The following is a 47,300-nucleotide window of genomic DNA, read 5'->3' as shown; positions in this document are numbered from 1 at the left end:
GGGGTGGCGCTGCGCCAGCCAGTGGCCAATCTGCCAGCCCATCTGGTACCAGGAGACTCCCACCTTCGCCTGCACCAGACCGCTGGGCAGATCGTTGACCAGACCAAAGAGCGGCAGCGGCGTGACCTTGATGGCCTCGCGCAAGCCCTGATAGCTCACCGCGCCGAGCAAGATGGCATCGCTCCCTTCCTGCACGCAGCGCTGCAACTGCTGGCGCTGCTCGGCGAGGGAGCCATAGCCCCCCGCTTCGTGGATCTGCAACTTGACTCCCAGCCGCTTCGCTTCGTCCACCATGCCCTGATTGACCGAAAGCCAGTAGGCGTCGCGCAGATGGGGGTAGAGGGCACAGAGGGTCAGCGGTTTGGTTGCGGCAGCGGGTTCCGGCCACTGTTGGCGCACCGGCTGGCCGCTGAATTCGCCGCCGGGCCAGATATCGACTGCAAATGCGAGGGCGGCGCGAGGCAGCGTGAGCAACCACATAAGCAACAACGGGGAGAGATAGACGCTTCGCATGGCCAGGGGTTTTGTTAAAGTGTTGGGCCATATTATCCGGTCAAAGCCGACCACAACCAAGGGACTTCCCGTGAGAATCTTTTCCGGCCTGGGTGGCAAGTTGCTGCTGGCCTTCTCCCTGATGGCGTTGCTGACCCTGAGTGCCTCCCTGCTGGGCTGGGTGGGGCTTAGCCATCTGCGCCAGCTGGAGCAAGGGGTGCAGCAGACTCTGGCCGATCAGGAGCTGGCCCGCACGCTCTCTCGCCTCAGCGGCGAGATCCAGAGCGCGTCCCGGCTGCTGGCTACCGCAACCAGCGAGCAGGAGCGGGAGCATCAGGGGCGCTTGCTCACTCTGCAGGGGCAACAGTTGCAGCAGGTACTGGCACAACTTGGCCGTGGGCAGGGTTCAACAAGCCTCGATCAGCTCAGCCAGAGCATTATCGGTAATCTGGGTCAGCAGGGCTGGCTGGTGGGAGAGCGGTTGACCCTGATGGCGCAGGGCGAGGCGCAGCGGGCCCATCTGGTGGCGGCGGCTGGGCAGATCGCCGAGCTGGCGCGCAGCCAGATGGAGAACGCCGAAACCGTGATGGTGGCGGGGTTGGGTTCCCTCTACCAACAGCAAGGTGCGCAGGCGACCCGGACGCTGGACCGCCTGCTGGAGCAGGATCTCGACTGGCTGGAGCAGATGACCGAGCTGCGTCATCGTACCCTGATGCAGCAGCAGCGCATCGAGGAGATGTGGCGCAGCGAACGGCAGGAACAGTTGCAAACGCTATTGCAAGAGGGGCAGCGGGAGCTGGCTATCTTGCAACTGCGGGCTGGGGCAGTGACCGATCCTGCCCGCCGGCAGGCGGTGGAGCAGGCGCTGACCGTGCTGGCGCAAAGCGACAAGCTGGTGCAACTGCGCAGTGACTGGCTCGGCAAGGGGGAGGCGCTGCGGGTGCTGGCCAATGCCAATGAAGCTCTGATGAGCAGTCTCAACCAGCAGGTCGGAGAGCTGGTCAGCCGTGCCCGCGATTCGCTGGGGCAGAGCCAGCAGGCGCTAAGCCAGCGTCTCAGGCTGCTGGAGCAGGCGTTGATGGGCATTGGCCTGCTCACGCTGGTACTGCTGATGCTGTTGATGTGGCGCATGGTCTACGGCCGGATCGTCTGGCCGCTGCAACGGGCGGTGGCGGGGATGAGCCGGTTGGCGCGCGGGGATCTGGCCCATCTTGAGCCGATCGCCAGTACCGGGCGCGATGAGCTGGCGGAGCTGGGGCGGGCCCTGCAGGTGTTTCGTGACAATGCGGTTGAGCTGGGCCGTTATCAGCGCGAGCTGGAGTCGCGGGTCGAGGAGCGCACCGGCCAGCTCAGCCACGCCAACGAGCGGCTCAATGAGGAGGTGGCGAAGCATCGGCAGGCCCGCGCCGAGGCCGAACAGGCCAACCGCGCCAAGTCGGTGTTTCTCGCCACCATGAGCCACGAGATCCGCACCCCCATGAACGGCATTCTCGGGGGCCTGACGCTGCTGGAAGATACCCACCTGAGCGATACCCAGCAGCGCTATCTGGCCGCCATCGAGCATAGCGGCGAATCCCTGCTGGAGATCCTCAACGACATTCTCGACTACTCCAAGATAGAAGCGGGCCATGTGGAGGCGCGCCGCGAGCCCTTCCCCCTGTTCCAGCTGGTGGATGAGCTCTGCGCGTTGTTCCGGCCAAAGGCGGCGGCCAAGGGGGTCTCCCTGGCGCTGGAATATGCGCCCGGGCTGGCGCCTGTGGTCGAGGGGGATCTGGGCAAGCTGCGCCAGGTGCTCGGCAACTTGCTCGGCAATGCGGTCAAGTTTACCGCCCGTGGCCAGATTACCCTGACAGTGGCGCCCCTTGTCTGTCACGGCCCTTGCGCCGAGCCCTGCATCCGGTTTGTGGTGCGCGATACCGGCCCCGGCATTCCGGCCGATGAGCAGGAGGCGGTGTTTGAGGCGTTTCGCCAGCGCAAGCGTGATATAGGCCATCAGGGCGGCACCGGGCTGGGACTGGCGATCAGCCGCAAGCTGGTGGCCGCCATGGGGGGCGAGCTGAACCTTGTCAGCGAACCGGGCAAGGGGTGTGAATTCAGCTTCAGCCTGCCCTTGCAACGCTCGAGTACCCAGCTGCCTGCCGAGGCGCAACCGCTGCACCTTGGCCAGTCCCGTGACATCCTGCTGGTGGAGGATAACGAGATCAACCGGTTGGTGGCGCACGGCATGCTGACCCGCCTCGGCCATCGCGTCACCCTGGCGGAGGATGGCCGCAGCGCGCTGGCGCTGGTGACCGAGCGCCCCTTCGAGTTGGCGCTGCTTGATATCAATCTGCCCGATATGGACGGCATGACCCTGCGCGAGGATCTGGCCGCCATCAGTGAAGAGATGCATGAGCGGCCGCTGCCCGCCATCGCCATCTCGGCCCAGATGTATCCGGAGGATATCCGCCATTGCCTTGCCGCCGGGTTTGTCGATTTTGTCGGCAAGCCGGTGCGGCTGGCGGTACTGGCGAACGCCATCGATCAACTATTTCGGCAAGAAGGGGCCGCTATCGAGCCGCCTGTGCAGCTAGCTGCCGCGCCCCCAACTAACCAGCCTGAGTGGGCCAATCCGGTGCTGGATGCCGATCTGCCCCTGCTCGGCATGGCGCGGATCCGCCAGCTGGTCGCGCTGTTTGAGTCGCAAGGGCGGGTGTTGGTGGATAAGTTGGCTCAGGGGGAGGGGAGTGAGCAACGTCAGCTGGCGCACAAGCTCAAGGGGAGTGCGCTGGCGCTGGGGTTGACCGAATTTGCCAGCCACTGTGCGGCTCTTGAGGCGGGGGGCGGTGATGCTGCGGCAATCGGGGCGCAATTTGACGCGGCGGTGAGCGGGTTGCAGCAGTGGTTGGCGGCCGACAGGGATGCGCCGTTCTGATCCCTGCTGGCGATGTACGGCGTTTAGGGAGGCTGGCCAGCCCCTGCGCCGTTATTCGATCTCGCGAAACAGCACCTGCTTGCACTTGGCACAGACCCATTCCCGGCGAAAATCGGTCAGGTGCACCATGCCCACCTCCAGCAACTCGTGGTGGCCGCAGTGATAACAGAAGATGATGTCGCCATCGACTGATTCAGGGTGGGCCGCCAGATATTCGGCTTTGGTGGGGAGCTGCTCCCACGAGGTGGTGGGGACATGTTTGCGTTGGCTGGTGTAGTAGACCCAGTAGAACAGAAAAAAGACCGCCAGGATCACGAATGTCAGCAGATGGTCCATCTTGAACTCCTCCGGTTAGGTGCAGCCCCTCGGATGCATGGCTGCAATCAGCTCCATCATCATTAAATTTGTTTCGAATGAATATGTTACAGGATGGATAAAGAGGGCGTTGTGATCCCCTTCGGGTTTTGCCCGCCCGCAGCGGGATGAAAAATGTGTCGTTTGGCGGAGCGGCCAGGGTATTGAACGGGGAGGGAATCTTGCTTTTTACAACATAAATTCAACATTTTTTTAGGTGGTTGGACTGTCTCTTTGATCCAGCTCACGTTACAATGCCCGCGCCCACTTCACCTAACGCGCAAACGATTTTCAGGAGAGAAACGGATGTTGAAACGTGACATGACCATCGCCAATTATGATCCGCAATTGTGGCAGGCCATCACAGACGAAACCCGTCGTCAGGAAGAGCATATCGAGCTGATTGCGTCTGAGAACTACACCAGCCCCCGTGTCATGGAAGCCCAGGGCTCCCAGCTGACCAACAAGTACGCCGAAGGTTACCCCTCCAAGCGTTACTACGGTGGTTGCGAGTATGTGGATGTGGTCGAAACCCTGGCTATCGAGCGCGCCAAAGAGCTGTTCGGTGCCACTTACGCCAACGTGCAGCCGCACTCCGGCTCCCAGGCCAACAGCGCCGTTTACATGGCTTTGCTGCAGCCGGGCGACACCGTACTGGGCATGAACCTGGCCCACGGCGGTCACCTGACCCACGGCTCTCCGGTCAACTTCTCCGGCAAGCTCTATAACATCGTGCCTTACGGTATCGATGAGTCCGGCAAGATCGACTACGACGACATGGAACGTCAGGCTGTCGAGCACAAGCCGAAGATGATGATCGGTGGCTTCTCTGCCTACTCCGGCATCGTTGACTGGGCCCGCATGCGCGAAATCGCCGACAAGGTCGGTGCCTACCTGTTCGTCGACATGGCCCACGTGGCGGGTCTGATTGCCGCTGGCGTCTACCCGAACCCGGTTCCCCACGCTCACGTGGTCACCTCCACCACTCACAAGACCCTGGCCGGTCCGCGCGGTGGTCTGATCCTCTCTGCCGCTGACGACGAGGAGCTCTACAAGAAGCTCAACTCTGCCGTCTTCCCGGGTGGTCAGGGCGGCCCGCTGATGCACGTTATCGCCGGTAAAGCCGTTGCCTTCAAAGAGGCGCTGGAGCCGGAGTTCAAGACCTATCAGGCTCAGGTCGTGAAAAACGCCAAGGCGATGGCTGCGACCTTTATCGAGCGCGGTTACAAGATCGTCTCCGGCGGTACCGACAACCACCTGATGCTGGTTGACCTGATCGGCCGCGAGCTGACCGGTAAGGATGCTGACGCCGCACTGGGCAAAGCCAACATCACCGTTAACAAGAACTCCGTGCCCAACGACCCGCGCTCCCCGTTCGTCACCTCCGGTGTGCGGATCGGTACCCCGGCCATCACCCGCCGCGGTTTCAAGGAGGCCGAGTCCATCGAGCTGACCCACTGGATCTGCGACGTACTGGACAACCACGACAACGATGCCGTGCTGGCCACCGTGCGCGAGAAGGTGCTGGATATCTGCCGCCGCTTCCCGGTTTATGGCTGATAAGTCAGACCATCCGGTTTGAGACCAATGCCACCTGCGGGTGGCATTGTTTTTTCTGGCGTTGGGCAACACGAGAGGGATGAGATTGAACCACGAAGAGAAGATACCGAGCGAAGAGGCACACTCCTGCGCAGAGCGGGGCAAGGTGTTGGAGGCGGAGCTTCGGCTGGCAATCCGCGCCCAGTATCACTTTCGTGCCAGTGAGCAGGGGCTGCTGGCATGGGATGTACGGCGGTTGGTGCGACTGAGCTGTGATCTGCCGCTGCAGGCGGTGGCATTGAGCGACATTGCCGAGCTTGACCGTGATCACTGGTATGGCCATGGCAGCGCCACTCCTACGGTGCGCAGCGTAGTCGAGCACTGCCAGCTCATCATGGCGGCGGATCTCGCCTACCCGATCATTCTCGACAGCGCCGGTCGGGTGATGGATGGCATGCACCGGATAGGCAAGGCATTGATGCTGGGTCATGACTATATCGATGCGGTGCAGTTTACGGTCGACCCAGCCCCCGATTATCTGGGTTGTGATCCTGATACTCTGCCTTACGACGAGTGAGTTGCCCATTAGTGATAACGAACAGAAAAATCACGCTTTTCCGCTTTTTACCACGGTTGGATGGCCGTGTTACACTGGCCGACCTAGATCCTGGCCCGCCGGGCCGGTCCCTGTTCCATTAACGCCGGAGGTCCGATGCATTGCCCATTCTGTAGTGCGGTTGATACCAAGGTGATCGATTCCCGTCTGGTGGCAGAAGGCCATCAGGTGCGCCGCCGTCGTGAGTGTCTGCTCTGTCACGAGCGTTTTACCACCTTCGAGATGGCCGAGCTGGTGATGCCCCGCGTCATCAAGTCCAACGGCTCCCGCGAGCCGTTCAATGAAGACAAGCTGCGCGCCGGTATTCTGCGGGCGCTGGAGAAGCGGCCGGTGAGCATGGAGGCCATCGAAAAAGCGGTCAACCATATCAAATCCCGCCTGCGTGCCACCGGCGAGCGCGAAGTCGCCTCCGAGCTGGTGGGCAATCTGGTGATGGATGAGCTCAAGAGTCTGGACAAGGTGGCCTATATCCGCTTTGCCTCCGTCTATCGCAGCTTCGAAGATATTCGCGAGTTCGGCGAAGAGATTGCCAAGCTGGAGAAGTAAACCGCCATTCTCACCCATGTTGCCGCGTCCGATTACGCTGCGCTAATCGAACCTACGATACAGCGTAAAGCCGAGATGTGTTGTCAAAGGAGCCCGAATGTTTAGTCAAGATGATTACCAATGGATGAGTCGGGCCCTCGAACTGGCCCGCCGCGGCCGCTACACCACGGCCCCCAACCCCTGCGTCGGCGCCGTGCTGGTCAAAGATGGCGTGGTGGTTGGCGAAGGGTGGCATCAGAAGGCGGGCGAGCCCCATGCCGAGGTTTACGCCCTGCGCGCTGCCGGTGACAACGCCCGTGGCGCTACCGCCTATGTGACCCTTGAACCCTGCTCCCACCACGGTCGTACTCCCCCCTGTGCCGAGGCGCTGATCAACGCCGGCGTGGCCCGGGTGGTAGCAGCCATGGTCGATCCCAATCCCCAGGTGGGCGGACGTGGCCTGCGTATGCTCTCCGAAGCGGGCATCAAGACCGATTTCGGCCTGCTGGCGAGCGAAGCCGAAGCGCTCAACCCGGGCTTTTTCAAGCGGATGCGTACCGCCTTCCCGCGGGTGACCGTCAAGTTGGGAGCCAGCCTCGATGGCCGCACCGCCATGGCGAGCGGCGAGAGCCAGTGGATCACCTCCCCCGATGCGCGCCGCGATGTGCAACGACTGCGGGCCCGCCACGATGCGGTACTCTCCAGCGCTGAAACCGTGCTGGCCGATGGTGCCTCCCTGACCGTGCGCTGGGACGAGCTTCCCCCCTCGGTCAAGGCGAGCTATCCCAAAGAGACCCTGCGCCAGCCGCTGCGGGTCATTGTCGATTCGCAAAACCGCCTTACCCCGGATCTGCCGCTGTTCCAGAGCGAGAGTCCGGTGCTGCTGGCCCGTCACAAGGCGTCCGGCGAGTGGCCCGAGTGGGTGCAGCAGCTGGAGCTGCCGCTGCTGGATGGCAAGCTGGATCTGGTCAGCCTGTTCATGTTGCTGGCCAAACAGAACGTCAACTCGGTGCTGGTCGAGGCGGGCCCGCGGCTCTGCGGCGCTCTGCTGGAAAAAGGGCTGGTGGATGAGCTGGTGCTCTATCAGGCTCCCAAACTGATGGGTGACGAAGGGCGCGGCCTGTTCCATCTGCCGGGTCTGACCCGGCTGTTCCAGGCGCCCAAGCTTGCCATCAAGGATGTGCGCATGGTGGGGCCGGATATTCGCATTACCGCCAAAATAGCCTGATTTATCAATGTTCAAGGGGGCATAATCAGTCCCCGTCATCAGCAAGGTGATCTGCATGTTTACCGGAATTATCGAAGCGGTGGGAACCCTGGCCGAGCTGCGCCGTCAGGGCGATGACGTGGCCCTCACCGTCCACGCACCAGGTCTGGATTTTAGCGACGTCAAACTGGGCGACTCCATCGCCACCAACGGCGTCTGCCTCACCGTGGTGGCGCTGGGCGACAAGAGTTATACCGCCGACGTGTCGCTGGAAACCCTCTCCCGTACCGGTTTTGCCGCCGCCAGAGTGGGCGATCGGGTCAACCTCGAGAAGGCGCTGATGCCCACCTCCCGCCTCGGCGGCCATCTGGTCTCCGGCCATGTGGATGGGGTAGGGGAGGTGAAAAGCGTCTCCAGCAGCGGCCGCGCCATCGAGTACTGGATCAAGGCGCCGGGGGAACTCTCCCGCTACATCGCCGAGAAAGGCTCCATTGCGGTGGATGGCATCAGCCTCACCGTCAACGCGGTGCAGGGGGACCTTTTCCGCCTGACTATCGTGCCCCACACCGCGCAGGAGACCACCATCGCCAGCTGGAAGCCGGGTCACAAGGTCAACCTCGAGGTCGATCAGATCGCCCGTTATCTGGAGCGGCTGATGATGGGCAAGAGTCAGGAGAGCAGCGCCTCCACCCTGACTCTGGACAAGCTGGCCAAGGCCGGTTTTCTCTGACGGTGTGCGCTGAGTCTTGCCACCAAAACGATTTTCTGTGATCCCGCTCTGATTGAAATGGAGCCGCTAGCCCCAATCTAGAGCAACATACACTCGCATTTGCGTTGAGCCTGCTGGCTCAACCCCCAAGCACACTGATGGAGTAGCCCATGGCGCTGAGCACAACCCAGGAAATCATTGCCGATATCAAGGCTGGCAAGATGGTGATCCTGATGGATGACGAAGACAGGGAGAACGAAGGGGACCTCATCATGGCCGCCTCCTGCGTCCGTCCGGAGGATATCAACTTCATGGCCCGCTACGGCCGTGGCCTCATCTGCCTGACCCTGACCCGGGATCGCTGCAAGCAATTGGCGCTGCCACTGATGGTGGATCGCAACAATGCCCAGTTCTCCACCGCCTTTACCGTCTCCATCGAAGCGGCAGAAGGGGTGACCACAGGTATCTCAGCCGCGGATCGCGCGGTGACCGTGCAGGCCGCTGTGGCGCCCAATGCCAAGGCGGCCGATCTGGTGCAGCCGGGCCACATCTTCCCGCTGATGGCGCAGGATGGCGGCGTGCTGACCCGTGCCGGCCACACCGAAGCCGGTTGCGATCTGGCCCGTCTGGCCGGTTTCGAGCCTGCCGCCGTCATCGTCGAGATCCTCAACGAGGATGGCACCATGGCGCGCCGTCCGGATCTGGAGGTGTTTGCCGAGGAGCACGGCATCAAGCTTGGTACCATCGCCGACCTGATCGAGTACCGCAACCAGCACGAGACCACGGTCGAGAAGGTGGCCGAGTGCAAGTTGCCGACCGAGTTTGGCGAGTTCGACCTCATCACCTTCCGCGACACCATCGACAATCAGGTTCACTTTGCCCTGAAAAAGGGTGAGGTGCAGGCCGATCAGCCGACCCTGGTGCGCGTCCATCTGCACGATGTGCTGAGCGATCTGCTGTTGACCGACCGCCACGCCGCCCGCAGCTGGCCGCTGCCCAAATCCATGGCCCGCATCGCTGACGAGGGCGGCGTGCTGGTGATTTTGGGGGCGGAATCCCATGGCGCCGAGCTGCTGGCTAGGGTCAAGGGTTTTGAAGCCGCCGACAAGGGGCTAGCACCGGAAGGAGCCAAGTGGCAGGGCACCTCGCGCCGGGTTGGTGTGGGTTCCCAGATCCTCAAGGCCCTTGGTGTAAGCAAGATGCGTCTGCTGAGCTCGCCGAAGAAGTACCATGCCCTCGGTGGTTTCGGTCTGGAAGTGGTTGAGTACGTCGGCGAGTAAAGCTCCACCAGAGAAGTACCATCCCCTTCCGGGTGGTGTCGGTCTGGAAGTGGTTGAGTACGTAGGCGAGTAAAGTTCCACCAGAGAAGTACCATCCCCTTCCGGGCGGTTTCGGTCTGGAAGTCGTGGAATTTACCGGCGAGCAAGTGCGCCGGACTGGTTACATCGCGATCATGGCCGTCTATTGCGGCCATGGTTTTTGTCGTGGGTCTGTTGTGCTAGAATGTGCGCACTTTTGACTCCGGCCCTTTTGATTGCACAGATACAGGATTTCCAATGAAGGTTATCGAAGGAAATATCGCCGCTCCTGAGGCGCGCATTGCTATTGTTGTTGCCCGTTTCAACAGCTTCATCAACGACAGTCTGGTGAACGGCGCGGTGGACGTACTGAAGCGTCAAGGTCAAGTGCAGGACAGCAACCTGACACTGGTAAAAGTGCCGGGCGCGGTTGAAATGCCATTGGTCATCAAGAAGCTGGCCAAGAGTGGTCAATACGACGCCATCGTGGCGGTCGGTACTGTCATCCGTGGCGGCACCTACCACTTCGACCTGGTGGCAAACGAGAACAGCAAGGGCATGGCCCAGGTAATGATGGAATATGAAATTCCCGTTGCCTTCGGTGTGCTGACCACTGAAAACATTGAACAAGCCATCGAGCGTGCAGGTACCAAGGCGGGTAACAAGGGTGCAGAGGCTGCACTGGCAGCGCTCGAAATGATCAACGTCCTGAAAGAACTGGACGTGTAACGAGGAGAAGTACATTGAAACCGTCTGAGCGCCGTAAAGCCCGCCATTGCGCCACCCAGGCCATCTACCAGTGGCAGATGACCAAGGCTAACGTGGGTGACATCGAAGAGCAGTTCAAGATCGATCAGGACACCAAGGGTGTAGACCTGAACTATTTCCGCGATCTGCTGTTCGGGGTAGCCCTCCACTGCAGCGAGCTGGACAAGGTGTTTGCACCTTTCCTCTCCCGTCCGCTGGAAGAAGTGGACATGGTGGACAAGGCGATCCTGCGTCTGGCGACCTACGAGCTGACCCGTCGTGATGATGTACCGCCGCGCGTGGTCATCAACGAAGCGATCGAGCTGGCCAAAGCTTTTGCTGCCGATGACAGCCACAAGTTTGTCAACGGTGTACTGGACAAGGTGATCAAGTCGCTGAACAAGCGTTGATCCTGCTGTCCGTCAGCATCTAAGAGAGGAGCCAGCTTATTGCTGGCTTTTTACTGTATGGGTGAATTTGAGCTGATTGATAAGTACTTCAAGGTCCCCCACGCCCGCAAGGACGTGGTGATGGGCCCTGGAGATGACTGTGCCCTGCTGACCCTGCCCCCCGATACCCAGCTGGCGGTGAGCACCGACACTCTGGTGAGCGGCGTACACTTCTTTCCCGACATGGATCCGGTGGATCTCGGCTACAAGGCTCTGGCGGTCAATCTCTCCGATCTCGCCGCCATGGGGGCTGAGCCGCGCTGGGTGTCGCTGGCGCTGACCCTGCCTGCCATTAACGAAGGTTGGGTCGCCGGTTTTGCCGAAGGGTTTCTGGAGCTGGCCGAGTACTACAATGTGGCGCTGGTGGGCGGAGACATGACCCGCGGGCCGCTCTCCATCACCATCTCGGTGAAGGGATCGGTGCCTGCCGGTCGCGCCCTGATGCGCAGCGGTGCCAAAGCCGGTGATGGCATCTATGTGACCGGTACCCTGGGGGATGCCGCGTTGGCACTCTCCCATCTGCTGGGCAAACGCACCCTCAATGAGAACCAGCTGGCTGCGGTGCTGCCACGGCTCGACCATCCCCATCCCCGCATTCTGGCCGGTCAGGCACTGCGCGGGCTGGCGGGCAGTGCGCTGGATCTCTCCGACGGGCTGGCATCGGATCTCGGCCATATCCTCAAGGCCTCCGGTGTACGTGCTCAGATCGATCTCGATCTGCTACCGCTCTCGCCGGTGCTGCAGGATGCGGTGAGCGAGCAGGAGGCGTGGCAACTGGCGCTGGCCGGTGGCGATGACTACGAGCTCTGCTTTACCGTACCGGAGGAGCACCGCGGCGCGCTCGATACGGCGCTGGCCCACAGCGGGGTCAAGTTCAGCCGCATCGGCCGCATCGTGGCGGGCGAGCCGGGCATCGACTACCTACGTGGCGACCAGGCGGTCGAGCTGCAACTGAAAGGGTGGGATCACTTCGCATGAGTTTGTTCAGGATAAAGCCCGAGCTGACACAACTGGATCTGAAAAATCCGCTTCATTTTTTGGCGGTGGGGTTTGGTTCCGGTCTCAGCCCCAAGGCGCCAGGCACCATGGGCACCCTGGCGGCCATTCCGCTCTACCTGCTGGTGAGCGGGCTGCCGACCTATTGGTTTATCGCCATGCTGGCGGTGGGTTTTGTTGTGGGGATCCGTATCTGCCAGAGCGCCACCGATGCCATCGGCATGCCGGATCACGGCGCCATCGTCTGGGACGAGGTGATCGGCTTTGGCGTCACCATGATCGCAGCGCCAGCCGGCTGGGAGTGGGTGGTGGCGGGCTTCGCGCTGTTCCGGTTGTTTGATGTGCTCAAGCCTTGGCCCATCTCCTGGTTTGATCGCCGGATCCACGGTGGCCTGGGTATCATGCTGGACGATCTGATCGCCGGCCTGTTCGCCCTGTTTTGTATGCAATTACTGGCATTCTGGCTCGGTTGAGAGCCACCTTCCGGGGGATGACCGTTCTGGCATCCCCCGATTTATATCTGCTTAATTTTCATTCATCGGCATATGCTGCCGTTTATCATCCATTTCACATAAATATTCACTACTCATTCGGGGCTGGTGATTGTTTTGGAAATAGTGATAAATGCTGCTTGTTGCGTTGTTGTTGAAATTAAAGTAATGATACCAATAGATGTACGGACGCACCGGCCATTTGTGTGATGAAAATCATCATTTATCTCTGCCGAATTGGTGGTTATCTGCACAAAACATTGCGGAATTGTATAACTCAATCATTTACACCCGTGGTCAAACCGTCTAAGTTACTCGCGGGTTATTCCAAAAAAATGCAAAAAACCCGCCCGGATCGCTGGTTTCGCTGCCTCATGGATTGAGCAAATATTGCCCAAGGTAACAACCGGCATCTGCGGCTGATTTACGGACGAATTATTTGGGACGGATGTCCCCCGCAGAGGTAAACATGTCCTTGCTCGAAGTAAAGAACTTGCGGATCGAGTACCCCTCCCGCTACGGGGTGCTGGCCGCGGTTAAGGATCTCTCTTTCTCTATCGAAAAGGGTGAGATTGTCGGGGTGGTCGGTGAATCCGGCGCTGGCAAGTCCACCATCGGCAACGCCGTTATCGATCTCCTGAGCCCGCCGGGTCGCATCGCCCGTGGCGATATCTATCTCAATGGCGAGCTCATCTCCGGCAAGAGCCAGAACGAGATGCGGGCCATCCGTGGCTCCCGTATCGGGTTCATCTTCCAGGACCCCATGACCTCCCTCAATCCGCTGTTCACCGTTGAGCATCAGCTGGTGGAGACCATTCTGGCCAATACCGACCTCTCTCGCGAAGCTGCTTTTGCCAAGGCATTGGAGCTGATGGGGGCAGTGGGGATCCCGAGTCCGGAGCTGCGCATCAAGCAGTATCCACACCAGTTTTCCGGTGGCATGCGTCAGCGGGTGGTTATCGCCATTGCGCTCTCCTGCGATCCGGAGCTGATCATCGCCGATGAGCCGACCACGGCGCTCGACGTCTCCATTCAGGATCAGATCCTCCAGCTTATCCGCGCCCTCTGCAAAGAGCGCCAGGTGGGCTGCATGCTGGTGACCCACGATATGGGCGTGGTCTCCAACGTCACCGACAAGGTGGCGGTGATGTATCGCGGCGATCTGGTGGAGTTCGGCCTGACCGAACAGGTGCTGGGCAGCCCCAATCACCCCTATACCCGCAGCCTCATCTCGGCGGTCCCCCGCTCCGATGTGAAGCTGGTGCGCTTCCCGCTGGTCTCCTATATCGAGGATGCCAGTGCGCCGGATACCAATATCGACCTCAAGACCCACTGGCTCGGCCAGAGTCAGGACGAGCGTGCCTATGAAGGGGCGCTGCTGCGGGTGGAGAACGTCGATCTGAAGTTCGTCACCAAGGACTCCATCTTCCCGAGCCGCCGCCAGTATGTACGCGCCTGCAACAACATCAGCTTCGAGATCTTCGAGGGTGAAACCTTCGGTCTGGTGGGGGAGTCGGGCTCCGGTAAATCGACCATTGCCCGCGCCATCACAGGTCTCTATCCGCCTGATACCGGCAAAATCTTCTTTGAGGGGATCGATCTGACCGCCCTCAAGAGCGAGCGCGAGCGTCGCCCGCTGCGTCGCCAGATGCAGATGGTGTTTCAGAACCCCTATTCCTCGATGAACCCGCGGATGAAGGTGCGCGACATCATTGCCGAGCCGATCCGCTTCCATCAGCTGGCGAGCAGCGAGAGCCAGATCGAGGGGATCGTCGGCGATCTGCTGGATCACGTGGGTCTCGGTCGTGGTGCCGGGGTCAAGTATCCCCACGAGTTCTCAGGCGGTCAGCGCCAGCGTATCTCCATTGCCCGCGCCCTCGCCACTCGCCCGCGCTTCCTCATCTGCGACGAGCCGACCTCGGCGCTGGATGTGTCGGTGCAGGCCCAGATCCTCAACCTGCTCAAGGATCTGCAGCAGGAGCTCAAGCTCACCATGCTGTTTATCAGCCACGATCTGCCGGTGATCCGCCAGATGTGCGACCGCATCGGGGTGATGCAGCACGGTCATCTGGTGGAGGTGGCCGAGACCGAGAAACTCTTTACCAATGCCGAGCATGAGTACAGCCGCAAGCTGATCTCCCTCATGCCGGAGTTCAAGGGAATGTCCCGCGAGGGGCTGGAAATCGCAAGCTAGGAGAGCGCCGGTGCGCCGGTCTGCTTGTCAAAAAAAGTGTCATAAGAAAGCCAAAAGCATGGAGAACAAGATGAAGAAAGGATTGTCCAAGATTGCCCTGGCGCTGTTTGCCGCCGGTTTCGCCTTCAGTGTCTCAGCCGCTGATATCAAGGTGGGTGTCGCTTCTGACGCCACTTCGCTGGATCCGCAGGAGCAGCTCTCCGGTCAGACCCTGGAGATGTCGCACCTGGTATTCGATCCCCTGATGCGTTACACCCAGGACCTGCAGTTCGAGCCCCGTCTGGCCGAGAAGTTCGAGCGTGTCGATGATAAGACCGTCCGCTTCCACCTGCGCAAAGGGGTCAAGTTCCACTCCGGTAACGACTTCACCGCCGACGACGTGGTGTGGACCGTCAACCGCCTGAAATCCTCCGTCGACTTCAAGGCGATCTTCGATCCCATCAGCGAAGTGAAGAAGGTCGATGACTACACCGTGGATCTCGTCACCGCCAAGCCGTTCCCGCTGGTGCTGCAGACCGTCACCTACATCTTCCCGATGGACTCCAAGTTCTACACCGGCAAAACCGATGCGGGCAAAGACAAGGCCGAGATCGTCAAAAACGGCGACTCCTATGCCTCTACCCACGTCTCCGGTACTGGCCCGTTCACCGTCAAGTTCCGCGAGCAGGGTGTGAAGCTGGATTATGCCCGCAACGCCAACTACTGGGACAAAGCCTCCAAGGGTAACGTTGAGAACCTGACCGTGGTGCCGATCAAGGAAGATGCGACCCGTGTTGCAGCCCTGCTGGGTGGCGACGTGGACATGATCTATCCGGTTGCGCCGAACGATCTGGAGCGCGTGAAGAATGGCAAGGACTCCCAGCTGGTCACCCTGTCCGGTACCCGCGCCATCATCATCGAGCTGAACCAGAACACCAACCCGGCACTGAAAGACAAGCGCGTGCGTCAGGCGATCAACTACGCCATCAACCAGGTGGGCATTGTCGAGAAGATCAACAAGGGCTTCGGTACCCCTGCTGGCCAGCTGAGTCCGAAAGGCTATGCCGGTCACAACGAGGCGCTGGTGCCCCAGTATGATCTGGCCAAGGCCAAGGAGCTGATGAAAGAGGCCGGTTACGAGAAAGGCTTCAAGATGACCTTCATCTCCCCGGCTGCCCGCTACGTCAACGACGTCAAGATTGCCCAGGCTGTCTCCGCCATGCTGGCCAAGATCAACATCAAGGTGGATCTGAAGACCATGCCGGTGGCCCAGTACTGGCCCGAGTTTGACAAGTGCGCCGCGGACATGCAGCTGATCGGCTGGCACTCCGACACTGAAGATACCGCGAACTTCTTCGAGTTCCTGACCTTCACCAAGGATGCCAAGACCGGTATGGGTCAGTACAACTGCGCTGGTTACGCCAACGCCGAAGCTGACAAGCTGGTGATGGATGCCAACGCCGAGACCGATCCGGCCAAGCGTGCCGAGATGCTCAAGAAGGTCGAAGCCATGCTGATCGAAGATGCTGCCTACGTGCCGTTGCACTGGGAAGATCTGGCCTATGGCGCCAAGAAGAACGTCGACATCAAGCCGGTGGTCAACGTGATGAACTTCCCTTACCTGGGTGACCTGGTGGTCAGCAAGTAAGAGAAGCGCTAAGGAAGGACGGGGCGGGGTGGTCAGCTGGCCACTCCGCCCACTAACAGAAGCCTGTGCCACGACACAGGCCACGTAGAAGGACAAGCATGTTTACATTCCTGCTGAAACGGTTCTATCAGGCCGTGATAGTGATGTTCGTCATCAGCCTGGTCGCCTTCTCCATCCAGGATAACCTGGGTGACCCGTTGCGCGAGCTGGTGGGACAATCCGTCTCCGAAGCCCAGCGTCACGAGTTGCGCGAGAAGATGGGCCTTAACGATCCCTTCCTCATCAAATACAGCCGCTTTTTGAAAAATGCGGTGCATGGGGATTTGGGCACCTCCTATTTCTTCAAGCGACCCGCTCTCGAGGTGATCCTCGATAAGCTGGTGGCTACCCTTGAGCTGGTGTTTGCTGCCGCGCTCATCATCGTGGTGGTCTCCATTCCACTCGGTGTTTATTCGGCGATCCGCCCGCGCAGCATTGCCACCAAGATCATCATGGCGGGGAGCAGTATCGGTATTTCGATCCCGGTATTTTTGACTGCCATCATGCTGATGTACCTCTTCTCCATCCAGCTGGGCTGGCTGCCGGCCTATGGCCGCGGCGAGACCCGCAACCTGCTGGGCTGGGAGTCGGGCTTCTTCACCTGGGATGGCATCCTGCACCTGATCCTGCCCGCGGTGTCGCTCTCCTCCATCATGCTGCCGCTGTTTATCCGGTTGGTACGCTCCGAGATGCTGGAGCAGCTCTCCTCCGAGTATGTCAAGTTCGCCCGAGCCAAGGGGCTGGACAACAACAAGGTCTACTATCAGCACGCTCTGAAGAACACCATGCTGCCTGTCATTACCGTCGGCGGGGTGCAGATCGGCACCATGGTGGCCTACACCATTCTGACCGAGAGCGTGTTCCAGTGGCCGGGCACCGGCTTCCTGTTCCTTGAGGCGATCCACCGGGTCGATACGCCGCTGATCACCGCCTACGTCATCTTTGTGGGACTGATCTTCGTGGTGACCAATACCCTGGTCGACCTGCTCTACGGGTTGATCAACCCGACCGTTAACCTGACTGCCAAGGGGTAAGCGCATGACTAATGCTGTAACTGCAAGCCCAAGCCGTTGGGCACGATTCAAGAACTCTGACATCGTCTACTACTTCCTGCGGGACAAGGTAGCCATGTTCAGCTTTGCGGTGTTTGTGGTGTTCGTGCTGGCGGCGCTGCTGGCGCCCTGGCTCGCCCCGCACAACGTCTATGACCAGACCAGCTTTGATCTGATGGATGCCGAGTTGCCCCCCTCCTGGCTCGAAGGCGGCGAGGAGCGTTTCTGGCTTGGTACCGACAACCAAGGGCGGGATATCTGGAGCACCATCCTCTATGGCGCCCGTATCTCCCTCACCATCGGCCTGTTTGCGGTGGCGCTGCAGCTGGTGCTTGGTATCGTCATCGGTCTGATTGCCGGTTACTTCGGTGGTCGTATCGACAACCTGCTGATGCGCTTTGCCGATGTGCAGCTGTCGTTCTCCACCATGATGGTGGCGATCATCATCTCCGCTATCTTTCAGGCAACATTTGGCTCCGAGTTTTACTCGAAGTTTGCCATCATGATGCTGGTGGTGATCATCGGTATTGCAGAGTGGCCGCAGTATGCCCGTACCGTGCGCGCCTCTGTGCTGGCGGAGAAGAAGAAGGAGTATGTGGAAGCGGCCAAGGTGATGGGGTTCCGCGCACCGCGCATCATGTTCCGCCACATTCTGCCCAACTGTTTGTCGCCCATTCTGGTGATATCCACCGTGCAGGTGGCCAACGCCATCATGAGCGAAGCGGCGCTCTCCTTCCTCGGTCTGGGGATGCCGGTTGATCAGCCCTCGCTCGGTTCGCTTATCAGCGTCGGCTTCAACTACATCTTCTCCGGCTCCTGGTGGATAACCGCCTTCCCGGGCATCTGTCTGGTGGTGCTGGTGCTGGTCATCAACCTGCTGGGTGACTGGCTGCGGGATGTGTTTAACCCGAAGATTTACAAGGGTTAACTCCGGTCAGAAGTGAACATACAAGAAGGGCGCCATCAGGCGCCCTTCTTGTATGTTCTTTAACTAGCAGCAGGTCAGGCTTTCAGCCAGCTTTCGATGCTGCGCTGGATGCCTGCATCGTCCAGACCGAGCAGGGCATAGATCTCCTGCTGGGTACCCTGTTCGACGAAGCGATCTGGCAGACCGAGGTTGAGCACCGGCTTGCACTGTTTGCTGCGCATCAGCAACTCGTTCACCGCCGAACCGGCGCCACCCATGATGGCGTTGTCTTCCAGAGTGACGAACTGATCGTGGTTGGCTGCCAGCGACAGCACCAGTGCCTCATCCATCGGTTTGACAAAGCGCATATCCACCAAGGTGGCATCCAGCACTTCGGCGGCCGCTTTGGCGTGGTGCAGCAAGGTGCCAAACGCCAGAATGGCAGTGCCCTTGCCCTCTCGCAGGATTCGTCCCTTGCCGAGCTCCAGCGCCTGCATTTCTGACGAGATGGGGGCGTCGCTCAGGCTGCTGCCGCGCGGATAGCGCACTGCGACAGGGCCCTGATGGAGATAGCCGGTATAGAGCATCTGGCGGCACTCATTCTCGTCAGATGGCGTCATCACTACCATGTTGGGCACGGTGCGCAGGAAGCTGATGTCGAACGCCCCCTGATGGGTCGGGCCATCGGCGCCCACCAGACCGGCCCGGTCGATGGCGAACAGCACCGGCAGATCTTGCAGCGCTACGTCGTGGATCACCTGATCGTAGGCGCGCTGCAGGAAGCTCGAATAGATGGCCACCACCGGCTTCTTGTCGGCGATGGCAAGACCTGCGGCGAACGTGACCGCATGCTGCTCGGCAATGGCCACATCGAAGTAGCGATCCGGATATTGCTGGCTGAATTTCACCAGCCCGGAACCTTCGCGCATGGCGGGGGTGATGCCAACCAGCTTCTCGTCTTTGGCCGCCATGTCGCACAGCCACTGGCCAAAGATGGCGGAGAAGGTGGGTTTGGCACTGCTCGCCTTGGGCAGGGAACAATCGTCAGGATTGAACTTGGGCACGGCGTGATAACCGATGGGGTCTTTCTCCGCCGGCTCGTAACCCTTGCCCTTCTTGGTTTTGACGTGCAGCAGTTGCGGGCCCTTGAGGTTGCGCATGTTGCGCAGGGTCTCGACCAGTGCCTCGATATCGTGACCGTCGATGGGGCCGATATAGTTGAAGCCAAACTCCTCGAACAGGGTGCCGGGCACCACCATTCCCTTGAGGTGCTCTTCGGCCCGCTTGGCCAGCTCCTTGACCGGCGGCAGACCCGCCAGCACCTTCTTGCCGCCTTCGCGGATGGTGGTGTAGAGCTTGCCGGACATGACCCGGGCCAGATGGTTGTTGAGCGCCCCGACATTCTCGGAGATGGACATCTCGTTGTCGTTGAGGATCACCAGCATGTCCTTGTGCACATCGCCTGCGTGGTTGAGCGCTTCGAAGGCCATCCCTGCGGTAATGGCACCGTCACCGATCACTGCAACTACCTTGCGACCCAGCCCTTCATTCTCGGCGGCGACCGCCATGCCAAGCGCCGCACCGATGGAGGTGCTGGAGTGGCCGACGGAGAGCACGTCGTACTCGCTCTCGCCACGCCAGGGGAAGGGGTGCAGACCATCCTTCTGACGGATGGTGTGGATCTGATCACGGCGCCCGGTCAGGATCTTGTGGGGATAGGCCTGATGGCCCACGTCCCAGATCAACCGATCGAACGGGGTGTTGTAGACGTAGTGCAGGGCGACGGTCAGTTCGACCGTGCCGAGACCGGAGGCAAAGTGTCCGCTGGAGCGGCTGACAGAGCGCAGCAGATATTCGCGCAGCTCGTTGCACAGCACCGGCAGCCGATCTTTGGGCAAGGAACGCAGCTCGACCGGAGTGTCCGCGAGGGCCAGGTTGGGGAAATTGCTAATATCAACGCTCATATTGTTACTGTTATCCAGCGTTTAGTGGGTTCGCTCGATGATGTAATCGGCAAACGCTTCCAGAATGTCGGTATTGTAGGGCAAGGATTGCAGGGCTGTTAAGGCTTTCCCATGCAGTTCGCGAGCCAGCTCACGGGCATTTTCGAGTCCGAGCAGGGCCGGATAGGTACTTTTCTCCAGCGCCAGGTCAGAACCTTGCGGCTTGCCCAGGGTGGCGGTATCACCTGTGATGTCGAGGATGTCATCCTGCACCTGAAAGGCGAGGCCAATCGCGGCGGCATAGGTTTGCAGGGCGGCCAGCGTGGCGTCATCGACATCGGCTTTGCACAGGGCGCCGAGCGCCACGGCGCATTCAATCAGCGCACCGGTCTTGTGGCGGTGTATCTGCTCCAGTTCGGCAAGCGTGATCTGGCGCCCTTCGGCCTGCAGATCCAGCGCCTGACCGCCACACATACCCAGATAGCCGGAGGCGCGGGCGAGGGTACTCAGCATCCGCACCCGGTTGGCCATCAAGGAGTCGGGCATGGGGTGATCGGCCAGAATGGAGAACGCCAGGGTCTGCAGCGCATCACCGGCCAGAATGGCGGTTCCTTCGTCAAACGCCTTGTGAACGGTTGGCTGACCACGACGCAAGTCGTCGTTATCCATGGCGGGCAGGTCATCGTGCAGCAGGGAGTAGGCGTGGATGCACTCCACGGCAGCCGCGGGGCCATCCAGCAGTTCGCTCTTGACGCCCAGCATCTCGCCGACCGCGTAGACCAGAAACGGGCGAACCCGCTTGCCGCCCAGCAGCAGGCCATAACTCATGGCATCGCGCAGGCGTGGCGCCATGGCGGGCAAGGATTCAAGTTGTGCTGACAGACAGTCGTCAATACGCTGACGATGCAGACGGGAAAAATGGTCCAGCGCCACTCACTCCTCTCCTTGTTCTGGCTGGAAGGGGGCGAGCTGGTCACTGCCATCGGCTTGACTGAGCAGGATCTGGATCTTCTGTTCGGCCAGTTCCAGCTTCTGCTGACCGGCCCGTACCAGATGAACGCCCTGCTCGAACTGCTTGAGTGCCTCTTCCAGGGGTAGGGAACCTTGTTCCAGCTGATGAACGATGGTTTCCAGCTCTTCCAGAGTGGCATCAAAACTCAGACGGTCGATTTTTTTACTGGCCATGTCCATCCTCGGGGATTGAAAAAAACGGCTTATATTAACATCGACCGTCCACAGGGGGGAGGCAGAAAAGCATTGCCCTCTCAAACTCTCGCTAAACTGGCCGATAATGAGCCATCATTCTCAGTGGATGCATGCTTGCCGCATGGGTCGCAATAGCAGAAAATTCAACAGACTATAAATAGACATAAGAACCGGTGACAGGAGTAGGGACGTGGATCTAGGCAGTCTGATAGGGATAGTGCTGGGTTTCGGGGTGGTGGTGTACGGCATGCTGCTGGGTGGCCCCATGAGCATGTATGTTGATATGCCATCGGTCTACATCACTGTATTGGGCTCAATCTTCATCGCCATGATGAAGTTCAACCTTGGCCAGTTCCTGATGGCATTCAAGGTGGCGGGCAAAGCCTTTATGTACAAGGGCGACAAGCTTGAAGACCTGATTACCAAAGCCGTTGAACTGGCTGACGCGGCTCGCAAAGGTGGCTTTCTTGCGCTGGAGGCCGCAGAGATCCCCAATGCATTTATGAAAAAAGGGATCGACATGCTGGTGGATGGTCACGATGCCGAAGTGGTGCGTGCCGTGATGGAAAAGGATATCGACCTGACAGCCGAGCGCCATGTCATTGCCATCAAGGTCTTCCGTACCCTTGGGGATCTGGGCCCAGCCATGGGGATGATAGGTACGTTGGTGGGTCTGGTGGCCATGTTGGCCAACATGAGTGACCCCAAGTCGATCGGGCCGGCGATGGCGGTGGCCTTGCTGACCACCCTATACGGTGCGATAGAGGCCAATATGTTGGCGATCCCGATTGCCGACAAGCTGGAGCTGCGCAGCGGGGAGGAGAAGCTCAGTCGTACCTTGATCCTTGATGCCATTATGGGGATTCAGGATGGCCAGAACCCGCGGGTGATCCAGTCCATGCTGCAAAACTATCTGAACCAGTCCAAACGTAATACTGGCACCGAATAGGGGGCGCTATGTCTGATTGCAAGTGCCCACCACCAGGTCTTCCTGGTTACATGGGAACCTTTGCCGACCTGATGTCACTGCTGATGTGCTTCTTCGTGCTATTGCTCTCCTTTGCCGAGATGGATGTGCAGAAGTTCAAGCAGATAGCCGGTTCCATGGACAAGGCATTCGGGGTACAGAACATCCTTGAGGTGAAAGATATTCCCAAGGGAACCTCGGTGATTGCCCAGGAGTTCAGGCCCGGTCGCCCGGAACCCACGCCGATTGATACCGTGATGCAGCAGACCATCGATCTGACCCAGACCGAACTGGAGTTTCTGCCCGGCGAGTCGGATCAGGCCGGTGGTCAGGACAAGAGTGATGGCAAACAGACGGGGGGCGATACCGCGCAGGATGCGAAGAAGGCGCAAGAACAGTCCAATACCCTGGCCAAAGCACTCGCCGAACAGATGAAAGATCAGATCCAGGATGGCGCTATCGAAATTGAGGCGCTGGGCCAGCAGATCATCATCCGGATCAGGGAAAAAGCATCTTTCCCGGCCGGTTCGGCATTTCTGCAGCCACAGTTCTGGCCGGTCATTCGCAAGGTAGCGACCCTGCTCAAGGATGTGCCGGGTGAAATCACCATCTCCGGTCACACCGACAACGTGGCGACCGAAGATGAGCTGTTCCAGTCCAACTGGGAGCTGTCGTCGCAACGGGCGGTTGCGGTGGCGCACCAGATGCTGAAGGTCCCCGGTTTTGATCAGGGGCGACTGGTGGTGCAGGGGATGGCGGACTCCCAACCATTGGTGCCCAATACGACCCCGGAAAATCGTCGGATGAACCGGCGGGTGGAGATCGCCATCATGCAGGGCAAACCGACTGTTTCGGCCCCCATTTCCGTACCGGAAGGGAAGTAAGTGAAGGGAATGTCGATGACGCAAGTGGGATCTGCATCAGGGGGCTGACGTGGATTTTGTGTTGGCTTCATATTAAGATGCCTCATCCGAACCGATTGCTGCGGCCTCCTTGCAGATGGCCGCAGTTTCTATTTTCAAGCAACCCAGGTTTCGACTATGAATCATACTCCGATGACTGTTCGCGGCGCTGAGAAGCTGCGCGAAGAGCTCGATTATCTCAAGACCGAGCTTCGTCCCCAGATTATCGAAGCGATTGCCGATGCCCGTGAGCACGGTGATCTGAAGGAAAACGCCGAATACCATGCCGCTCGCGAGCAGCAGGGGTTCTGTGAAGGCCGCATTCAGGAGATTGAAGCCAAGCTCTCCAATGCGCAGGTGATCGATGTCACCAAGATGACCAACAACGGCCGCGTTATTTTTGGCGCGACTGTGACTCTGCTCAAGAGCGAGACAGAGGAAGAGGTGGTTTACCGCATCGTGGGTGACGATGAGGCTGATATCAAACAGAACCTCATCTCTGTCAACTCCCCCATTGCCCGCGCCCTGATTGGCAAGGAAGTGGACGATGTCGCTATCGTCAAGACGCCGGGCGGTGATGTGGAATACGAAGTACTGGAAGTCGCTTATATCTAAGCGAATGCTACAGACGATGAAACAGGGGGGCTGGCGCTCCCCTGTTTGTCTTTATCTATATGATTATTGATAAAAATCAGGACAGATACGCCTCGGTAAAGGCGTCCTGATGACGCTGAAACAACCAGTGGCGCAGCCGTTCGATGTTGCTCTCGCTCATTTGAAAGCTCAGTGCCCAGGTGGCATGGTCGGCATTGGCTTTAATGCGCCTAACCAGTCGTCCCTGTAGTGGAAGAGGGGGCTCTTGCTCGATGCAGAGCTCGCCGTTGATGGGGGTATCGGCCACCATGTCGATTGGCAAATTTTCCACGATGAGGCCGTTGAGGGAGAGGCTGAGTACCTGAAACAGGCCCAGCTCGCTGCATAGCTTGGCTTTTTGGGTAAGACGCCAGGCGCGCGGTTGCGCAAACCCCAGTTCCCTGATGACCGGTGCAGATAAGCGGGGCTCGACGAAGCCATCTTCCCCTTGGGTAAAGCTCAGAGGAAAACGCAGCTGATGGCCTGCGAAGCGGGCTTCGAGTACGAGGTGTTCGGCTTTTTGCAGCAAGCCAAGCATGGGGGCATCGAGGTGACCACTCAGAACATGGGTGTCCTGATTGCTCCCCAAGTCCCGCAGCATGGCCAGCTCATCGTCGGTCAGAATAGGAGGGTGAGCCATAATGCGTGTCCGGAAGTATTCATCGCAGGTTAAGGGCTTTGCGACTACTTTGGCAAGCGACTCGGGAAGAAGTGGAATAAGGAAAGAGCGATGCTCTTTCCTTTTACTTGCGGGGCAGCTGGATTTTGGGTTCGTTGGCTTGACGATAAATGGTCAGCACATGACCCATGCTTTGCACCTTGATTGAACCGGTTTCACGGACGATAGCATCCATAACCAGTTGTTTCATTTCGCGATCTTCAGAGGCAACCTTAACCTTGATCAGCTCGTGATGGTTCAGCGCCAGATCGATCTCGGCCAGTACACCTTCGGTCAGACCATGCTGACCCAGCAGGACGACAGGCTTGAGGCTATGGGCAAGGCCCTTGAGGTACTGTTTCTGTTTATTGTTGAGAATCATCGCAATTTCTTCATAAGTCAGGGTTGAAAGGGGCGTATTCTACCCCCACTTAGCCCTTAATACTAATAACCCTTGTGGTTTTTTAAAGTCGATTATCATGACCCAGAAAAAACGTTCCCCCAGTTCAACTCGCTGGTTAAAAGAACATTTCGACGATCAATACGTCAAAAAAGCCCAGAAAATGGGCCTGCGTTCTCGTGCTGTTTTCAAGATTGACGAGATCCAGGGCAAGGATCGCTTGCTGAAACATGGCATGACAGTAGTGGATTTGGGAGCTGCCCCCGGTGGTTGGTCCCAGTTTGCGGTTGAACAGGTTGGTGATTCGGGTCGTGTCATCGCATGTGACATTTTGCCGATGGATCCCATTGCTGGTGTCGATTTCCTGCAAGGGGACTTTCGGGAGGAAACTGTACTCGGCGCTTTGCTGGAGCGAGTGGGTCCCGAAAAGGTCGATGTCGTGATGTCTGATATGGCGCCCAACATGAGCGGTACCCAGCAGGTGGATCAGGCTCGCGCCATGTATCTGGTCGAGCTGGCGCTGGACATGTGCAATCAGGTATTGCGTAGTGACGGCAGTTTCGTAGTAAAGGTGTTTCAGGGTGAGGGCTTTGATGCCTATCTCAATGAAATTCGTAAACTTTTCTCCGCTGTCAAAATTCGTAAACCAGACTCATCCCGCGCCAGATCACGGGAAGTCTACATTGTGGCTACCGGTTTTAAACTGTAGTACCCTAACCTTCATCGTTAACTGTCAGTCTGCGAGGTTACTGATTTGAGTGACATGGCGAAAAACTTAATCCTGTGGCTGGTCATCGCCGTCGTTTTGATGTCGGTGTTCAATAGCTTCAGCCCCAGCGATACCACCAGTCGCCAGCTGGACTATTCCAGCTTCGTTAAAGAGGTGACCCAAGAGCAGATCCGTGAAGTGCGGATGGACGGTAAGGTCATTAATGGCGTCAAGCGTACTGGTGAACGATTCACCACCATCATACCTGCGCCGGATCCCCAGCTGCTCAACGACATGCTCAATCACAATGTCAAAGTGATGGGCGAGAAGCCGGAAGAGCCGTCTCTGTTGACCTCTATCTTCATCTCCTGGTTCCCGATGCTGCTGCTGATCGGTGTCTGGGTCTTCTTCATGCGTCAGATGCAGGGCGGCGGTGGCAAAGGTGCCATGTCGTTCGGCAAGAGCAAGGCTCGCCTGATGAGCGAAGATCAGATCAAGACTACCTTTGCTGATGTTGCAGGTTGCGATGAGGCCAAGGAAGAGGTGAAGGAGCTGGTCGACTATCTGCGCGACCCGAGCAAATTCCAGAAACTGGGTGGCAAGATCCCGACCGGTGTGCTGCTGGTTGGTCCTCCCGGTACCGGTAAGACCTTGCTGGCCAAGGCTATTGCGGGCGAGGCCAAAGTGCCGTTCTTCACCATCTCCGGTTCCGATTTCGTGGAGATGTTCGTCGGTGTCGGTGCCTCCCGGGTGCGTGACATGTTCGAACAGGCCAAGAAATCCTCCCCCTGCATCATCTTCATTGATGAAATTGATGCGGTCGGTCGCCAGCGTGGCGCCGGTCTGGGTGGTGGTCACGATGAACGTGAGCAGACTCTTAACCAGATGCTGGTCGAGATGGATGGTTTTGAAGGCAATGAAGGCATCATCGTCATCGCAGCCACCAACCGTCCTGACGTACTGGATCCGGCACTGCTGCGTCCGGGCCGTTTCGACCGTCAGGTTGTGGTCGGTCTGCCGGATGTCCGTGGTCGCGAGCAGATCCTGAAAGTGCACATGCGCAAAGTTCCGTTGGCGGATGATGTCAATCCGGCGCTGATTGCCCGTGGTACCCCCGGTTTCTCCGGTGCGGATTTGGCCAACCTGGTCAACGAAGCAGCCCTCTTCTCTGCCCGCGAGAGCCGCCGAGTGGTCTCCATGGCCGAGTTCGAGAAGGCCAAGGACAAGATCATGATGGGTGCGGAACGCCGCTCCATGGTGATGAAAGAGTCCGAAAAAGAGATGACTGCGTATCATGAAGCTGGTCACGCCATCATTGGTCGTCTCGTTCCTGACCATGACCCGGTTTACAAGGTCTCTATCATTCCGCGCGGTCGTGCGCTGGGTGTGACCATGTATCTGCCGGAGCAGGATCGCTGGAGCCACTCCAAGCAGCATCTGGAGTCAATGATTTCCAGCCTGTATGGCGGTCGCCTGGCAGAAGAGCTGATCTATGGTGCCGAGAAGGTTTCTACTGGCGCTTCCAACGACATCGAGCGAGCGACCGACATCGCCCGCAAGATGGTGACCCAGTGGGGTATGTCCGAGCGTCTCGGCCCAATGCTCTACGCGGAAGAAGATGGCGAGGTGTTCCTCGGTCGCAGCATGGCCAAGGCCAAGCATATGTCCGACGATACCGCTCGCGTGATCGATGCCGAGGTCAAGCAGGTCATCGACCGCAACTACGCCCGTTCCAAGCAGATCCTGCTGGATAACATGGACGTGTTGCACAGCATGAAAGATGCGCTGATGAAGTACGAGACCATTGACGCCAAACAGATCGATGATCTGATGGCGCGTCGCGAGGTACGTGCTCCGAGCAACTGGCATGACGAGCACGGTGATACCCCGCAAGGCGGTTCCACTGTGGCTGCCGAGGCCAAGCCTGCCGATGAGGCTGCACCGGTGGCGGATGTCACTATCGACAAAGCCAACGACGTGCCGGCCAAATAATCGTGACTCTCCAAACCCCGGGCTTGCCCGGGGTTTTTCTTTATCAGATGGACATGAAAATGCAGTTAACCAGCAAGGGGCTCAGCCTCTCCCTCGATCGTCCCCATGTGATGGGGATCCTCAATGTGACGCCCGACTCATTCTCCGATGGCGGTAATTTCAACCAGTTTGAACGGGCAATGGCCCATGCGCGCCAGATGGTCTCTGACGGTGCGACCCTCATCGACATCGGTGGCGAGTCAACCCGCCCTGGTGCGCCCGATGTGAGCGAGCAAGAGGAGCTGGACAGGGTCATTCCTGTCGTAGAGCAGATGGCCCGTGAGCTGGATGTGATGATCTCACTCGATACCTCCAAAGCGGCTGTGATGCGGGAGGGTTGCAAGGCGGGTGCCCATCTGATCAACGATGTGCGGGCACTGCAAGAACCTGGAGCACTGCAAGCCGCGGCCGAAGCTCGGGTTCCGGTCTGTCTGATGCATATGCAGGGGCAGCCGAGAACCATGCAGGTCGAGCCGCACTATGAGGACCTGATCGGGGAGGTTCGCGCCTTCTTTGATGAGCGTATTGCGGCTTGTCTGGCGGTCGGGATCCGTCGTGAAGAGCTGTTGCTGGATCCGGGATATGGCTTTGGCAAAACCCTTGCACACAACTATCAGCTGTTGGCGGCTCAAAAGGAACTGCTTGATTATGGCTTGCCGCTATTGGTGGGGATGTCGCGAAAGTCTATGATAGGCAACCTGCTGGGCCGTCCGGTGGATGAGCGTCTGGCGGGCAGTCTGGCATGCGCCCTTATCGGCATGCAGCATGGGGCCCGCATCATCAGGGTACACGATGTACGGGAGACCATGGACGCATTGCGCGTCGGTTGGCTGGCAATGACGGGACAAGATTTTATTTCCAGATAATAAAGAGAACAGACAATGGCAAGAAAGTATTTCGGTACCGATGGGGTACGCGGCAAGGTTGGCGAATACCCGATCACCCCTGATTTTGTAATGAAATTGGGTTGGGCTGCCGGCAAGGTGCTCTCCAAGAAGGGCACCAAAAAGGTGCTGATTGGCAAAGATACCCGCATCTCCGGTTACATGCTGGAATCCGCGCTGGAAGCGGGGCTCTCCGCAGCAGGCCTTAAAGCCATTCTGATGGGGCCCATGCCCACGCCGGCGGTTGCCTACCTGACTCGCACTTTCCGTGCCGAAGCTGGCATCGTCATCAGCGCTTCCCACAACCCCTTCTACGACAACGGCATCAAGTTCTTCTCCGCCGATGGCACCAAGCTGCCCGATGATGTCGAGCTGGCTATCGAAGCCGAGCTGGATCACGAGCTCAAGTGTGTCGAGTCGGCCGAACTTGGCAAAGCGGTGCGCATTGATGATGCAGCCGGTCGCTATATCGAATTTTGCAAGAGCACCTTCCCCTCCCACATGAATCTGGATGGGGTGAAAATGGTGGTCGACTGTGGCCACGGCGCCACTTACCACATTGCGCCTTCGGTTTTCCGCGAGCTGGGCGCTGAAGTGATCACCATGGGCTGTGCCCCGGATGGTCTCAATATCAACGATGGTGTCGGTTCGACTGCGCCTGACGCTCTGGTTGCCAAGGTACTGGAGTGCAAGGCCGATCTGGGGGTTGCCTTTGATGGTGACGGCGACCGTCTGATCATGGTTGACCATACCGGCTATCTCATCGACGGTGATGAAGTGCTCTATATCATCGCGCGCGATGCCCTGCGCAATGGTCGCCTCAAAGGCGGTGTCGTCGGCACCCTGATGGCCAACATGGGTCTGGAGCTGGCGCTGCAAACCCTGGGCATTCCGTTTGCCCGTGCCAAGGTGGGTGACCGCTATGTGCTGGAGATGATGGAAGAGAAGGGCTGGCGTATCGGTGGCGAGAACTCCGGCCACATTATCTGTCTGGATCAAACCACTACGGGTGATGGCATCGTGGCCGCTTTGCAGGTACTTACCGCCATGCGCAGTGCCGAGATGCCGCTGGCCAAGCTGCGCTCCGGCATGAGCAAGTTCCCGCAGGTGCTGGTGAATGTTCGTTTTGCCGAAGGCAAGGATCCGCTGGCCGCTGATGCTGTCATGGCTGAGGTTGCCAAGGTGGAACAGGAGCTGGCTGGCCGTGGTCGCGTACTGTTGCGTAAATCAGGTACCGAACCGCTGATCCGGGTCATGGTCGAAGGGGAGCATGAACAGCAGGTGCGTGACATGGCTCAGCGCATCGCCAAGCAGGTTGAATCGGCGTTTTAATGAACAACCAGGGCGACTTTTTAGCCGCCCTGGTTGTATCTTGTTCAAACGATTCAAAAATTTAAAAATAGCACTTGTCAGCTGAACATCCTCTGGATATTATCAGCCCCGCTTTCGCAAGGGAGTTGCCGATGGGACATCGCAAGCCGTTTGTAGCAGCCAACTGGAAGTTGCACGGTAGTAGGTCGCAGTTAGAGCAGTTTACGAGTCAGTGCCTAAACGGTGTTGACGGAAAAGTAGATGTGGTTCTCTGTCCTTCCCATGTACATCTCGACTTTAGTGCTTCACTGCTCAATGAGCAGAAGGTAATAAAGTTGGGGGCTCAGAATGTGAGTCAGCACGCTACTGGCGCTTACACTGGAGAAGTCTCGTGTCAGATGCTGGTTGAGGCAGGGTGTCGTTACGTATTGGTAGGGCACTCCGAGCGCAGGCGTCTCTTTGGTGAGACCAGTTTTATCGTCGCAGAGAAGTTTGCGGCAGCCAGAGCGGCAGGCTTGATTCCCATCCTCTGTTTAGGTGAATCAGGTGCGGCGAGGCAGGCGAGAAGAGCCTTTGAGGTGATCGCTGAAGAGCTGGATATCGTCATAGAGAAAAATGGCGCGATGGCTTTCGATAATGCTATCATCGCCTACGAGCCGATTTGGGCTGTAGGTACAGGTAAATGCGCCACACCCGAGCAGGCACAAGAGGTTCATTCCTTTATACGTGGTCGCTTGGCGGAGGATACTCCGGTAATAGGTGAGAAAGTTAGAATCATCTATGGTGGGAGCGTAACGCCAAGCAACGCGAGAGATTTGTTTGCACAGCCCGACATTGATGGCGGACTGATTGGCGGAGCAAGCCTCGATAGCGATGCGTTTTTAGGAATTGTTGAAGCGGCAAAGGGTGCAAGTTAAATGTACGAGATTCTTTTAGTCGTTTATCTGCTGGTTTCACTGGCCCTGATTGGTCTTGTGATGATTCAGCAAGGTAAAGGGGCTGATATGGGCGCCTCCTTCGGCGCAGGGGCATCGAACACAGTATTCGGCTCCGGTGGTTCAGGCAGTTTCCTGACCCGAACAACAGCAATTTTGGCTACTCTTTTTTTCGTTATCAGCTTGGTGCTCGGATCTATGTCCAGCAACAAGGTCAAGCAGGGTAGTGAGTGGGAAAATCTGCAACAAACCCAACAGGTTGAGCAGACCAAAGCGCCAGTGAAGAAAGATACTGACGTTCCCGAGTAAGAGTTTTGCCGTGGTGGTGGAATTGGTAGACACGCTATCTTGAGGGGGTAGTGCTCTAGGGTGTGCGGGTTCGAGTCCCGCCCACGGCACCAATTAAGCAGTGAGCTCGGGAAACCGAGTGTATTATAGCCAGTCAGTCTTGTATCGAGAGAGTGAAGTGGCTATAATCTCGCACGATTTCGGACGCGGGGTGGAGCAGCATGGTAGCTCGTCGGGCTCATAACCCGAAGGTCGTCGGTTCAAATCCGGCCCCCGCAACCAAATTTCACGCATTTCCTACGCTCAGGAAGGCGGTCGCTGCGAGGCGACAATCAGGGTAAAGCGCCAAGCCCCGATTTGACATCGGGGCTTTTTGTTATGTGCAATTTACTCTGAATCGATATCTATCTGGGCTTTATGCCCTTTTTTTGTTTTTCGGAGGGTGACTTTGGCTACGTTGGAACAACGTTTGACCGATCTGCTCGAGGCTCCGGTCGTTGCCTTGGGTTTTGAACTTTGGGGTATTGAGTTTATCCGTGCGGGTAAACACTCCACCTTGCGTGTCTATATCGACGGCGAGCAGGGTGTGACTGTCGAGAACTGTGCTGAGGTCAGCCATCAGGTTGGCGCCATCATGGACGTCGAAGATCCCATCACCGAGGAGTACTACCTCGAGGTGTCCTCCCCAGGCCTGGATCGTCCCCTGTTCAAGGTTGCCCATTTCGAAAAATACGTTGGCCAAGAGGCGGCGGTAACGCTTCGGATGGCAACAAACAACCGCCGCAAGTTCAAAGGCGTAATCAAAGCTGTGCAAGGCGACATGATCACCCTGACAGTAGATGGTAAGGACGACGTGTTGGCTTTCACCAATATCCAAAAAGCGAACATAGTGCCGAACTTTGGTTAACGAGGCTATCGGATATGAATAAAGAGATTTTGCTGGTCGTTGACGCAGTATCCAACGAGAAAGCGGTACCCCGCGAGAAGATCTTCCAGGCTCTGGAAACCGCGCTGGCGACTGCGACCAAGAAGAAATATGAAGGCGAGATTGAAGTTCGGGTCGAAATCGATCGCAAGACCGGTGACTACGACACTTATCGCCGCTGGGTAGTCATTGCGGATCAAGCCGCGATGGAGAACCCCTATGCTGAAATCACCCTGGAAGCGGCACAAATTGATCAGCCGGAAATCCAGATCGGTGAGTATGTTGAAGACCAGATCGACTCTGTGACCTTCGACCGTATCACTACCCAGACCGCCAAGCAGGTTATCGTGCAGAAAGTGCGCGAAGCCGAGCGTTCACAAGTAGTTGAGCAGTTTAAAGATAAAGAAGGCACCATCATCAGTGGTGTGGTCAAGAAGAGCAACCGCGACAACGTCATCCTGGATCTGGGCAGCAATGCTGAAGCCGTGATCTTCCGTGATGACATGCTGCCGCGTGAAACCTTCCGCCCGGGCGACCGTGTCCGTGGCCTGCTCTACGCAGTACGCCCGGAAGCCCGTGGTTCCCAGCTGTTTGTCAGCCGTTCCAGCCCGGACTTCCTGAAAGAGCTGTTCCGTATCGAAGTACCGGAGATCGGTGAAGAGATGATCGAAATCATGGGCGCTGCCCGTGATCCGGGTTCCCGCGCCAAGATCGCGGTGAAGACCAACGATCGTCGTATCGACCCGATCGGTGCCTGTATCGGTATGCGTGGTGCCCGTGTGCAAGCAGTCTCCGCCGAGCTGAGCGGTGAGCGTGCCGACATCGTGCTGTACGATGACAACCCGGCCCAGTACGTGATCAATGCCATGGCACCTGCCGATGTGGCCTCCATCATCGTTGATGAAGACAACCACACCATGGATATCGCCGTGGAAGCTGCCAACTTGGCTCAGGCCATCGGTCGCAATGGTCAGAACGTGCGTCTGGCCTCCCAGCTGACCGGTTGGGAGCTGAACGTGATGACCGTTGAGGACATGCGTGCCAAGCACCAGGCCGAAAACGACCGCATCATGAACCTGTTCACCAGCACCCTGGATATCGATGACGATTTCGCCGGTCTGCTGATGGAAGAGGGCTTCTCTACCCTGGAAGAGATCGCCTTTGTACCGGTCAACGAGCTGCTGGCTATCGACGGTCTGGATGAAGACATGGTCGAAGAGCTGCGCAAGCGCGCCAAAGATGCCCTGACTACCAAGGCACTGGCCAAAGAAGAGTCTTTCGATGGCGTTGAGCCGTCCGAAGAGCTGCTCAATCTGAACGGTCTGAGCCGCGAACTGGCTTACGCTCTGGCGGGCCGTGGCGTGGGCACCCTGGAAGATTTGGCTGAGCAAGGTATCGATGACCTTGCTGATATTGAAGGGCTGACTGCCGAGAAGGCAGGTGAGCTCATTATGGCTGCTCGCAATATCTGTTGGTTCGGAGAAGAGCAGTCCGAGTAAGATCAAACGGAGGAAAATGAATGGCAGAAGTATCAGTCAAACAACTTGCCACTGACATCGACACACCGGTTGATCGTCTTCTCCAGCAGTTTGTCGATGCCGGTATCAGCAAGAGCAAGGCCGACGACATGGTCAGCGAGTCTGAGAAACAGGCTCTGCTGGCACACCTGAAGAAACAGCATGGAGGTGACGAGGTCGCCGCTCCTGCCCGCATGACCTTGCAGCGCAAGACCAAGAGCACCATCAGTGTTCAGGGGACTGGCGGCAAGAACAAGGAAGTGCAGGTAGAAGTGCGCAAGTCTCGCACCTATGTAAGACGCTCGGCGCTGGAAGATGAACAGCGTCAGGCGGAAGCCGAGGAAACAGCGCGTTTGGAAGCAGAAGAAAAAGCTCGTCGCGAGGCCGAAGAAAAGGCTCGCCTCGAAGCTGAAGAGAAGGCTCGCCGTGAGGCTGAGCAGGCTCGTCGTGAAGCTGAGGAAAAGGCGCGGATCGAGGCACAATCAAAGGCTCGACAGGCTTCACAGCCCGCCAAAGCAGCCAGTAGCACAGCTCAGCAAGAGGCAGAAAAGATGGCCAAGCGCGAAGCAGAAGAACTGAAGCGCCAACAGGAACAAACAGCTTTGAAAAAAGCTGAAGAACTCGCCGCGAAGAAAGCCGAAGAGGCTCGTCTCATGGCGGAACAGAACGCAGCCCGCTGGGCTGAAGAAGAGGCCGCTCGCGCCAAAGAGAGTAGCGACTACCATCTGACCACCAACAAGCATGCGCAAGCCGCAGAAGACGAGTTGGATCGGAAAGAAGAGACCAGCCGCCGCACTGCCGCAGCTGCCAAGGCACCGAAGAAAGCCGGTCGTCGTGAAGATGATCGTGACTCTCGCAACCCGCGTGCCCGTAAAGGCAAGCGCGGCAAGGTCGCCATGCCGAACGCCATGAAGCACGGCTTCAACAAGCCGGCTGCCGTGGTGAACCGCGACGTCGTCATCGGTGAGACCATCACTGTGGCCGAGTTGGCCAACAAGATGGCCGTCAAGGGCGTTGAAGTCATCAAGGTGATGATGAAGATGGGTGCCATGGCCACCATCAACCAGGTGATCGATCAGGAGACCGCTCAGCTGGTCGCCGAGGAGATGGGTCACAAGGTTGTGCTGCGTCGTGAGAACGAGCTGGAAGAGGCGGTACTGTCCGATCGTGACGAGACCTCCGAAGCCAAGCCGCGCGCACCGGTCGTTACCATCATGGGTCACGTTGACCATGGTAAGACCTCGCTGCTGGACTACATTCGTAAAGCCAAGGTTGCTGCTGGCGAAGCCGGTGGTATTACCCAGCATATCGGTGCTTACCACGTCCAGACCGACAGTGGCATGATCACCTTCCTGGATACCCCGGGTCACGCGGCGTTTACCTCCATGCGTGCTCGTGGTGCCAAGGCGACCGATATCGTTGTTCTGGTTGTTGCAGCTGACGACGGCGTGATGCCGCAAACCATCGAAGCTATCCAGCACGCCAAGGCGGCCGGTGTGCCGCTGGTTGTTGCGGTCAACAAGATCGACAAGCCTGAAGCGGATCCGGATCGCGTCAAGACCGAACTGGCCCGTTACAACGTCATGTCCGAAGATTGGGGTGGAGACTGCCAGTTCGTGCATGTGTCCGCCAAGTCTGGCGAAGGCATCGACGACCTGCTGGAAGCCATCCTGATCCAGGCTGAAGTACTGGAGCTGAAAGCGGTGGTTGATGGCATGGCCAACGGCGTCGTGATCGAATCCTTCCTGGATAAAGGTCGTGGCCCGGTTGCGACCGTACTGGTACAAGAAGGTACTCTGCGTCAGGGCGACATCGTTCTGTGTGGTCTCGAGTACGGCCGTGTTCGCGCCATGCGTGACGAACTGGGTCGCGAGATCAAGGAAGCGGGTCCGTCCCTGCCGGTGGAAATTCTGGGTCTGTCCGGCGTTCCCTCTGCCGGTGACGAAGCCACCGTTGTCCGTGACGAGAAGAAAGCCCGTGAAGTGGCGCTCTATCGTCAGGGCAAGTTCCGCGAAGTCAAGCTGGCTCGCCAGCAGAAGGCCAAGCTGGAAAACATGTTCGCCAACATGACCGAGGGCGAAGTGTCCGAAGTGAACGTGGTGATCAAGGCCGACGTACAAGGTTCTGTGGAAGCGATCTGCGATGCGCTGGTCAAACTCTCCACCGACGAAGTGAAGGTGAAGATCGTGGGTTCCGGCGTAGGTGGTATCACCGAAACCGACGCGACCCTGGCTGCTGCTTCCAGCGCCATCCTGGTTGGTTTCAACGTCCGTGCCGACGCATCTGCGCGCAAGGTCATCGAATCCGAGAGCCTGGATCTGCGTTACTACTCCGTCATCTATGACCTGATCGACGAAGTGAAGCAGGCCATGAGCGGCAAGCTGGCCCCTGAGTATCGTCAGGAGATCATTGGTCTGGCTGAAGTGCGTAGCGTCTTCAAGTCTCCGAAGTTCGGCGCCGTTGCCGGCTGTATGGTTACCGAAGGTGTGGTCAAGCGTTCCAACCGTATCCGCGTTCTGCGTGACAACGTGGTTATCTATGAAGGCGAGCTGGAATCCCTGCGCCGCTTCAAGGATGACGTCAACGAAGTTCGCAACGGCTACGAGTGTGGTATCGCGGTCAAGAACTACAACGACGTGCGCGAAGGCGACCAGATCGAAGTTTACGAGACTGTTGAAATCCAACGGACTCTGTAAGCCGAGAGTTAGACAAAATAGGGGGCCGCGGCCCCCTTTTATCGCAGGATAGAATATGGCCAGAGAATTCAGCCGGACCCGTCGGGTCGGACAGCAGATCCAGCGTGAAATTGCGCTGATCCTGCAGCGCGAGGTGAAAGACCCGCGCATCGGCATGGTGACCGTTTCCGATGTGGAAGTGTCCCGTGACCTCAACTATGCCAAGATTTACGTCACCTTCTTGCAGCTGGAAAATGATGCCGAGCGCATCAAGGAAGGCTTGCAGGGGCTGACCGAAGCAGCCGGATATATCCGTAGTCTGCTGGGCAGTGCCATGCGTCTGCGCGTGGTGCCCGAGCTGCGTTTCTACTACGACCAGACTCTGGTCGAGGGGATGCGTCTCTCCAACCTGGTGACCAACACTGTGCGTGAAGACAAGCGCCGCATGGCCGAATCCGGCCGTGACGAAGAAGCTGAATCCGCACCGGATGACACGACTGAGGATAAAGCCTGAGATGACCCGAAGACGTCGTTTCAAGGGCCGTGATGTGCACGGCATTCTGCTGTTGGACAAGCCGACCGGCCTGACCTCCAACGATGTGTTGCAGAAGGTCAAGCGCATCTACAACGCCGCCAAGGCCGGTCACACCGGCGCACTGGATCCGCTGGCGACCGGCATGCTGCCGATCTGCCTCGGCGAGGCCACCAAGTTCTCCCAGTATTTGCTGGAAGCGGACAAGCGCTATGAGGTGACCGCCAAACTGGGCGAGCGCACCAACACCAGCGACTCCGACGGTGAGGTTGTCTCTACTCGTCCGGTGAACGTGGCTGTCGGTACCCTGATCGAGGCGCTGGACCAGTTCCGTGGCCCCATCATGCAGGTGCCCTCCATGTACTCCGCGCTCAAGCACAACGGCCGTCCGCTCTACGAATATGCCCGCGAAGGCATCGAGATTGAGCGTGAAGCCCGTCCCATCACCGTATTCGAGCTCAAACTGCTGAGCTTTGAAGGTGATGAGGTGCGCCTTGAAGTGCACTGCAGCAAGGGCACCTACATCCGCTCTCTGGTGGATGATCTGGGTGAAGTGCTGGGTTGTGGCGCCCACGTGACCCAGTTGCGCCGTACCCAGGTGGCCAGCTATCCGTACGAGCGGATGCTGACGCTGGAGCAACTCGAGTGCATCTTCGAGCAGGCCAAGGCCGAGAGCATCCCGCCGCGCGAGCAGCTGGATCCGCTGTTGCTGCCGATGGACACCGCCGTAGCAAGCTTGCCCGAGGTGAACATGCTGGCGGTTGTGGCTGCCTATGTGAATCAGGGCCAGGCCGTGCAGGTGGCGGGTGCGCCGCAAAGCGGTCAGGTTCGCATGACGGTCGGCCCGGAGCGCGAGTTCATCGGGGTTGGCGAGATTGATGATGATGGCCGCGTCGCCCCCAAGCGACTGGTGCGTTATCACGACGAGGAGTGATCCTCAGGCGGTATCAGCGCGTCTTTCCCATTTCGCCTCTTTATCGTTGCGAAAAGGGGCGGGGACGATTATGATACCGCCCTCATTTCACGGCTGAATTAGAGATTGGCTGTGAACCTTTAAACACTCTACTGGAGTATTACCATGTCTCTAAATGCTGAGATCAAAGCTCAAATCGTTGCTGACAACGCTCGTTGCGCCAACGACACCGGTTCCCCCGAAGTGCAAGTTGCCCTGCTGACTGCCCAGATCAACCATCTGCAAGGTCACTTCAAAGAGCACTCCAAGGACCACCACGGTCGTCGCGGTCTGCTGCGCATGGTTTCCCAGCGTCGTAAGCTGCTGGACTACCTGAAGCGTAAAGATTCCGAGCGTTATGCTGCTCTGATCGCCAAGCTGGGTCTGCGTCGTTAATCGACCATCAGATTTCGCGAAAAAGGGGAACCGTCAGGTTCCCCTTTTTTATTGCTCTTCAAGCCGTTGCCTGCCTCACAGAATTCGCGTCGCCGCTTACCTTTTGCATCGAATCAAGTATACTTGTGCGCGAATTTAAAGAGCCAAATTGTAAAAAGGAAATTCACGTGAATCCTATTGTAAAGTCATTCCAGTACGGTCAACACACCGTCACTCTGGAAACCGGTGTGATGGCCCGTCAAGCCACTGCGGCCGTTATGGTCAGCATGGACGATACCTGCGTATTTGTGACCGTAGTCGGCAAGAAAGAGGCCGATCACGGCCGTGATTTCTTCCCGCTGACCGTCAACTACCAGGAGCGTACCTATGCTGCTGGTCGTATCCCGGGTGGTTTCTTCCGTCGTGAAGGCCGTCCGAGCGAAGGCGAGACCCTCATCTCCCGTCTGATCGACCGTCCTATTCGTCCGCTGTTCCCGGAAGGCTTCCTCAATGAGGTTCAGGTCGTTGCGACCGTAATGTCCGTGAATCCGGCCGTATCCCCCGACATCGTTGCCATGATCGGTGCCTCTGCTGCACTGGCCATCTCCGGTATCCCGTTTGGCGGCCCGATCGGTGCTGCTCGCGTGGGTTACATGAACGGTCAGTATGTGCTGAACCCGACCACCACCGAACTGCCGCAGAGCGATCTGGATCTGGTAGTTGCCGGTACTGCCAATGCCGTGCTGATGGTTGAGTCCGAAGCGGCCATCCTTTCCGAAGAAGTGATGCTGGGCGCCGTGGTATACGGTCACGAGCAGATGCAGACCGTGATCAATGCGATCAACGAGTTTGCCGCTGCCGTCGGCACCAAGCCGTGGGACTGGACTCCGCCTGCCGTCAACGAAGCGCTGAAAGCCAAGGTCGCCGAGCTGGCGAGCGCCGAACTGGGTGAAGCCTACCGCATCACCGAGAAGGCTGTTCGTTACGAAACCATCGCGGCCATCAAGGGTCGTGTGGTTGAGCAAGTTATCGCTTCCGGCGTGGAAGAAGATGCCAAGAAGATCGGCGAAGAGTTCCACAGCCTGGAAAGCCGCATCGTTCGTGGTCGCGTAGTACGTGGTGAGCCGCGTATCGATGGTCGCGATCCGGAAATGATCCGCGCCCTGAGCGTAGGTACCGGTATTCTGCCCCGTGCTCACGGCTCTGCCCTGTTCACCCGTGGTGAAACTCAGGCCATCGTGGTCGCCACTCTGGGTACCGAGCGTGACGCCCAGAACATCGACGAGCTGACCGGCAACCGTGCCGATCGCTTCATGCTGCACTACAACTTCCCGCCATACTGTGTCGGTGAGACCGGCATGATGGGTAGCCCGAAGCGTCGTGAAATTGGTCACGGCCGTCTGGCCAAGCGCGGCGTTGCTGCCGTGATGCCGAGCGCCGCCGAGTTCCCGTACGTGGTGCGCGTGGTCTCTGAAATCACCGAATCCAACGGCTCCTCCTCCATGGCGTCTGTCTGTGGTTCCTCTCTGGCGCTGATGGATGCCGGTGTGCCGATCAAGGCCTCCGTTGCCGGTATCGCCATGGGTCTGGTGAAGGAAGAAGAAGGTTTCGTCGTGCTGTCCGACATTCTGGGTGACGAAGATCACCTGGGCGACATGGACTTCAAAGTAGCCGGTACCACCGAAGGTGTGACCGCGCTGCAGATGGACATCAAGATCGAAGGCATCACCAAAGAGATCATGGAGATTGCGCTGAAGCAAGCTCGTGGTGCTCGTCTGCACATCCTGAAAGTGATGGATGAAGCTATCCAGGCTCCCCGTGCCCAGATTTCCGATTTCGCACCGCGTATCCACACCATCAAGATCAATCCTGAGAAGATCAAGGACGTGATCGGTAAGGGTGGTTCCGTGATCCGTGCGCTGACCGAAGAGACCGGCACCAACATCGAGCTGGACGATGACGGTACTGTACGTATCTCCGCCGTGGCCAACGAAGCCGCCATGGAAGCGATCCGTCGCATCGAGGCTATCACCGCCGAGATCGAAGTGAACCGCATCTATGAAGGTAAAGTAGTTCGTCTGGCCGATTTCGGTGCATTCGTCAACATTCTGCCAGGTAAAGATGGTCTGGTACACATCTCCCAGATCACCGACGCTCGCGTGCAGAACGTGGCTGACCACCTGACCATCGGTGACGTGGTCAAGGTGAAGGTACTGGAAGTGGACCGTCAGGGCCGCGTACGTCTCTCCATCAAGGAGGCGAACGCCCCGACCGAAGCAACTGTACCTGCTGCTGATGCCGCTCCGGCCGCAGAAGAAGCGCCTGCTGCAGAGTAATCTGCTCGCCTGATACCGGATCGGTTCCGGTTGATGTAAAAAGTCCGGCTCCCCAATGGGAGCCGGACTTTTTTATGGTCAAAACGAGCAATAAGGGATTACTTGCCGAGGATGGCGTACTGCATCTCTTGCAAGGGAAGCACATGGCGAGCAGCCCCCAGCTTGATTGCCTCCTTGGGCATGCCAAAGACCACGCAGGATGCCTCATCCTGGGCATAGGTGTTGGCACCCGCATCCAGCATCTCGCGCAATCCCCGGGCTCCGTCATCCCCCATGCCGGTCATGATGATGCCGGTGGCATTCTTGCCGGCATATTTTGCAACGGAGCGAAACAGCACATCCACCGAGGGGCGATGGCGGTTGATAAGCGGCCCGTCGACCACCTCGACGTGATAGTAGGCACCGCTGCGTTTGAGCAGCATATGCTTGCCTCCGGGGGCAATCAGCGCCAGCCCCGAGATCACCCGGTCATTGTTCCTCGCCTCCCGCACTTCTATCTGGCAGACCCCGTTCAGGCGCTCGGCAAACATGGCGGTAAATTTCTCTGGCATGTGCTGCACGATGACGATACCGGGGCTGACCCGGGGCAAGGCAGTCAGCACGGCTTCCAGCGCCTGGGTGCCGCCGGTCGAGGTGCCGATGGCGATGAGCCGCTCTGTGGTTTGTGCCATGGCGTGCTGGTTGGGCGCCAGCATAGCATCCGCGTTGAGTTTGGTGCTGACTGGTACAGAGGAGGGCTTGCCCACGCGCTTGAGGTTGGCCTGGGCCGCGGCACGTACCGCCATGGCCAGGTCGTGGGCAGATTCTTGCAGAAAGCTTTTTATCCCCATGGTCGGCTTGGTGATGATGTCCACCGCGCCGGCAGCCATTGCCTGCAAGGTTGTCTCGGCCCCCTTTTCGGTGAGGGAGGAGCAGATCACCACCGGGGTTGGATGCTCTGCCATGATCTTGGTGAGAAAGGTGATGCCATCCATACGGGGCATCTCCACATCGAGCACGATGACGTCAGGCCACTCTTTCTTCAGTTTTTCCTGGGCAAACAGGGGATCCGATGCTGTGGCGATCACCCGGATATCGGGCTCCTGCTCCAGCACCGCTTGCAATACCTGTCTGACCACGGCGGAATCATCCACCAGCATGACCCGGATCTGCTTCATTCTCGCGACTCCCGTTGATGTGGCAGACGATGATGGCGGAGCCAGACACTGCCGTTGCTGAGCTCAAAGAGCAAGCTTCGGTGGCCGCTATGGCCAAGATGATGAGCCTTGATATCAAGGCCAAGGTGTCGGGTCAGCTGCCAGGCTGCCTGAATATTTTTGGTGGCGACATTGTTGTCGCTCTGTGCGTATTGAGGTTCGGTAAACATGTTGCCACCCCCGAACAACTTGGCCTCATATTCATGGATAGGGGCGGGATAGTGACTGGCCGCTTGCAGCAGCAAGGCAAGGGCCTCATCGGCATAGCGCCCATCCAGCTTGGTAGAGGGATTGCGCCGACTTGGCAGCATGTAGTGACACATTCCTCCCTGTTTCTGCTCCGGATGCCACAAGGTGATGGCAATACAGGAGCCCAGTACGGTTCTGACCACCACATCCTCCTTGCCAAAAAAGAGTTCTCCCGGTTGCAGGATCACCTCCCGAGTCATGACTTATCTCTTCTGATAGATGGAAGGAGAGACAAGCTGCAGGCCGTGGTGCAGGCCATTCAGGCTTTCAGCATGGCTCACCAGCAGGTAGCCACCGGGTTTGAGTCTGGGTACCAGCCGCTGCAAAACTTGCCCTTTGGTCTCCTTGTTGAAATAGATCATCACGTTTCTGATGAAGATGACGTCAAACATGCCGATGTCTGGCAGATCCTGATTGAGGTTGATCTGCATGAACTGCACCTTGTCCCGCAACTTGCGATCGATGATGAAAATGCCCTCCTGCAGGCCCACACCCTTGAGGCAATATTTCATCAAAAAGGGCAGTGGAATATTTTGCGCCCGCTCAATGGGGTAGCGCCCGCTCATCGCCTGTTCCAGCACCCGGGACGAGATATCGGAGGCCAGGATCTCCCAGTTGAAGGTGCTGCGTTTTTCCGCGAGGGTCATGGCCAGACTGTAGGGCTCCTCGCCGGATGAGCTGGCAGCGCTCCAGACCCGCAGTGGTTGCTCGGGCGGGAGCGCTGAGACTATCTCCCGCGTCAGAAACTCGAAGTGTTTGGGCTCCCTGAAAAAGTAGGTTTCGTTGGTGGTCAGCAGGTCGAGCGCCAGCTGCAGTTCGCTGCTGCGATCGTTCATGATGAGCTGGAAGTAGTCGTCATAACTATCCAGCTCATAGTGGCAGAGGCGTTTCGCCAGTCGGCTGGCTACCAGCGCCTTCTTGGCCGGAGACAGCTCTATCCCCGCCGTTTGATGAAGCCAGCGTTGGAAACGGGAGAACTCATCATCATGCAGCTGGGTTTGATACAAAAAGCTGTCCCTCTACCTGTGTTGTCGGAGATGGGAGAGGCAACGCCTCTCCCGTGACTAGAACCGGACAAAATCGCCATCACCGATGGGGCGTTGGACTGTGGCGGTTCGTTCCCGACTGTTGGCATTGCTCTCGTTCATGAAGCGACCTCGGGTATTGGGGTGAAGATGCGAGCTGGCTGCTTTACCTTCTTTGGCGTGGACCTCGAGGGTAAAGAACTCCATGGCCAGTTGCAGCTGTTCAGCCTGGCTGCTCATCTCTTCTGCTGTGGCAGCCAGCTCTTCGCTGCAAGAAGCGTTCTGCTGGGTAACCTGACTCAGCTGGTTCATGGCCTGGTTTATCTGGCTGACACCGGTGGATTGCTCAACCGAAGCGGCACTGATCTCCTGCACCAGATCCGAGGTCTTGTTGATTGAAGGAACCATCTGATCCAACAAACGACCTGCTTTTTCCGCCATCTCGACACTGCTGGAGGCCAGCTCACCAATCTCCTGTGCTGCAACCTGGCTGCGTTCGGCCAGTTTGCGCACCTCCGCCGCCACTACGGCAAAGCCTTTGCCGTGATCGCCTGCCCGCGCCGCTTCGATAGCTGCGTTGAGAGCCAGCAGATTGGTCTGGTAGGCGATGTCATCGATGATGCCAATCCGTCTGGCGATCTGTTTCATGGCATCCACAGTCAGTTTGACCGCTTCTCCTCCCTCTACGGCCTCTTTGGCTGCCTTGCTGGCCATGCCATCGGTGACCTGGGCATTGTCGGTATTCTGGTTGATGCTGGCGCTCATCTGCTCGATGGAGGCGCTGGTCTCCTCCATGCTGGAGGCCTGTTCACTGCTGGATTGGCTGATCGACTGGGCGGTCGCGCTTACCTGCTCGGCGGCACTGGAGAGGTTGTCAGAGGCGCCGCGCACTTCGGTGACGATGTTGGTGAGCGATGCGATGGTCTTGTTGAGCGCATCCTTGGTGGTGCCAAACACGCCGGGATAGTCCGCCTCAATCTGTTGGGTCAGGTCACCTTTTGCCAGACATTGCACGACCCGGATGACGTCGTTGAGGGTGCTGTCGATCACTTCGGCAATCTGGTTGATCCCTTCTCCCATCGCCTGAAAGAAGCCGCTCTTGCCAGCAAGTTCCATCCTGCGGTGCAGCTCGCCATTGATCACGGCCTGCACAATGTCGGACATCTCTTTCTCTATCATCACCTCCTTGGTTCTGTCGGCCCATTCGACCACGGATCCCAACCGTTCACCGGTATCGTTGAAGACCGGATTGGCGATCAGGGAGAAGGTGCGCCCCCCCAGCTGAATCTGGGTACGGTAGGTGCTGTTGAGTTTGGCCAGCATGGCGCGCTGATGGCCGGGATTTTTATGAAAGCTGTCGATGTTGGCGCCCATCAGCTGATTGGCGTTGAAGCTGTATAGCTCTTTCTTGATGTCGGTCTCGGCCTGATTGAGCATGCCGGTCACAGCCTCGTTCATATAGATAATGTCGAGGTTGGTATCGGCAATCATCACGTTGGTGCTGGCGCAGTCGAGTGCTTTGCGAACCAGCTGGTTCTCATGGAGCAGCACCTGGTTCTTTTTAATGTCGTTGCGGCTCTGTTCCAGCTTGTCACTGAGCAAGGTGACCACCTCGTTGATGGCATGTCCTACTTCACGCAAGGGGCTATCCATACCGGAAAGATCGAGTGGTGCTGGAACCTGCTCTGCCAGGACTGCGTGTTGCAACTGGCCGATTGCGTCGAGTAACTCGGTCCGCTGCCTCACTTCGGTGGCATTGTCTCCGAAGAGTTTTCCTAAGAGTGATTGGGTCATGAGCGTTTCCTTATGCTGCATGTCGTGGAGTATGGAGGCCTGTTCAGGAGGGTTGCAGGTTGCCTTGTGGCAACCTTGCCTGTGGCTGGGCCAGTTCGCTGAGTTGAGCCATCTCATCGAGTGACAACACTTTCCCGGTATCGATGAGGATGACGAATTTGCCGTTGACCTTGCCCATGCCGCTGATGAAATCGGCCCGGATGCGGGCACCAAAACTGGGTGGGGGCTCGATATCTGCTTGTGGGATACCCAGTACTTCCGATACAGAATCCACCACAACGCCAATATCCTGACCTACAGGTTCATCGCCCTGCGGGGCCATCCCCTCAATAATGACGATGCAACTGCGGCGAGTGATGACCGAAGGTGCATTGCCAAAGCGGGCATTCAAGTCTACGACCGACACTACCGCTCCTCTGAGGTTGATTACGCCACGAATAAAACCCGGCATCATCGGAACCGGAGTGATATTGCCGTATTCGATGATCTCTTTGACCCCCAGAATATTGATGGCGAACATCTCGTTGTTGATCAGAAATGTCAGGTACTGGGCATCGCCACTGCTCTCGTCAGCGGCCGCTGATGGCACCGTGATGTCGGTGGATGCATGCATGGTCGCCTCCGGTTAAAAGCGGACAAAATCCGCGTCATCAATGGAATGGGATGATGGTTGATTGGGCTGGCTGGCCCGTTGTGGGGGGGCGATGAAACTGCCTCTGGGAGGCATGCCCTTGTGGCCGGTTTCATTGGGCCTGGTGTTGAGCTGCGCACTTTTCTCCAAAGCAAAAAAGGCCATGGTTTGCTGCAGTTCGCTGGCTTGCGAGCTCATCTCTTCGGCCGTGGCCGCCAGCTCCTCGCTGCTGGCCGCATTTTGCTGTGTCACCTGATTAAGCTGGTTCATGGCCAGACTGATCTGGTTGGCTGCGCTGGCCTGTTCACCTGAGGCGGCATTGATCTCTTGTACCAGATCAGAGGTTTTGCGAATGGAGGGGACGATCCTCTCCAGCAGGTTGCCAGCCCGCTCTGCCTTGCTGACGCTGTCGGAGGAGAGCTCGCCAATCTCCTGCGCTGCGATCTGGCTGCGCTCTGCCAGTTTTCTCACCTCGGCAGCAACCACCGCGAAGCCTTTGCCATGCTCTCCGGCGCGAGCCGCCTCGATGGCGGCGTTGAGGGCAAGCAGGTTGGTCTGGTAGGCAATGTCGTCGATGATGCTGACTTTCTTGGCGATTTGCTGCATGGCGGTCACCGTCTGTTGAACGGATTGGCCCCCTTCGGTTGCCTCCAGCACCGAGTTGCTGGCCATGCTGTCGGTGATCTTGGCGTTCTCGGTGTTCTGATTGATGCTGGCGCTCATCTGCTCGATAGAGGCGCTGGTCTCTTCAACGCTGGCCGCTTGCTCGCTGGTGGCCTGGCTCAATGCCTGCGCCGTGTTGCTCACCTGATTGGAGGCATTGGTCAGGTTGTCGGCGGCGTTGCGTACCTCTTCGATGATATTGGTCAGCGCAGTGATGGTCCGGTTGAGGCCGTCTTTGGTCTGGCCAAAAATTCCTGGATAGGGCTCATCGATCCGTTGGGTCAGGTCACCCTTGGAGAGCGCGGTGGCAATGCGCATCACATCTTCCAGGCTGGTATCTGTCACGTGGGAGAGGCGATTCAGCAGCTCGGATACCCGCTTGATATATCCCTGACGATCCTCCAGCGCAATCTTGTGGCTGAAGTCGCCCTGTTCGACAGCGGCAGTAACCAAGGTCTCGATATCCGTGATCAAGGCCCCGAGTTTCTTGACCATGTTATCCATCGCCATCAAGAGCTGACCCGCTTCATCGTTGGACTCTATCTGGATCGATACATCCAGATTGCCATCGGCCAGACTATTGGCCACGCGTAGAGCCTGTTCGATGGGGGTGATGATGCTTTTGATCAGCAGGGTGCCAAACCAGGCTGCGAGTGCGATGCCGACCGCGATAACCACCGCCATGGTTAGCAGCATCACGTCATACCAGGATTGCGCTGCGGTATATTCCGACTTGGCCACATTGAGCTGCAGGTTGACCAGCTCGGTGATTTTGTTGCCTATCGGGTCGATGGAGCCATAGAGGGCACCGTCAAAATTGTTCAGCATGCCAGTAATCATGCCGTGCTGGGTGGCTAGGTATTTCTCCAGCTTGCCAATATCGGTATCGGCCGCGTTGAACAGGGTTGTCGCCTCGGCTGACAAACGCTGTTCATCTGGTGTGAGAGTGGTGGACTGGTAGTGATGCCACTCGTTTTTGATTGTCTGCTGGGCCTGTTGTATCTGCTTCAAAGCCTCTTCTGCCGGGATCAGTCCCGCATTGGCCTTGTTGAGGTTGTCGATGATCGAGACGGCATAGCTGTCGGAGATGGTCTTCAGCTGCTTGAGGGGAACCACCCTGTCGTTGTAAACGCGCTGCAACCCGGTATTGCTGCTCTGCATGTTGTATAACCCGAGGCTGCCAACGGCCAGCAGCAGCAGGCAGAGCATGCAGAGCAGTACAATAAGACGCAATTTGATGGTGGAATTTTTTAACATGATGGTCCCCTCAGTTGATGCTGGATTGAGGCAGGTTGCGCGACACTGTCAACCTGTTGAGCTGACAGGATTCCTGAGTGATTGCGTGCTGGATCAGCGAAGGAATGTCGAGGATCAGGGCGACCTCCCCCCCCCCCAGAATGGTTGAAC

At 58.1% G+C, this 47,300-nt stretch carries 44 protein-coding genes and 2 tRNA genes; 33 read left to right on the top strand and 13 right to left on the bottom strand.

Translation table 11 applies throughout. The features are described from left to right. Positions 1-513 (bottom strand): substrate-binding domain-containing protein (locus AACR14_RS09250; protein WP_041201878.1); only part of this gene is annotated, 513 nt, incomplete at its 3' end. Positions 514-583: 70 nt separating this feature from the next. On the opposite strand from AACR14_RS09250, the gene torS reads away from it, so the two are divergent. Further along, complete coding sequence (torS, locus tag AACR14_RS09245) at positions 584-3,406, top strand: TMAO reductase system sensor histidine kinase/response regulator TorS (RefSeq protein WP_019445935.1); 2,823 nt, start codon at positions 584-586, stop codon at positions 3,404-3,406. A 51-nt stretch (positions 3,407-3,457) separates the two neighbouring features. Here the strand turns inward: torS and AACR14_RS09240 are convergent, their stop codons facing one another. Continuing rightward, positions 3,458-3,742 carry a hypothetical protein gene (locus AACR14_RS09240; RefSeq protein WP_019445934.1) on the bottom strand — a complete coding sequence of 95 codons (285 nt, stop codon included), beginning with the start codon at positions 3,740-3,742 and terminating at the stop codon, positions 3,458-3,460. Positions 3,743-4,066: 324 nt separating this feature from the next. Between AACR14_RS09240 and glyA the strand changes: the two genes are divergently transcribed. The 14 genes from glyA (at position 4,067) to AACR14_RS09170 (ending at position 18,177) form a co-directional block, all read left to right on the top strand. Next, entirely contained in the window at positions 4,067-5,320 is a 1,254-nt protein-coding gene (glyA, locus tag AACR14_RS09235; protein WP_005338884.1) for a serine hydroxymethyltransferase, read from the top strand. An 85-nt stretch (positions 5,321-5,405) separates the two neighbouring features. Beyond that, positions 5,406-5,876 carry a hypothetical protein gene (locus AACR14_RS09230; RefSeq protein ID WP_019445933.1) on the top strand — a complete coding sequence of 157 codons (471 nt, stop codon included), beginning with the start codon at positions 5,406-5,408 and terminating at the stop codon, positions 5,874-5,876. 135 nt (positions 5,877-6,011) lie between these two features. After that, positions 6,012-6,461, top strand: a complete 450-nt coding sequence (gene nrdR, locus AACR14_RS09225; protein WP_005338880.1) for a transcriptional regulator NrdR — start codon at positions 6,012-6,014, stop codon at positions 6,459-6,461. A gap of 97 nt (positions 6,462-6,558) precedes the next feature. Beyond that, a complete protein-coding gene (gene ribD, locus AACR14_RS09220) occupies positions 6,559-7,668 on the top strand; it encodes a bifunctional diaminohydroxyphosphoribosylaminopyrimidine deaminase/5-amino-6-(5-phosphoribosylamino)uracil reductase RibD (protein WP_005343507.1) in 1,110 nt (369 codons plus the stop codon). A 55-nt stretch (positions 7,669-7,723) separates the two neighbouring features. Continuing rightward, a complete protein-coding gene (locus tag AACR14_RS09215) occupies positions 7,724-8,377 on the top strand; it encodes a riboflavin synthase (protein WP_019445932.1) in 654 nt (217 codons plus the stop codon). A gap of 149 nt (positions 8,378-8,526) precedes the next feature. After that, positions 8,527-9,636, top strand: a complete 1,110-nt coding sequence (ribBA, locus tag AACR14_RS09210; protein WP_005358461.1) for a bifunctional 3,4-dihydroxy-2-butanone-4-phosphate synthase/GTP cyclohydrolase II — start codon at positions 8,527-8,529, stop codon at positions 9,634-9,636. Positions 9,637-9,912: 276 nt separating this feature from the next. Further along, positions 9,913-10,383: a 6,7-dimethyl-8-ribityllumazine synthase gene (ribH, locus tag AACR14_RS09205; RefSeq protein ID WP_019445931.1), complete on the top strand. Its 471-nt coding sequence runs from the start codon at positions 9,913-9,915 to the stop codon at positions 10,381-10,383. Positions 10,384-10,397: 14 nt separating this feature from the next. Then, on the top strand, positions 10,398-10,811 hold the full coding sequence (gene nusB / locus AACR14_RS09200; protein WP_005343514.1) for a transcription antitermination factor NusB: 414 nt from the start codon (positions 10,398-10,400) through the stop codon (positions 10,809-10,811). Positions 10,812-10,868: 57 nt separating this feature from the next. After that, complete coding sequence (gene thiL, locus AACR14_RS09195; RefSeq protein WP_026034998.1) at positions 10,869-11,828, top strand: thiamine-phosphate kinase; 960 nt, start codon at positions 10,869-10,871, stop codon at positions 11,826-11,828. Next, on the top strand, positions 11,825-12,319 hold the full coding sequence (locus AACR14_RS09190; protein ID WP_019445930.1) for a phosphatidylglycerophosphatase A family protein: 495 nt from the start codon (positions 11,825-11,827) through the stop codon (positions 12,317-12,319). The genes thiL and AACR14_RS09190 overlap by 4 nt, the downstream gene beginning before the upstream one ends. 487 nt (positions 12,320-12,806) lie before the next feature. Beyond that, positions 12,807-14,531, top strand: a complete 1,725-nt coding sequence (locus AACR14_RS09185; protein ID WP_005349510.1) for a dipeptide ABC transporter ATP-binding protein — start codon at positions 12,807-12,809, stop codon at positions 14,529-14,531. Between the two features lie 70 nt (positions 14,532-14,601). Then, entirely contained in the window at positions 14,602-16,158 is a 1,557-nt protein-coding gene (locus AACR14_RS09180) for an ABC transporter substrate-binding protein (RefSeq protein WP_019445929.1), read from the top strand. 98 nt (positions 16,159-16,256) lie between these two features. Beyond that, a complete protein-coding gene (locus AACR14_RS09175) occupies positions 16,257-17,231 on the top strand; it encodes an ABC transporter permease (protein WP_019445928.1) in 975 nt (324 codons plus the stop codon). 4 nt (positions 17,232-17,235) lie between these two features. Beyond that, a complete protein-coding gene (locus AACR14_RS09170; protein WP_019445927.1) occupies positions 17,236-18,177 on the top strand; it encodes an ABC transporter permease in 942 nt (313 codons plus the stop codon). Positions 18,178-18,251: 74 nt separating this feature from the next. On the opposite strand, the gene dxs is transcribed toward AACR14_RS09170, so the two are convergent. Genes dxs through xseB form a run of 3 tightly spaced genes read right to left on the bottom strand, consistent with a single transcriptional unit; the run spans position 18,252 to position 21,284 of the window. After that, complete coding sequence (dxs, locus tag AACR14_RS09165; protein WP_019445926.1) at positions 18,252-20,120, bottom strand: 1-deoxy-D-xylulose-5-phosphate synthase; 1,869 nt, start codon at positions 20,118-20,120, stop codon at positions 18,252-18,254. 21 nt (positions 20,121-20,141) lie between these two features. Beyond that, complete coding sequence (gene ispA, locus AACR14_RS09160; RefSeq protein WP_019445925.1) at positions 20,142-21,032, bottom strand: (2E,6E)-farnesyl diphosphate synthase; 891 nt, start codon at positions 21,030-21,032, stop codon at positions 20,142-20,144. Beyond that, the gene (gene xseB / locus AACR14_RS09155; RefSeq protein ID WP_005338838.1) at positions 21,033-21,284 is read right to left on the bottom strand and encodes an exodeoxyribonuclease VII small subunit; all 252 of its coding nucleotides are present in this window, start codon (positions 21,282-21,284) and stop codon (positions 21,033-21,035) included. Between the two features lie 211 nt (positions 21,285-21,495). Here xseB and pomA point away from each other — a divergent pair, with 211 nt between their 5' ends. From pomA to greA, 3 genes are all read left to right on the top strand, one after another. Then, positions 21,496-22,254 carry a flagellar motor protein PomA gene (gene pomA / locus AACR14_RS09150; protein ID WP_005349525.1) on the top strand — a complete coding sequence of 253 codons (759 nt, stop codon included), beginning with the start codon at positions 21,496-21,498 and terminating at the stop codon, positions 22,252-22,254. 8 nt (positions 22,255-22,262) lie between these two features. Continuing rightward, the gene (locus AACR14_RS09145) at positions 22,263-23,156 is read left to right on the top strand and encodes a flagellar motor protein MotB (protein ID WP_005349528.1); all 894 of its coding nucleotides are present in this window, start codon (positions 22,263-22,265) and stop codon (positions 23,154-23,156) included. Positions 23,157-23,312: 156 nt separating this feature from the next. Beyond that, complete coding sequence (greA, locus tag AACR14_RS09140) at positions 23,313-23,789, top strand: transcription elongation factor GreA (protein WP_005338833.1); 477 nt, start codon at positions 23,313-23,315, stop codon at positions 23,787-23,789. 76 nt (positions 23,790-23,865) lie between these two features. Here the strand turns inward: greA and AACR14_RS09135 are convergent, their stop codons facing one another. Together AACR14_RS09135 and yhbY are read right to left on the bottom strand one after the other, a co-directional pair. Next, entirely contained in the window at positions 23,866-24,447 is a 582-nt protein-coding gene (locus AACR14_RS09135) for a hypothetical protein (protein WP_019445924.1), read from the bottom strand. 103 nt (positions 24,448-24,550) lie between these two features. Continuing rightward, positions 24,551-24,847: a ribosome assembly RNA-binding protein YhbY gene (yhbY, locus tag AACR14_RS09130; RefSeq protein ID WP_005338829.1), complete on the bottom strand. Its 297-nt coding sequence runs from the start codon at positions 24,845-24,847 to the stop codon at positions 24,551-24,553. Positions 24,848-24,944: 97 nt separating this feature from the next. Here yhbY and rlmE point away from each other — a divergent pair, with 97 nt between their 5' ends. From rlmE to pnp, 15 genes are all read left to right on the top strand, one after another. Beyond that, entirely contained in the window at positions 24,945-25,574 is a 630-nt protein-coding gene (gene rlmE, locus AACR14_RS09125; protein ID WP_019445923.1) for a 23S rRNA (uridine(2552)-2'-O)-methyltransferase RlmE, read from the top strand. Positions 25,575-25,619: 45 nt separating this feature from the next. Further along, positions 25,620-27,566, top strand: coding sequence for an ATP-dependent zinc metalloprotease FtsH (gene ftsH / locus AACR14_RS09120; RefSeq protein WP_019445922.1), 1,947 nt, complete (start codon positions 25,620-25,622; stop codon positions 27,564-27,566). Positions 27,567-27,625: 59 nt separating this feature from the next. Continuing rightward, positions 27,626-28,471, top strand: a complete 846-nt coding sequence (gene folP / locus AACR14_RS09115) for a dihydropteroate synthase (protein WP_019445921.1) — start codon at positions 27,626-27,628, stop codon at positions 28,469-28,471. 15 nt (positions 28,472-28,486) lie between these two features. Next, positions 28,487-29,821: a phosphoglucosamine mutase gene (gene glmM / locus AACR14_RS09110; RefSeq protein ID WP_005338823.1), complete on the top strand. Its 1,335-nt coding sequence runs from the start codon at positions 28,487-28,489 to the stop codon at positions 29,819-29,821. 131 nt (positions 29,822-29,952) lie between these two features. Beyond that, the gene (tpiA, locus tag AACR14_RS09105) at positions 29,953-30,717 is read left to right on the top strand and encodes a triose-phosphate isomerase (protein WP_019445920.1); all 765 of its coding nucleotides are present in this window, start codon (positions 29,953-29,955) and stop codon (positions 30,715-30,717) included. Then, on the top strand, positions 30,718-31,044 hold the full coding sequence (gene secG, locus AACR14_RS09100) for a preprotein translocase subunit SecG (protein ID WP_005338811.1): 327 nt from the start codon (positions 30,718-30,720) through the stop codon (positions 31,042-31,044). Positions 31,045-31,051: 7 nt separating this feature from the next. Continuing rightward, a tRNA-Leu gene (locus AACR14_RS09095) sits at positions 31,052-31,136 on the top strand. 92 nt (positions 31,137-31,228) lie between these two features. Next, positions 31,229-31,305, top strand: a tRNA-Met gene (locus AACR14_RS09090). Between the two features lie 166 nt (positions 31,306-31,471). Continuing rightward, positions 31,472-31,930 (top strand): ribosome maturation factor RimP, encoded by a 459-nt coding sequence (gene rimP / locus AACR14_RS09085; RefSeq protein WP_005338809.1) that lies wholly within the window; start codon positions 31,472-31,474, stop codon positions 31,928-31,930. 14 nt (positions 31,931-31,944) lie between these two features. Continuing rightward, entirely contained in the window at positions 31,945-33,447 is a 1,503-nt protein-coding gene (nusA, locus tag AACR14_RS09080) for a transcription termination factor NusA (protein WP_019445918.1), read from the top strand. A gap of 20 nt (positions 33,448-33,467) precedes the next feature. After that, positions 33,468-36,161 (top strand): translation initiation factor IF-2, encoded by a 2,694-nt coding sequence (gene infB, locus AACR14_RS09075; RefSeq protein ID WP_005338806.1) that lies wholly within the window; start codon positions 33,468-33,470, stop codon positions 36,159-36,161. 55 nt (positions 36,162-36,216) lie between these two features. Further along, a complete protein-coding gene (rbfA, locus tag AACR14_RS09070; protein WP_005338799.1) occupies positions 36,217-36,654 on the top strand; it encodes a 30S ribosome-binding factor RbfA in 438 nt (145 codons plus the stop codon). A gap of 1 nt (position 36,655) precedes the next feature. Continuing rightward, the gene (truB, locus tag AACR14_RS09065; protein WP_005338798.1) at positions 36,656-37,606 is read left to right on the top strand and encodes a tRNA pseudouridine(55) synthase TruB; all 951 of its coding nucleotides are present in this window, start codon (positions 36,656-36,658) and stop codon (positions 37,604-37,606) included. 144 nt (positions 37,607-37,750) lie between these two features. Beyond that, positions 37,751-38,020 carry a 30S ribosomal protein S15 gene (rpsO, locus tag AACR14_RS09060; RefSeq protein ID WP_005338797.1) on the top strand — a complete coding sequence of 90 codons (270 nt, stop codon included), beginning with the start codon at positions 37,751-37,753 and terminating at the stop codon, positions 38,018-38,020. Positions 38,021-38,187: 167 nt separating this feature from the next. Then, a complete protein-coding gene (pnp, locus tag AACR14_RS09055) occupies positions 38,188-40,335 on the top strand; it encodes a polyribonucleotide nucleotidyltransferase (RefSeq protein ID WP_019445917.1) in 2,148 nt (715 codons plus the stop codon). Between the two features lie 98 nt (positions 40,336-40,433). Here pnp and AACR14_RS09050 read toward each other — a convergent pair whose 3' ends face one another. The 6 genes from AACR14_RS09050 to AACR14_RS09025 are packed head-to-tail and all read right to left on the bottom strand — an operon-like array spanning position 40,434 to position 47,150. After that, positions 40,434-41,492 carry a protein-glutamate methylesterase/protein-glutamine glutaminase gene (locus AACR14_RS09050; RefSeq protein ID WP_019445916.1) on the bottom strand — a complete coding sequence of 353 codons (1,059 nt, stop codon included), beginning with the start codon at positions 41,490-41,492 and terminating at the stop codon, positions 40,434-40,436. Continuing rightward, positions 41,489-41,980, bottom strand: coding sequence for a chemoreceptor glutamine deamidase CheD (gene cheD, locus AACR14_RS09045; RefSeq protein WP_019445915.1), 492 nt, complete (start codon positions 41,978-41,980; stop codon positions 41,489-41,491). Before cheD ends, AACR14_RS09050 begins: the two co-directional genes overlap by 4 nt. A 3-nt stretch (positions 41,981-41,983) precedes the next feature. Continuing rightward, complete coding sequence (locus AACR14_RS09040) at positions 41,984-42,787, bottom strand: CheR family methyltransferase (RefSeq protein WP_019445914.1); 804 nt, start codon at positions 42,785-42,787, stop codon at positions 41,984-41,986. Positions 42,788-42,844: 57 nt separating this feature from the next. Beyond that, positions 42,845-44,599 carry a methyl-accepting chemotaxis protein gene (locus AACR14_RS09035; RefSeq protein ID WP_026034997.1) on the bottom strand — a complete coding sequence of 585 codons (1,755 nt, stop codon included), beginning with the start codon at positions 44,597-44,599 and terminating at the stop codon, positions 42,845-42,847. 43 nt (positions 44,600-44,642) lie between these two features. Continuing rightward, positions 44,643-45,212: a chemotaxis protein CheW gene (locus AACR14_RS09030; protein ID WP_019445912.1), complete on the bottom strand. Its 570-nt coding sequence runs from the start codon at positions 45,210-45,212 to the stop codon at positions 44,643-44,645. A gap of 12 nt (positions 45,213-45,224) precedes the next feature. Then, positions 45,225-47,150 (bottom strand): HAMP domain-containing methyl-accepting chemotaxis protein, encoded by a 1,926-nt coding sequence (locus AACR14_RS09025; RefSeq protein WP_019445911.1) that lies wholly within the window; start codon positions 47,148-47,150, stop codon positions 45,225-45,227. Between the last annotated feature and the right edge of the window lie 150 nt (positions 47,151-47,300).

It is taken from the genome of Aeromonas sp. 159, from assembly GCF_963862045.1.
Lineage (GTDB): Bacteria > Pseudomonadota > Gammaproteobacteria > Enterobacterales > Aeromonadaceae > Aeromonas > Aeromonas veronii.
Note: the sequence above shows the minus strand (reverse complement) of the source record. Positions and strands in the feature narration are given on the sequence as shown.

Excerpts from the sequence above, each read along its gene's own strand:
- AACR14_RS09240 (WP_019445934.1), bottom strand. The coding sequence starts at position 3,742 with ATGGACCATCTGCTGACATTCGTGATCCTGGCGGTCTTTTTTCTGTTC.
- glyA (WP_005338884.1), top strand. The coding sequence starts at position 4,067 with ATGTTGAAACGTGACATGACCATCGCCAATTATGATCCGCAATTGTGG.
- nrdR (WP_005338880.1), top strand. The coding sequence starts at position 6,012 with ATGCATTGCCCATTCTGTAGTGCGGTTGATACCAAGGTGATCGATTCC.
- ribD (WP_005343507.1), top strand. The coding sequence starts at position 6,559 with ATGTTTAGTCAAGATGATTACCAATGGATGAGTCGGGCCCTCGAACTG.
- AACR14_RS09215 (WP_019445932.1), top strand. The coding sequence starts at position 7,724 with ATGTTTACCGGAATTATCGAAGCGGTGGGAACCCTGGCCGAGCTGCGC.
- ribBA (WP_005358461.1), top strand. The coding sequence starts at position 8,527 with ATGGCGCTGAGCACAACCCAGGAAATCATTGCCGATATCAAGGCTGGC.
- ribH (WP_019445931.1), top strand. The coding sequence starts at position 9,913 with ATGAAGGTTATCGAAGGAAATATCGCCGCTCCTGAGGCGCGCATTGCT.
- thiL (WP_026034998.1), top strand. The coding sequence starts at position 10,869 with ATGGGTGAATTTGAGCTGATTGATAAGTACTTCAAGGTCCCCCACGCC.
- AACR14_RS09190 (WP_019445930.1), top strand. The coding sequence starts at position 11,825 with ATGAGTTTGTTCAGGATAAAGCCCGAGCTGACACAACTGGATCTGAAA.
- AACR14_RS09185 (WP_005349510.1), top strand. The coding sequence starts at position 12,807 with ATGTCCTTGCTCGAAGTAAAGAACTTGCGGATCGAGTACCCCTCCCGC.
- AACR14_RS09180 (WP_019445929.1), top strand. The coding sequence starts at position 14,602 with ATGAAGAAAGGATTGTCCAAGATTGCCCTGGCGCTGTTTGCCGCCGGT.
- AACR14_RS09175 (WP_019445928.1), top strand. The coding sequence starts at position 16,257 with ATGTTTACATTCCTGCTGAAACGGTTCTATCAGGCCGTGATAGTGATG.
- AACR14_RS09170 (WP_019445927.1), top strand. The coding sequence starts at position 17,236 with ATGACTAATGCTGTAACTGCAAGCCCAAGCCGTTGGGCACGATTCAAG.
- dxs (WP_019445926.1), bottom strand. The coding sequence starts at position 20,120 with ATGAGCGTTGATATTAGCAATTTCCCCAACCTGGCCCTCGCGGACACT.
- xseB (WP_005338838.1), bottom strand. The coding sequence starts at position 21,284 with ATGGCCAGTAAAAAAATCGACCGTCTGAGTTTTGATGCCACTCTGGAA.
- AACR14_RS09145 (WP_005349528.1), top strand. The coding sequence starts at position 22,263 with ATGTCTGATTGCAAGTGCCCACCACCAGGTCTTCCTGGTTACATGGGA.
- greA (WP_005338833.1), top strand. The coding sequence starts at position 23,313 with ATGAATCATACTCCGATGACTGTTCGCGGCGCTGAGAAGCTGCGCGAA.
- AACR14_RS09135 (WP_019445924.1), bottom strand. The coding sequence starts at position 24,447 with ATGGCTCACCCTCCTATTCTGACCGACGATGAGCTGGCCATGCTGCGG.
- yhbY (WP_005338829.1), bottom strand. The coding sequence starts at position 24,847 with ATGATTCTCAACAATAAACAGAAACAGTACCTCAAGGGCCTTGCCCAT.
- rlmE (WP_019445923.1), top strand. The coding sequence starts at position 24,945 with ATGACCCAGAAAAAACGTTCCCCCAGTTCAACTCGCTGGTTAAAAGAA.
- folP (WP_019445921.1), top strand. The coding sequence starts at position 27,626 with ATGCAGTTAACCAGCAAGGGGCTCAGCCTCTCCCTCGATCGTCCCCAT.
- glmM (WP_005338823.1), top strand. The coding sequence starts at position 28,487 with ATGGCAAGAAAGTATTTCGGTACCGATGGGGTACGCGGCAAGGTTGGC.
- tpiA (WP_019445920.1), top strand. The coding sequence starts at position 29,953 with ATGGGACATCGCAAGCCGTTTGTAGCAGCCAACTGGAAGTTGCACGGT.
- secG (WP_005338811.1), top strand. The coding sequence starts at position 30,718 with ATGTACGAGATTCTTTTAGTCGTTTATCTGCTGGTTTCACTGGCCCTG.
- nusA (WP_019445918.1), top strand. The coding sequence starts at position 31,945 with ATGAATAAAGAGATTTTGCTGGTCGTTGACGCAGTATCCAACGAGAAA.
- infB (WP_005338806.1), top strand. The coding sequence starts at position 33,468 with ATGGCAGAAGTATCAGTCAAACAACTTGCCACTGACATCGACACACCG.
- rbfA (WP_005338799.1), top strand. The coding sequence starts at position 36,217 with ATGGCCAGAGAATTCAGCCGGACCCGTCGGGTCGGACAGCAGATCCAG.
- truB (WP_005338798.1), top strand. The coding sequence starts at position 36,656 with ATGACCCGAAGACGTCGTTTCAAGGGCCGTGATGTGCACGGCATTCTG.
- rpsO (WP_005338797.1), top strand. The coding sequence starts at position 37,751 with ATGTCTCTAAATGCTGAGATCAAAGCTCAAATCGTTGCTGACAACGCT.
- AACR14_RS09050 (WP_019445916.1), bottom strand. The coding sequence starts at position 41,492 with ATGAAGCAGATCCGGGTCATGCTGGTGGATGATTCCGCCGTGGTCAGA.
- cheD (WP_019445915.1), bottom strand. The coding sequence starts at position 41,980 with ATGACTCGGGAGGTGATCCTGCAACCGGGAGAACTCTTTTTTGGCAAG.
- AACR14_RS09035 (WP_026034997.1), bottom strand. The coding sequence starts at position 44,599 with ATGACCCAATCACTCTTAGGAAAACTCTTCGGAGACAATGCCACCGAA.
- AACR14_RS09030 (WP_019445912.1), bottom strand. The coding sequence starts at position 45,212 with ATGCATGCATCCACCGACATCACGGTGCCATCAGCGGCCGCTGACGAG.
- AACR14_RS09025 (WP_019445911.1), bottom strand. The coding sequence starts at position 47,150 with ATGTTAAAAAATTCCACCATCAAATTGCGTCTTATTGTACTGCTCTGC.